Origin of the sequence: Streptomyces sp. NPDC004435 (assembly GCF_042873895.1) — a bacterium.
Lineage (GTDB): Bacteria > Actinomycetota > Actinomycetes > Streptomycetales > Streptomycetaceae > Streptomyces.
On the sequence record NZ_JBIAMB010000002.1, the window covers coordinates 1 to 55101 of the forward strand.

Genomic DNA, 55101 nt, shown 5'->3' on the forward strand with positions numbered 1-55101 from the left:
CGGGGGGGGGGGGGGGGGGGGGCCGCGGCGGGCGCCCCCCCCCCGGGGGGCGCCGGGGGGGGGCCCCCCCCCACCCCCCGCCCGCCCCCCCCCCCCGCCCCCGGGGGGGGGGGCCCCCCGGCTCTCGTGCGGACGGGTCCGGTCAGGCCTCGGTCAGCTCGACCTGGACCTCGACCTCGACGGGGGCGTCGAGCGGCAGGACGGTGACGCCGACGGCGCTGCGGGCGTGCACGCCCTTGTCGCCGAGGATCTCGCCGAGCAGCTCGCTGGCGCCGTTGATGACGCCGGGCTGGCCGGTGAAGTCGGCGGCGGAGGCGACGAAGCCGACGACCTTCACGACGCGCTTGATCCGGTCGAGGTCACCGGCGACCGACTTGACGGCCGCGAGCGCGTTCAGCGCGCAGGTGGCGGCGAGCGCCTTGGCCTCCTCGGCGGTCACCTCGGCGCCGACCTTGCCGGTCACCGGAAGCTTGCCCTCCACCATCGGGAGCTGGCCCGAGGTGTAGACGTACACGCCGGACTGGACGGCCGGCTGGTAGGCGGCGAGCGGCGGGACGACCTCGGGCAGCTTCAGGCCCAGCTCGGCGATCCGCGCCTCGACGGCCCCGCTCACGACTGCGGCCGCTTCATGTAGGCCACCAGCTGCTCCGGGTTGGGCCCGGGCACGACCTGGACGAGCTCCCAGCCGTCCTGGCCCCAGTTGTCGAGAATCTGCTTGGTCGCGTGCACCAGAAGCGGCACCGTGACGTACTCCCACTTGGTCATGGAGCCGACTGTAGCCGTTGTGGAGGAGTGCTCCTCCGAGGCTCTCCCCCTAGGGCCCGGCCTCGGGGACTTCTCCGGGGCGGTCCGCTGATTGCGCGGGCCCGCCAGTGGTTAGGCTCGACAGCGTGAGCAGGCTCCAGGTCGTCAGCGGCAAGGGCGGTACCGGTAAGACGACGGTCGCCGCCGCCCTCGCCCTCGCCCTCGCGACGGAGGGGAAGCGCACGCTCCTCGTCGAGGTCGAAGGCAGACAGGGCATCGCACAGCTCTTCGAGACGGAGGCGCTTCCCTACGAGGAGCGCAAGATCGCCGTGGCTCCGGGCGGCGGCGAGGTGTACGCGCTGGCGATCGACGCCGAGCGCGCGCTCCTCGACTACCTTCAGATGTTCTACAAACTGGGCGGCGCGGGCCGGGCGCTGAAGAAGCTCGGCGCGATCGACTTCGCGACGACGATAGCGCCGGGAGTGCGGGACGTCCTGCTCACCGGCAAGGCGTGCGAGGCGGTCCGCCGGCGGGAGAAGGACGGCCGTCCGGTCTACGACCACGTGGTGATGGACGCGCCGCCGACCGGCCGCATCACCCGCTTCCTGAACGTGAACGACGAGGTGGCCGGGCTGGCCAGGATCGGCCCGATACACAACCAGGCGCAGGCCGTGATGAAGGTCCTCAAGTCCTCCGAGACGGCCGTGCACCTGGTGACGCTCCTGGAGGAGATGCCGGTCCAGGAGACGGCGGACGGCGTCGCGGAGCTGCGCGCGGCGGGGCTGCCGGTGGGCCGGGTGGTGGTGAACATGGTCCGCCCGCACGTCCTGGACGAGGCGGCGGTACGGGCCGCCTCCGGCGACCACCGCGAGGCGATCGCGCGGACGCTGGCGGCCGCCGGGGTCACGGGCGGTGTCGGGCTCGTGGAGCCGCTGCTCGACCAGGCGGCCGAGCACGCCCGGCGGGTGGAGCTGGAGCGGACCCAGCGCGCCGTCCTGGAGGAGGTCGGCGTCCCGGCGTACGAGCTGCCGTACCTGGGGGACGGGGCGGACATCGCGGGCCTCTACCGCCTCGCGAAGGAACTGCGGAAGCAAGGGGTGGGTGCGGCGTGACGGAGAAGACCCCGGGCCCGGCGGACGGCGTGGCCGCCCCGGCCGAGGCCGGCGGGCCGGTTCCCCCCGCGGGCGGCGGCATGGACGCGGTGCCCTTCCTGAAGATCGACCCGATCCTCGACGACCGGGACACCCGGATCATCGTCTGCTGCGGCGCGGGCGGGGTCGGCAAGACGACCACGGCGGCGGCGCTGGGTGTGCGGGCGGCCGAGCGGGGCCGGCGGGTGGTGGTGCTCACCATCGACCCGGCGCGCCGGCTGGCCCAGTCGATGGGCATCGACGCGCTGGACAACACCCCGCGCAGAGTGGACGGCATCGGGGGCCCGGATCCGGTGGGGGCGTCGCGCGGCGATTCCGGCGAGGGCGAGGAGGGTGGCGGCGGCGAGGAGGGTGGCCGCGGCGAGGGCGGCGGCGAGCTGCACGCGATGATGCTGGACATGAAGCGGACCTTCGACGAGATCGTCGAGGCGCACGCCGAGCCGGCCCGGGCCCGGGCGATCCTGGAGAACCCCTTCTACCAGTCCCTGTCGGCCGGGTTCGCCGGTACGCAGGAGTACATGGCGATGGAGAAGCTGGGCCAGCTGCGGGCCCGGGACGAGTGGGACCTGATCGTCGTCGACACCCCGCCGTCACGCTCGGCGCTGGACTTCCTGGACGCGCCGAAACGGCTCGGTTCCTTCCTCGACGGGAAGTTCATCAAGCTGCTGATGGCGCCGGCGAAGGTGGGCGGCCGGGCCGGGATGAAGTTCCTCAACGTCGGCATGTCGATGATGACGGGGACGCTGGGGAAGCTGCTGGGGGGTCAGTTCCTGGGGGACGTGCAGACCTTCGTGGCCGCGATGGACACGATGTTCGGCGGCTTCCGGACGCGGGCGGACGCCACGTACCGGCTGCTCCAGGCTCCGGGCACGGCCTTCCTCGTCGTCGCGGCGCCCGAGCGGGACGCGCTGCGGGAGGCGGCGTACTTCGTGGAGCGGCTGGCCGCCGAGGGCATGCCGCTGGCCGGTCTCGTCCTCAACCGGGTGCACGGCAGCGGGGCGGAGCGGCTCTCGGCCGAGCGGGCGCGGGCCGCCGCGGAAAATCTTGACGAGGGCCGCATTGTGGATCAGGGGCCCGGGAAGGCTGGAGTGCGTGGCGTCCAGGCCACCTCGTCCGAGCCGTCGCACGCCACCGCCGCCGACTCCCCCGCACACCCCTCCGCCGCACCCGAGGCTGCCCCCACGGCCGAGGTGCCCGAAGAGCACCGCAGCACGGACACCGATCCCGGGTCCGATCCGGACATCGCGCGGCTCACCGCGGGTCTGCTCCGGCTTCATGCCGAGCGGATGCGGGTGATCGCGCGCGAGCAGCGCACGCGGGACCGCTTCACGGCCCTCCACCCCGAGGTGGCGGTGACCGAGGTGGCCGCCCTGCCCGGCGATGTGCACGACCTCGCCGGGCTGCGGGCCATCGGTGAGCGCCTCTCCTCCCCGCGCGAGCGGTCCTGACGGGACCTCAGGGAGCGAGCGGGACTATCCGACCGCGGCGTACTCCTCGTACGTCGCGTCGTCCTGCATGGCCACGGGCAGCAGGCCCGCGCCGCGCTCGTACTCGGTGCGCGCGGTCTCCAGGAGCCGCCGCCACGAGGTGACCGTGGGACGCCGGCGCAGCAGGGCACGGCGCTCGCGCTCCGTCATGCCGCCCCACACACCGAACTCCACACGGTTGTCCAGGGCGTCGGCGAGGCACTCGGTGCGCACCGGGCAGCCGGTGCACACCGCCTTTGCCCTGTTCTGTGCCGCTCCCTGCACGAAAAGTTCATCCGGATCGGTAGTGCGGCAGGCCGCCTGCGCACTCCAGTCAGCTACCCAGCCCATACCGGCGCCGTCCTCTCCCGAATCGAGGCTCCCCCACGGCGGCAGCGGCATATTCACCGCTGCCAGTTGGGACGTTACGGAAGGCGGGGACAGCGCAACACCCCCTTCGGGCCCAATCTTGAATGGTCCGAACGGACTATGCGTGCGCGTCAGATCACCCAGGGGAGTGATCGAAGGACATGCGTGTGTTATGGGGCACCCCGCGACACACACCCCGGAATCGGACACACTCTTCCCGCGGATTCGGGGACGCGGGAACGGGTGCCGGAAATCAGGCGATTGTCACGCACGGGGGTTGATACGGGACCGCACTCCTGTGACAGTTGGGAGCAGCTTAGGCCAAGGCATATACGCGTGTCCGGTGATTGAGAACGTAGGCTGCCCCCATGGCAAAGAAGCGCTCGGGCGGTGGTCTGACCGGGACCCAGCAGGCCGCCAAGTTCCTCGGTGTCAGTGTGCTCTCCGGAGCCGTGCTGGCGGGCATCGCCCTGCCCGCGGCCGGCGCACTGGGTCTGGCGGCGAAGGGCACGGTGGAGGGGTTCGACGAGATCCCCTCCAATCTGAAGACCCCGCCGCTCAGTCAGCGCACCACCATCCTGGACTCCAAGGGCGGGGTGATCGCCACGGTCTACTCGCGGGACCGCAAGGTGGTGCCGCTGGAGAAGATCTCCCCCTACATGCAGAAGGCGATCGTCGCGATCGAGGACTCGCGCTTCTACGAGCACGGGGCCATCGACCTCAAGGGCGTGCTGCGCGCCATCAACAAGAACGCGCAGTCGGGCGGGGTCTCCGAGGGCGCGTCCACCCTCACCCAGCAGTACGTGAAGAACGTCTTCGTCGAGGAGGCGGGTGACGACCCGGAGAAGGTCGCCCAGGCCACCCAGCAGACGATCGGCCGCAAGGTCCGCGAGCTGAAGTACGCGATCCAGGTCGAGGAGGAGCTGGGCAAGAAGAAGATCCTGGAGAACTACCTCAACATCACGTTCTTCGGGCAGCAGGCGTACGGCATCGAGGCCGCCTCGCAGCGCTACTTCTCCAAGCCCGCGGCCAAGCTGGAGCTTGGCGAGGCCGCGATGATGGCCGGCCTGGTCCAGTCGCCGAGCCGCTTCGACCCGATCAACGACCTCCAGGAAGCCACCAAGCGGCGGAACATCGTCCTCCAGCGGATGGCGGACGTCGGCGACATCAGCCAGGCCGAGTTCGACAAGGCCAAGGCCGCGCCGATCAAGCTGAAGGTGAAGACGCCGAGGAACGGCTGCATCACCGCCGTCGACGGCGCCGGCTTCTTCTGCGACTACGTCCGCAAGACGATCCTCAGCGACCCGGTCTTCGGCAAGACGGCCGAGGACCGGCAGAAGCTGTGGAACCTGGGCGGTCTGACCGTCCGGACCACGCTCGACCCGAAGGCGCAGGCGGCGGCGAACGAGGCGGCCGTGGCCAAGGTCAACAAGGACGACGGGGTCGCGACCGCCGTGGTCCAGGTGCAGCCCGGCACCGGCAAGGTCCTGTCGATGAGCCAGTCCCGCCCGTACGGCCTGGACCAGAAGCAGCACCAGACCACGCTCAACCTCGCCGTCGGCAGCAAGATGGGCGGCACCACGTACGGCTTCCCGGTCGGCTCGACCTTCAAGCCGATCACGGCCGCCGCCGCCCTGGAGAAGGGCCTCTCCCCGGCGACGAGCTACGACACGCCGTGGAAGATCTCCATGAAGGAGAGCGACTACACGCGCTGCGACGGCAAGCCGTCGGGCTACGCCGACTGGTCCGTCCAGAACGAGCTCAAGTCGGAGAAGGGGGCGTACGACATGACGAGCGCCCTCGGCAAGTCCATCAACACCTACTTCGCCAAGCTGGAGCAGGCCGCCGGCCTCTGCGAGACGCTGACCATGGCGAAGAAGGTCGGCTACGAGCGCGAGCTGGGCAAGCCGATCCGGCAGAGCCCGTCCGCGACCCTCGGCTCCCTGGAGAGCACCCCGCTCGACATGGCGAACGTCTACGCGACCTTCGCCAACCGCGGCATCTACTGCGCCCCGGTGGTCATCGACTCCATCAAGGCCGCCAACGGCGACAAGCTGAACGTGCCGCAGACCAAGTGCACGCGGGCCATGTCCGACCGCACCGCCGACATGGTCAACCAGATGCTGAAGGGCGTCGTCGAGGACGGCACCGGTACCCGGGCGGGCCTGAGCGACCGGGACAACGCGGGCAAGACCGGTACCACCGAGGGCCGCAAGGACGCCTGGTTCGTCGGCTACACCCCGAACCTGTCCACCGCGGTCTGGGTCGGCGACGACGTCGGCGAGCGCGACGAGATGTTCGACCTCACCATCGGCGGCGTCTACTACGAGAAGGTCTGCGGTGGCTGCCTGCCCGGACCGATCTGGCGGATCGCGATGACGGGCGCGCTCGACGACCAGAAGCCCTCCTTCGTCGGCATCAAGGTCCCCCGGGCCGAGAAGCCGAAGGACCCGAAGAAGGACAAGCCCGCCGACGACAAGCCGCGCGACCGGGACAAGAACAAGCCGGGCGACCGGCGGGACGACCCGCTCCCGGGCATCTCGCTCCCCGATCTGATCGGCGGCGACCGGGGCGGCAACGGACGGGACGACCGCTGACGCGCGGTACGCGTCGACGCACGACACGCCCCTCGGGCGCATGAGAAAGGGCGCCGCCCACCGGATCTCCGGCGGGCGGCGCCCTTCGCGCGTACGGGGGCGGTTCAGCCCGCGAGGAGCTTCTTCACCGCGGCGGCCACGCGACCGCCCTCGGCCTGGCCGGCGACCTTCGGGTTCACGATCTTCATGACGGCGCCCATGGCGCGGGGGCCCTCGGCGCCGGCGGCCTTCGCCTCCTCGACGGCGGCGGCGACGATCCCGTCCAGCTCGTCGTCGGAGAGCTGCTTGGGGAGGTAGGCGTCGAGGAGGACGCCCTCCGCCCGCTCGCGCTCGGCCGACTCGTGGCGACCGCCCTGCTCGAAGGCGTCGGCGGCCTCGCGCCGCTTCTTCGCCTCCTTGGCGATCACCTTCTGCACCTCGTCCTCGGAGAGCTCGCGCTTGGTCTTGCCCGCGACCTCCTCCTTGGTGATCGCGGTGATGGTGAGCCGCAGGGTCGAGGAGCGCAGTTCGTCGCGCTCCCTGATCGCGGCGTTGAGGTCGTCCTTCAGTCGTGCCTTGAGCGTGGTCATGGCATCAAGTGTGGCAGGTGCCCGCCGCCCGCCGCCCGTCCATTTCCACCCCGCGGGTCTGGAACGATGGGGGGATGCGCGCACGGTACGGGATCCCCCTGAAGATCACGGCAGGCGTCGCGGCGACGGCCGCGGCCGGACTCGTCTACGCGGCGGGCTTCGAGGCCCGCTCCTTCCGGCTCCGCCGGATCACCGTCCCCGTCCTGCCACCGGGCATGGACGACCTGCGGGTCCTCCAGGTCTCCGACGTGCACATGGTGTGCGGCCAGGACAAGAAGCGGGCCTGGCTCCAGAAGCTCGCCGGACTCCGCCCCGACTTCGTCGTGAACACCGGCGACAACCTCTCCGACACCGAGGCCGTGCCGGAGCTCCTCGACGCGCTGGGCCCGCTGATGGAGTTCCCCGGCGTGTACGTCTTCGGCTCCAACGACTACTACGGCCCCCGGCTGCGCAACCCCGCCCTCTACCTGGTGGAGAAGATGCAGGGCCGGCACGGGCTCAACGGCAACAAGCCGGTCGTCGGCGCCGTGCACAACCCCTGGGAGGGCATGAAGGAGGCCTTCGACGCGGCCGGCTGGGTGGACCTCACCAACACCCGCGGCCGGCTCAAGCTGCCCCAGGGCGACCTGGCCTTCACCGGCCTCGACGACCCGCACATCAAGCGGGACCGGTACGAGCGGGTGGCCGGCGGCCCCGAGGCGTCGGCGGACTTCTCGCTCGGCATCGTGCACGCCCCCTACCTGCGCGCCCTCGACGCCTTCACCGCCGACGGCTACGAGCTGCTGCTCGCCGGCCACACCCACGGCGGGCAGCTGTGCATCCCCTTCTACGGGGCCCTCGTCACCAACTGCGACCTCGACACCGGCCGGGTGAAGGGGCTCTCCACCCACACCGCCGGCGGCCACACCTCCTACCTGCACGTCTCCGCGGGCTGCGGCACCAACCGCTTCACCCCGGTCCGCTTCGCCTGCCCGCCCGAGGCGACGCTGCTCACCCTGACGGCACGCGCCTGAACTCCCTACGGGGGCGCGACGGCCCCCGTACGGTGAGGGCCATGCCGAACCGTTTCACCGCCGTCGTCCGCGGCCTGATCGCCCTGGCCGCGGCGACCGGCATCGTGATCGAGTGCGTCGAGGGGAACCCCCTCGTCGTCTTCAGCTTCTTCACGATCTGGTCGAACACCGCCGTCGCCGTCGTCCTCGGCCTGGGCGCCGCCCGCGCCTGGACCGGCCGGCCGCCGGTGCCCGCGGTGTGGACCGGCGGGGTGCTGCTCTGCATCGCGATCGTCGGGCTCGTCTTCCACCTGGTCCTCGACAACCCGGCGAGCCCCTTCAACCAGGCCGCCGACATCGCCCGGCTCACCGGGGCCCGCGCCGTCGCCAACCAGCTCCTGCACACCGTCACCCCGCTCGGCGTCGCCCTGGAGTGGCTGCTCCTCACCCCGCCGGGAGCGCTCCGCCCCCGGTACGCGGTGCTCTGGCTCGCCGCGCCCGGCACGTACCTGCTCTTCGCCCTCGTCCGCGGCGCCCTGCTGCCCGCCGGCACCCGGACCCGCTACACGTACCCCTTCCTCGACGTCGCCGTCCGCGGCTACGCCGGTGTCCTGGTCAACGCCCTCGTCCTCGGCCTCGCCTTCTGCGCCCTCGGCCTCCTCCTCGTCACGGCGGACCGCTTCCGACCTGCGGTGGCGGGGCGCCGAAACCGGATTTCGTCTCTGGGCGCGGGTGGGCTAAAGTAATCGATGTCGCCGCGACGTGAGGAACAGAGCAGCGACATCGGGGTGTAGCGCAGCTTGGCAGCGCGCTTCGTTCGGGACGAAGAGGTCGTGGGTTCAAATCCCGCCACCCCGACAGCCAGAGGTTCAGGGCCTGATCCGCGCAAGCGGGTCGGGCCCTGAGTCGTTTCCGGGGGAGAGACCTCGCGCGGGGAGGGTGTGCCGTGACGGAGCACAGGTCGCAGGAGTCGTACGAGGGGTACGGGGCGTACCTCGACGGGTACGACGGGATTCTGGCCGGGGTATGCGCGACCGGGCGACGGCTGAGGCGGGAGGAGCTGGAGGGGCTGCGGGAGCGCGGGGAGCGGGCCGCAGAGGCGGGGATCGGGCTCCGGGCGCTCGTACGGGCGCATCTGGCGGCCGCGCGGGAGGTACGGGGCGGGCTGCCCCGGGGGGTCGATCCGGACCTGCTCCTGGGCGCCGTCGAGCAGGCCGTCGACGCCTTCGCGGAGGGGCACGAGCGGGCCCAGAAGCTGGCGGTCCGCCAGGAGGAGGCGGCGCGGCGGGAGTTCGTCGACGACCTGCTCTACGGGCGGAGCGACCTGGGGCGGCTGGCCCAGCGGGCCGAGCGCTTCGGGCTGCTGCTCTCGCACGCGCACGCCGTGGCGGTGGCGCGGGCGCCGGAGCCGTTCGGGGACGGGTATCCCGTCTCGCGGAGCGTGGAGTCCTCGCTCCTCGCCCGCTTCCCCACCCGGCGGATCCTGCTGACCACCAAGGACGGGCGGCTGATCTGCGTCGCGCCGGCCGACGAGCCCGAGGTCCTCGCCCACTTCGCCAAGCAGACGTACGCCAGCGCCGAGGGCAGCCTGGTCGCGATCGGGCGCCCGCATCCGGGCGCCGGCGGGGTCGTCCACTCGTACGAGGAGGCGCTCGGCGCGCTCGACCTCGCCGACCGCCTCGGGCTCGACGGGCCGGTGCTGTACGCCGCCGACCTGCTGGTCTATCCGGTGCTCGGGCGCGACCGGCAGGCCATGGCCGATCTCGTCGGGACCGTGCTCGGGCCGCTCGCGACGGCCCGGGGCGGCGCGCGGCCGCTGCTCGACACCCTGCACGCCTACTTCGACGCGGGATGCGTCACCACGGAGGCGGCCCGGCGGCTGGCGCTGAGCGTGCGGGCCGTCACGTACCGGCTCGACCGGATCCACCGGCTCACCGGCGCCGACCCCGGCGACCCCACCCAGCGGTACACGCTCCAGACCGCCGCGATCGGGGCCCGACTGCTCGGCTGGCCCGAGGAGGCGCTGTGAGGGCGGCCGGGCCGAGGAGCGCTGTGAGGGCGGGGCGGCCCGAGGAGGCGCTGTGAGGGCGGGGCGGCCGCGGGCGGGGGCTGCGCGGCGTCCGTTTCCGGACGGCATTAAGAACGCGTAAAGATTGCCGGAGACCGGCAATGCGCGCGGTGGCTGTGCGATGAAACGATCCTTCTGACGGCGGGCAGGACACGGCGACCGGAGGAGCGGGGACATGGTCTGGTTTCTCGGTCTCGGCATCGGTGGTCTGCTGCTGCTCGTCCTGAGCCTGGTCTTCGACGGGGTCCTGGAAGGGCTCTTCGACGGCTTCGGGGGGCTGGACGGGCTGCTGTCGCTGCCGGTGGTCGCCGGATTCCTCTCGGCGCTCGGCCTCACGGGGGCGGTCGTGCTCGGCACGACCGGAACGGGGGCCGGGACCGCCGCCGGCGCGGGTGCGGTCGCGGGGGTGGGCGTGGGGTGGGTGACCTGGCGGTTCAGCCGGGCACTGCTGCGCGACACGACCGCCCCCGCGCCGCGCGGGGAGGACCTGACCGGCAGCTCCGGGTCGGTGGTCACCGCCGTCCCGGCGGACGGCTACGGCGAGGTGCTGCTGTATCTGGCCGGCCAGCCCGTGAAGTACGCGGCGAAGGCGTCCGAGCCGGTCCCGCGCGGCACCGAGGTGTGGGTCGAGTCGGTCCTCTCGGCCACCTCCGTCCACGTGCGCCCCGTCGAACGCTGACCTCCGCCGCCCCGCCCGCCCCGCCCGCCCCTCCCGCCGTCCTCTCCGCCGTACCCGATCGAAGGGGGTTTCGTCATGAGCCCTGTCCTCACCGCCGTGGTGGGCATCGTCGTCCTCGTCGTCCTGCTCGCCCTCGCCGTCGTCACCCGCTACAAGGTCGCGGGCCCGAGCGAGGCGTTCATCATCACCGGCCGGCGCGGCAAGCAGGCCACCGATCCCGCGACCGGCCGCGTCTACACGGACAACAGCGGCCAGAAGGTCGTCGTCGGCGGCGGGGTCTTCGTCGTGCCGTTCGTGCAGCAGAGGTTCACCCTCGACCTCTCCAGCCGGCACATCCCCATCGCCGTCCGCGGCGCCGTCACCCTGCGCGGCGTGAAGGCCAACCTGGAGGGCGTCGCCATCGTCAAGGTCGGCGGCACCGAGGACTCCATCCGCGCCGCCGCCCAGCGCTTCCTGATGCAGCAGGACGGCATCGTCGGCTTCACCCAGGAGGTGCTCTCCGGCGCGCTGCGGTCCATCGTCGGCCGGATGTCGGTCGAGGACATCATCCGCGACCGTGCCGCCTTCGCCGGACAGGTCGCCGAGGAGGCCGAGGCCAGCCTCTCCGGGCAGGGCCTCGTCCTGGACGCCTTCCAGATCCAGGACATCACCACCGAGGGCTCCTACCTGGAGGACCTCGGCCGGCCCGAGGCCGCCCGCGCCAAGCAGGAGGCCGACATCGCCGAGGCCGAGGCCCGGCGCGCCGCCGAACAGGCCCGGCTGAAGGCCGAGGAGGAGATCGCGGTCGCCCAGCGGACCCTGTACCTGAAGCAGGCCGAGATCAAGGCGCAGACGGACGAGGCCGCCGCCCAGGCCAACGCCGCCGGACCGCTCGCCGAGGCCGCCCGCCAGCAGGACATCCTCACCGAGCAGGAGAAGGTCGCCGCCCGGCAGGCCGCCCTGACCGACCGCCAGCTCGACACCCAGGTCCGCAAGCCCGCCGACGCCAAGCGGTACGAGGCCGAGCAGCAGGCCGAGGCGCAGCGCACCGCCCGTGTGAAGCAGGCCGAGGGCGAGCGGACGGCGTCCATCGCGGCGGCCGAGGCCGAGGCCGAGCGGGCCCGGCTCACCGGTGAGGGCGAGAAGCAGCGCCGCCAGGCCCTGGCGGAGGCCGAGGCCATCGAGGGCGCCAAGCGCGGTGAGGCCGAGCGGGCCCGGCGTGCCGCCATCGCGGAGGCCGTCCGGCTGGAGGGCGACGCGGAGGCCGGCGCCATCGCGGCGAAGGGCGCCGCCGAGGCCGAGGCCATGCACAAGCGGGCCGACGCGTTCGAGCGGTACGGCGACGCGGCCGTGCTCCAGATGCTGGTCGAGGTCCTGCCGCAGGTCGTCGCCAAGGCGGCGGAGCCGCTCGCCGCCGTCGACAAGATGACGGTCATCTCCACCGACGGCGCCGGCAAGCTGCCCCGCGCGGTCGCGGACAACGTCGCCCAGGGCATGGAACTCCTCAGCTCCACCACGGGAGTCGACCTCTCCTCCCTCCTCCAGGGCCTCACCGCCAAGGCGGTCCCGGCGGCGGCCCCCGTGCCCGCCGCGCCGGTCGACGGCGCGCACGGGAGGGTCGAGATCACCGACTAGCCGGACCCTGACCGGACCCGACCCCGCCCCGCCCCGTCCCGTCCCGTCCCCGCCCCGCTCCCGCCGTGATAGGCAGGGGCGGGGCAAGTCGTGTGAGGGAACGGGGGGTTCGGGGTGGCGGGGCTGCTGCTGATCCACGGGGCCGGGGGAAGCACCGAGACCCACTTCGGTTGGCTGACGCGCCGGATCGGCGACCGATTCCCCTTCGTACGAGGGGAGTTGCCGGAGCGCGAGGGGCTCGGGGTGGACGAGGTCGTCGACGGGTTCGTGGCCGCCGCGGACGCCGCCGGGGCCGGGACCTTCGCGGTCTGCGGGTACTCGGTGGGAGCCCCGCTGGCCGTACGGCTCGCGGTCCGGCATCCGGAGCGGGTCACCGGCCTGGTGCTGACCGCGCCGTTCGCCCGCCTCGACCACCGGATGCGGCTGGGCGTCTCGCTCTGGCGGGGGCTGTACGAGAGCGGGCGGCACCGGCTGCTCGCCGAGCACCTGGCGCTGACCGGGCTGGGCGAGACGTTCCTGGAACGGACCGACCCGGCGCGGCTGCGCGCCATGCTGATGCTCGCGCCCGCCCCGCCCGCCGGGACCCCGGCCCATCTGGAGCTCGCCGGACGGATCGACGTACGGAAGGACCTGGGGCGGCTCGCGGTGCCGGTGCTCGTCGTCGTCACCACCGAGGACCCGCTCGTCTCCCCCGCCCGGCAGCGCGCCCTCGCGGCCGCCGTCCCGGGCGCGCGGACGGCCGAACTCGCCACCGGTCACCTGCCGTTCTGGGAGGACCCGGAGGGCTGGGCGGACGCGGTCGAGGGGTTCTTGACGGCCGAGGGGTTCCTGACGGTAGGGGAGTTCCTGACCGTCGGGGAGTCACCGGCGGCGGGGGCACCGCCGTCCGGTGGCTTCGGATGACCAGGGTTCCGCTGGGCCGGTGGGCCGGTGGCGCCGGATGATCGGCGTGAACCCCCGCCCGGTGGCGCCGGATGATCGGCGTGAACCCCGGCCCGGTGGCGCCGGATGATCTGCGTGAACTCCCGGCCCGGTGGCGTCAGATGATCGGCGGGCGGCCCAGCTTCGTCATGCGCAGCACGGTCGACCAGCGCATCGGGCGGCGCTGCCCCGCGGGGGCCTTCAGGCCCTCCCCGAACCCGGCGAACCAGGAGCGCAGGCCGCGCACCGAGCGGGTGCGGGCGACGGTGAGCAGGACCCAGACCACCAGGTAGAGCGGGACGAGCGGGGCCGGCAGGTTCCGCTTCGCCAGCCACACGCGGTTGCGGGCGGTCATCCGGTAGTAGACGTCATGCCGGGCCGGGCTGGTCTTCGGGTGCTGGAGCAGCAGCTCGGGCTCGTACCGGATCCGCCAGCCGGCGTCGAGCGCCCGCCACGCCAGGTCGGTCTCCTCGTGCGCGAAGAAGAACTCCTCCGGCCAGCCGCCGATCCGGTCGAGCATCGGCATCGACAGGCCGTGGCCGCCGCCGAGGAAGGTGGTGACCTCGCCGCCGCGCATCGGGTCCTTCGCGCCGAGGCGGGGGATGTGCCGGCGCTGGGTCTCGCCCGTCTCGTCGGCGATCCGGAAGGAGACGACGCCGAGCTTCGGCTCGGTCTCGTACAGGTCCACCAGGCGGCGGAAGACGTCCGTGTCGACGAGCAGGCCGTCGTCGTCCAGGTCGACCAGGACGTCCACGTCCCCGAAGGAGCGGAGGGTGTCGATGGCCACGTTCCGGCCGCCGGTCACCCCGCGGTTCTCGGGCAGCTCCACACCGGTGACGCCCTCGGGGAGCGCGGGCAGCGAACCCGTGCCGTTGCCGACCACGACCACCCGGGCGGCGGGCTCGTCCTGCTTCGCCACCGAGTCGAGCAGCGCGCCCAGCTCCTCGGGGCGGGTGCCCATCGTCAGTACCGCCACGCCCACTCGCGGTCGCGCCACGGTCCACTCCGTTCCAGGTCGGGGTCGGGTCTCGCGTACGGGCCGGCTCCCGCCGACCCCACGGCACCCATTGTTCACCCTCCGGGAACCCGGACGGAACCCGGAAGGAACCCGACGAGAACCGGAACGGGAACCGGAGCGGGAACGCGGGGCGCGGCCGGGGTGGGTCGGGAGCGGATCGGGGGTTGACCGGGGGATGGGTCGGGGGTGGGACCCGGGAATGGGTCGGGGGGTGTGGCGAGGGGCCGGCGGGGGTGTGGCGAGGGGCCGGCGGGGGTGGAGCGGGGTGCGCCGGGCCGGGGGAGGATCCGGGCCGGACGAGACCGGACAGTCGGCGGCGGAACCCCCGGGGCCCTTCCGGACGTCCGTGCGTACGGCGGCGGTTCCGCCGTGGTTCCGCTTCGGGGGGAGCGCGGCGAGGACGCTCGGGTTGCGGCTCTACCCTGGTGCTCTGCCGTCAAGTGATCGATTGTCGAAAGGGCGTCTCCTGGTGCTGGTCGCGGACCGATATCGGCTACACGGGTGTATCGGCCGTGGCGGAATGGGCGAGGTGTGGCAGGCCACCGACGAGGTCCTGGGCCGGCCCGTCGCCGTCAAGCTGATGCTGGCGCAGTCCACCGACCCCTCGGGTGCCGACCGCTTCCGCCTGGAGGCGCAGACCGCCGCCCGGCTCAGCCACCCGCACGTCGTCGGCGTCTTCGACTTCGGCACCTGGGACGGCAAGCTCTTCCTGGTGATGGAGCTGGTCGAGGGCGACAGCCTCGCCTCCTCCCCCGCCCACCCCCTGGTCCTGCCCGCCGAGCGGGTCGCCGTGGTCGCCGCGCACGCCGCCGCCGGCCTTGCCGCCGCCCACCGGCAGGGCGTGGTCCACCGCGACATCAAGCCCGGCAATCTGCTCATGGACGCCGAGGGCACGGTCAAGCTGGCCGACTTCGGCATCGCCCGCTTCGTCGACGACCCCTCGGCCGGGCTCACCACGACCGGGCAGATCGTCGGCACCGGCCTCTACCTGGCTCCGGAGCGGGCGCTCGGCAAGCCCGCCTCGCCCGCCTCCGACGTGTACTCGCTGGGGTGCGTCCTCTACCAGCTGCTCACCGGCCACCCGCCCTTCCGCGCGGACACCGCGACCGCCCTGCTGTACCAGCACATCGACAGCGCGCCGACCCCGCCGAGCCGGCTCGGGGTCGTGCTCACGCCCGCTTTCGAGGCGTACCTGCTGAGCCTGCTGGCCAAGCAGCCCGAGCAGCGCCCGCCGGCGCAGGCGATCGCCGACTGGTTCGGCTCCGGGGCCTGGCGGGAGTACGCCCCCCGGCCCGCCGCCGCGGCCATGCCCGGGGCCGTCCACGCCCCGCCCGGCCAGGCCGCGCCGCACACGGCGCCCGTGGGCTCGCCGGCCGCCATGCCCGCCACCCGGGCCCCCGCCCCCTCCCCTCCCTCCCCTCCCTCCGCCTCGTCCTTCTCCGGCCGGCTGGCCGCTCCGACGTCCGCCACCGCGCCGGTGGGCGGGTCGCGGCGGCGGGCGCCCGAGCGGGGCGGGAGCGCCGGGTCGGCCGGGGGCGCGCTCGCCGAGCTGTCCCGCCGCAGGCCGCGCAAGACGGCCGCCGTCGCCGGGGTGCTCGCCTTCGTCGTCTTCCTCTTCATCGGCATGGCCTGGCTCTCCTGAGCCGGCCGTGCCGCCTCTCAGTACAGGCGGGGCGCCATCACGTGCGGGTCGGGGTCGCCCTCGGCGAGGAGGAGGCAGCGGGGCACGCCGGGGCCCAGGGTGGCACGGACGGTCGCCGGGGTCGGCGGGTCCGTCGGCAGCTCGATCGGCACGGCCACCGGGCGGTCCTCCTTGGCGGCCATGTGCCCGGTCTCCTTGCCGTCGACCAGGACCTCGACCACGGGCCGCAGGCCGGTCTCCACGGTCGCCGAGACCGAATGGCCCCGGTAGTCGATGTGGAAGTGGTGGCGTCGCCTCATCAGGTCACCTCCACGGCGGCTCCGGGCGCCGCCGCCGACGCCCTCGGACACCTCCGTCCCTCCAGCGTAGGGACGCCGGGCCCGGCCCGCCCTCCGGAGCCGGGCATCACCCCGCGACGGCGAGCCCCAGGCAGCCGATGCCGAGCAGCACGGCGCAGACCGTCAGGTTGACCACCCGGTACTCCAGGAAGACCGCCACGAACTCGCGGATGGTGGCGCTCGGCCAGAAGTACGCGGCGGTCGGCGATCCCACCACCTGGCCGTCCACCCCCGCCTTCCTCGCCATCAGCGCGGCCCGGAAGGCGTGGAAGTTGTTGGTGACGATCACGCAGCCGGCGCCCGGCCGCTCCGCCTCCATCAGCTCCTTGCTGAACAGCAGATTCTCCTCCGTGTTGCGGGAACGGTCCTCCCGGACGATCCGGTCCTCCGGGAAACCCCGCTCCACCAGGTACGCGGCCATGGCGTGGGACTCCGGCAGCTCCTCGTCCGGCCCCTGGCCGCCGGAGGCGACGAGCAGCGGCGGCACCGGCCCGCCGCGCTCGGCCAGCCGCTCGTACACCTCCCGCCCCCGGTCGAGCCGGCTCGCGAGCAGCGGCGGCACCCGCCGGCCGCCGATCAGCCCGGAGCCCAGCACCACCACGAAGCCCGCGTCGCGGCGCAGCCGCATCCGGCCGTACAGGAACGCGTACCCCACGAAGCAGAGGAAGAGGAAGGAGACGTATCCGAGGACGAGGAGCAGGGTGACGGCGATGACGCCGAGGACCCGGGAGCGGGCGAGGACCGCGACCGCCGTGAGTCCGAGCACGCCGAATATGCCGAGGCCGGCGAGGAGCGAGAGCAGGTTGGCCGGGCTTCTGCCCTCTCTGCGGACCATTTTGACGCCGTTGACGCAGAGCAGCCAGGCGAGGACCACCGGGCCCAGGCAGAGGACCAGCAGGAGAAGGACGAGGACCGTCTCGGTCAGGCCGTGCGGCAGGTCGTCGACGGCCGAGAGCAGGCCGAGGCCGAGGAAGGTGACGGCGAGACCGAGGTACACCGCGTTCCCGAAGCGGCGGCGGTCGCGCAGCAGACCGACCCCGAAGAGGAGGAGGAAAAGGGCGGACACCGCGAAAGCGATCATGGCTTCATCGTAGGCACCGCACAGCGCCCGGGCAGGGCCTCGGAGCGAAGCTGTGGACAACTCTCCGGAGGCCGGTCCGTCCCCACCCCGCGCGGGTGAGTCACCTCACCCCTCGGACGGGCACCCACGCCCCGGACGGGTCGCGAGTGGCCCCGAGGACGGGTCGCCCCGTGGCCCCGAAGCTGGGTCGCCCGCCAATCCCGAAGGTGGCCCGTGGCCCCGAAGGTGGGTCGCCCGTGGCCCCGAAGGTGGGTCACCGCTCCCGCGAGAGCGCGAACAGGCCCTTGCGGGCGCCCTCTTCGTACGCCTCGCGCAGTGCCGGGTCGCCGAGCAGCGCGTCCAGTGCCGCGTCGCTGCGGGCCCGTGCCACCGAGCAGTAACGGGCCGGCCGGTATGAGGTGTCGAAGACGGAGGTGCGCAACAGGTCGACAGCGCCGAGGAGATGGGCGGCCCGGTCCGGACGGCCGTCGAGCAGCCTGATCCGGGCGAGGAGTTCGGCCGCGCAGGCGGCGCCCGTCGCGGAGCCGAGCCGCAGGTGTTCGCACAGCGCCCGGCGGGCGTGCTCGGCGGCCCGGACCCGCTCCCCGTCCCAGGCGAGGAGTTCGGCACGGGCGTGGTCCCCCCAGGCGTCGGCGAAGAGGTCCCGGCCCGCCCAGGTCCGCCGCCCCACCCCGTCCAGCTCCAGCTGGTCCAGCGCCTCCTGTGCGGCCTCCGGGTCGGTACGGCTGAAACACAGCGCCAGCGCCGCCCAGCACGCCTCCCGGGTGGGGCCGAAGTCGGGCACGTCCCCGATCTGTTCCAGCGCCTCCCGGAACTCGCCCGCCGCCGCCCGGGGGCGGCCCTGGTAGAGGGCGATCGAGCCGCGCAGATGGGCCAGCAGCCCCAGGCACCGCTCGTCCCCGTCCCGTACCGCGCTCGCCCACGCCCTCACGAGCAGCGGGTCGGCTTCCTCCGGACGGCCCGACTCCAGCTCCAGGAAGGCGGCGAGCCACAGCGCCCGGGCGGGCGGCGGCGCCTGGTGCAGCGAGAGGACGTGCCGCAGCCGGGTCCGCCCCTCGGCCACCCGCCCGCAGGCCACCCACAGGAACCACAGCGAGACGGCGATCTCCAGGGCCGCGCCGGCCTCGTCGCCGGGGGCGAGCGGCGCCGTCGTCGGGTCCATCGCGGCGGCCAGGTCGGGGAGTTCGCGCAGCGCCAGGTCGCGGGCGTCCAGCTGCCGGCCCCGCTGCCACCACTCGGAGGCCCGCCGGGCGACCTTCACGCACCACCTCCGGTGGTGCAGGAGCGCGATCCAGCGGTCGCCGCGGGCGGTGAGCCTGCGGGCGCCGACCGCCCTCACCGGGTGCGGCATCCAGTGGCGCGGCCCGCCGTCCTCCCCGTCGAACAGGTCGTCCACCGGCAGCAGCGCCCGCGGCGCCAGCCGGTCCAGGACGGCGCCGACGTCGACGGCGGCCAGCGCCCCGTACCCGCAGACCTCCTCCACGGCCCGCCGGTCGAAGGCGCCCTCGAAGACCGACAGCCGCTCCCACAGCAGCCGTTCGGCGGGGCCGGCCGTCGCGTACCCCTCCTCCGCGACGGCGAGCTGGGCGGCGGCGACCGGCTCGCCCCACAACACCTCGTACTCCGGAGGTTCTTCCGCCGCTCGCCCCATGGTTCCCGTCCCCCGTGGCCCTGTTCCGCCGGATATGGTCCGCCGTCGGGTGTCGTCGCTGTGACTTCCGGCCGATGTCATGGCCATCGAGCGTCGAGGCGGCTTGAATGCATAGGCCCTGGTCCACATCCTGGGGTGCCCTCGGATCCACGACCAAGGTTTTCCGGGGATCGGCCAAGGAGGGAAATGCAGACCGGGGAATCCGTCCTGGGAGAGGCGGACATGTCGCTGATCCACGCGCTCCAGCTCCTCCCGCGGGCCAGCTGGACCCAGCTCTCCACCGTCCTCAGAACCGGGCCCGACACTCTCGCGCGCCGCTGGGAGCACCTCACCTCGGGCGGGTACGCCTGGACGTCGCTCCTCATAGGGCGGCGCGGCACCGAGTCCGCGCTCTACGCCTGGGTCGAGCTGGAGTGCACCGCCGACAGCGCGGAGTCGACGGCGATCGAGCTGTCCGGCGACCCGGGCACCCTCGGCGTGCACGCGGTGACCGGCGGCGCCGATCTGGTCCTGCTGCTGATCGCGCCGGACCTGCCCGCCCTCGACGCCTACGTCACCGGCCGGGTGCGCCGGCTGCCCGGCGTGCTCCGGGCCCGCACCCAGGTCGTCACCCGGATGCACAACCGCCCCTACCGCTCCCGGGTCGAGCACCTCACCCCCGCCCAGGCGCGGCTGCTCACCGAGGTGACGGCCCTGGAGCGGCGGGACCCCGCACGCGCGCGCGTGGCCCCCCATGTGACGGAGCTGGACGGGCGGCTGGTCGCGGAGCTGGCCGGGGACGCCCGCAGGACCGCCGCCGAGCTCGCCCGGCAGTGCGGCACCAGCGAGTCGACGGTACGGCGCAGGCTGGACCTCCTGTCTGCGGGCGGCGCGCTCCACCACCACTGCCAGCCGGCGCCCCGCTTCTCCGGGCGCCCGGTGTGGGCGATGGTGACGGCCCAGGTGGCGCCGCTGGACGAGCCGGCGACGGTGGCGGCGCTGACCCGGGTGCGCCGCACCCAGGTGATCACCTCGGTGACCGGTCCGCACAACCTGGCGGTGGCGATGTGGCTGGGCTCGGTCGACGAGCTGCACGAGATCACGGCGGGGCTGGTGCGGGCCGCCCCGGCACTGCGGATCACGGGGACGGCGGTCAGCATGCGCACGTACAAGATCGGGGCGCAGGTGCTCGGTGCGGACGGCCGCCGGACGCACCACGTCCGGCCCGATCCCTGACGGGGGCACGCACGGCCTCGCGCTCCCCCGGGGCCCCGGGGACAGGCCCTTCCGGCCGTCGGTGCGCCGTGGTCTCCTGGGGGCATGGAGTTCGCCGTGTTCGTGACGCTGCCCGGGCTGGTCATCCTGCTGACCGCGGTCGCCTTCGCCGACCAGTTCCTGCGTATGACCGGCCGCGGGAAGCGCCGGGGCACGGTCTCCTCGACCGGTTTCGAGCAGCTTCACGCCACCTTCTCGCCGGGCAAGCAGAGCGAGCTGAAGGAGCGGCAGAGCGCCCTGCTGCTCCGTGACGACGAGGAGGACGGGGCTCCGCCGCGCCGGACCACGGTGGACCTGGCGGGCGGGCGCGCGGTGATCCGGCTGGGGCGGCCGGACGCGGCGTCCTGAGGAGCGCGCGCCGGGATTCGGATGCCCTCCCGGCGGGGCGCCGGGACCGTCCCCGTACCGTGGGGGGCGTGTACCGGTTCCTGAGGACCCCCCGCTGGTGGGGGATCAATCTCTTCGTCCTGCTGGCCATCCCCTTCTGCGTGTTCATGGGGACCTGGCAGCTGGGCAAGTTCGAGGATCGCGTCGACTCCCACCAGGAGGCCGAGCGGAAGCCCGCCGCGAGCGCCCAGCGGGCCGCGCCGCTGGCGTCGCTGCTGCCGGTGGACAAGGAGACCTCCGGCCGTGTCGCCGAGGCCACCGGCCGGTACGGACAGCAGTTCCTGGTGCCGGAGCGCGAGCTGGACGGCAGGCGGGGCTCGTACGTGCTGACGCTCCTGACGACGGACGACGGGCGGTCGCTGCCCGTGGTCCGGGGCTGGCTCCCGGCGGGCGCGGAGGCCCCGGCGCCGCCGTCCGGGGAGGTCACGGCCGTGGGCGCGCTCCAGGCGTCGGAGAACCAGGGCACGAAGGGCGTGCGGACGGCCGGCGGGCTGCCCGAGGGGCAGCTGGGCATGATCAGCGCGGCGGCGCTGGTGAACGTGGTGACCGACGACGTGTACGACGCCTGGGTGACGCTCACCGACTCGCCCGCCGGTCTGACGCCGGTGCCGGCGGCCGCGGCGGCGGGCACCGGCCTGGACGCGAAGGCGTTCCAGAACCTCGGCTACACGGCGGAGTGGTTCGTCTTCGCCGGCTTCGTGGTCTTCATGTGGTTCCGGCTGATGCGCCGTGAGGCGGAGGCGGCGCGGGACGAGGAGCTGGGCCTGGCCGGTCCCTGACCGGCGTCACCGCCGGCCGGGCACGGGCACGGGCACGGGCACGGGCACGGGCACGGGCACGTTACGGCGTACGGCGAAGGGGCCGGGGAGACGCTCTCCCCGGCCCCTTCGCCGTACTTCGGTGAGGCTCGGCCCCGGGGCCGTACGCGGTCGGGGCCCAGCCGTACGCCGGCGGGGCCCGGCCCGGCAGGCCGTACGCAGGCGAGGCCCGGCAGGCCGTACGTCGGCGAGACCCGGCCTCGAAGGCCGTGGCTTCGTGAGGCTCAGCTCTTGAGCAGCCCCGTGCGGTAGACCGTGCCCGCGCAGGCGCCGGAGAGCACCGTGCTGACGGTGGGGTCGCCGGGCTCCGCGGTGTGGCTGACGACGACGCCGCCCTCCCCCGGTTCGGCGCGCATGAGCTGGGTGGTGACGCCTGAGTCGATGCCGGAGTCGGTTCCCGAGCCGGAGCCGGAGCCGGACCCGCCACCGGTGCCGCCGGTGCCGCCGCCGGCGTCGGCGCCGCCCGGGGTGGTGCCCTCGCCGCCCTCGGTGGGTGTGGGCGAGGGCTCCGTCGGGGTCGGCGTCGGCTCGGTGGGCGGAGGCGGCGAGGGCTCCGTCGGGGTCGGCGTCGGCTCGGTGGGCGTGGGCGAGGTCGGGGGGTCGACCGGGCCGAGGGTCGGGCAGCCCTCGCTCGGCACCCAGGCGAACTTCACCTGGTACGAGTCGCCGGGCTGGAGCAGCACCGACGCGGCCTCCGCGGAGGGCGCGGGCAGGCCGGTGGCCGGGTCGCCGTCGCTGTGCCGGACGACGCCGATCCGGCTCGGGTCGGCGGAGCCGGTGGTCGAGACGCCGACCAGGCCGTCGCCGTCGACGACACAGGGCTTGCCGGAGGCGTTGACGATGGTGAAGCCGCCGTAGACGACGCCGGTGGCGTCGGCTCCGCTGTTGTACGCGCCGGCCGACTGGAGGGTGCCGCGGCCGCAGCTCAGGGCGGCTCCGGGGCCGGCGGCGGTGCCGGCCGCGGTCGGGCTGCCCTTGGGGTCGGGACGGCCGGTGCCCTGGGTGGCGCCCGTGGTGGGGCCGGTGGTGGGCGAGACCTCGACGGACGGCCCCTTGGTCGTGGCCGGGCTCTCGGCCTCCTCGCCGGTGCCGCCCTGCGCCTGCTCGCCGTGGCCGGCGAGGGCCGGGTTGGCGGTGGTGACGCCCGGGGAGCCGGCGACGTGGACGACGGCCGGGACGGCGGTGCCGATGAGGACCGCCGCGGCGGCGGCGCCGACGAGGGCCTGCCGCTTGCGGGCGCGGCGGGCGGGGACGGCGCGGCGGAGGTGGTCGAGGGAGTCGGTGGACGGTTCCAGTCCCGAGACGGCGCCGTGGAGCAGTCGCCGCAGCGCGAGCTCGTCCGCCTCCTCGTCCTCGCCGGGTGCGGGCTCGAAGTCCATCATCAGTCGTCCACTCAGATCGTCACGGGCGACGCGGCCCTGTTCGGGGGCGCGTCCGCCGCGTTCGTCGGGGTCGTGGCGCTCCTCGCCCTCGCCGCGCACGTCGCGCCCGGCCCGGTCCTCCCGGTCGCCGCGCACGTCCCGCTCGTGTCGTTCGTCCTGCGCCGGCTGCTCGGCCTGATCGACCTGCGCCGGCTGCTCGGCCTGATCGACCTGCTCGGCCTGCTCGTCACGCCCGGTCCGCTCGTCGTGCTCGGTCCGCCCGGCCTGCTCGTCACGCTCGGCCTGCTCGGCCTGTTCGTCGTGCTCGGTCCGCTCGTCGCGGTGCTCGCCCTGGTCCCGCTCCGCGCTCATGCCTTCGCCTCCATGACGACGCGCAGGGCGGCGATGCCCCGGGAGCCGTACGCCTTCACCGAGCCGAGCGAGATGCCGAGGGTCTCGGCGACCTGAGCCTCCGTCATGTCGGCGAAGTAGCGCAGGACGAGGACCTCGCGCTGGCGGCGCTGGAGGCCCTTCATCGCCTTGATGAGGGCGTCGCGCTCCAGCTGGTCGTACGCCCCCTCCTCGGCGCTGGCCATGTCGGGCATCGGCTTCGAGAGCAGCTTGAGGCCGAGGATGCGGCGGCGCAGCGCGGACCGGGAGAGGTTGACCACGGTCTGGCGGAGGTAGGCGAGGGTCTTCTCGGGTTCGCGGACGCGCCGGCGGGCCGAGTGGACGCGGATGAACGCCTCCTGGACGACGTCCTCGCAGGAGGCGGTGTCGTCGAGGAGGAGGGCGGCGAGACCGAGCAGCGAGCGGTAGTGGGCGCGGTAGGTCTCGGTGAGGTGGTCGACGGTGGTGCCGGCGCCGGTGACGGCGGAATCGGCGGCCTTGCGCGGCGCGGGGATGCCGCCGGCTCCGCTCGCGCGGGATTCGGTGGGCACGACAGTGGTCACCGGAGGCCCGTCGAGAGGGCGCGGACGTCCGAGCGGGCGGGCCGCGACGGCGCGTCCGGGCACGGGGACGCCGCCGGGCGCCCGGAGGGGGAGCACGGCCGCGCGTACCCCCCGGAGCGGGGAGATCGCAGGGATGTCGAGTACGTCTGCCACGCCTGTTGGACTCGTGTTCCCCCGGGATGGTTGTACGCGTACACCGCCGTTCTCTGCGGCGAGCAGATCATCCTCATGCGTAACCGTTCTCCCCCTTTTTCCCCGTTTCCGCGCATGCTCCGCGCCACGTTCGTGGGTGAACGCGGAGACGCGCCCCGCCCAACTACGAGTTGCAGCAAGGGGGAAGAGCATCGTCCGACACCACATCACCGCAGTTCAAGGGGGTTCCGTGGCCGAATTGCTCACAGGATTTTCACAGATCCCACGAAGTCACCGCAATCGGATGCGACGACCGCGCCCGGCCGCTGGGGAGCGGCCGGGCGCGGTCGGTGGGACGCGTGGGCGGGGTCAGCGCCCGGTTCCGCCGTAGACGACGGCCTCGTCCGAGTCGCTGTCCAGACCGAAGGCGGTGTGGACGGCGGTCACGGCCTCGTTGACGTCGTCGGCGCGGGTGACGACCGAGATGCGGATCTCGGAGGTCGAGATGAGCTCGATGTTCACGCCCGCGTCGGACAGGGCGCGGAAGAAGTCCGCGGTGACGCCCGGGTTGGTCTTCATGCCGGCGCCGACGAGGGAGATCTTGCCGATCTGGTCGTCGTAGCGGAGCGAGTCGAAGCCGATCGCGGCCTTCGCCTTCTCCAGGGCGTCGATGGCCTTGCGGCCCTCGGCCTTGGGGAGGGTGAAGGAGATGTCGGTGAGGCCGGTGGAGGCCGCCGACACGTTCTGCACGATCATGTCGATGTTGATCTCGGCGTCCGCGACGGCCCGGAAGATGGCCGCGGCCTCGCCCGGCTTGTCCGGCACGCCGACGACGGTGATCTTCGCCTCGGAGGTGTCGTGGGCGACACCGGAGATGATGGCCTGCTCCACCTTGTCCCCTGTCGGTTCGTTGCTGACCCACGTGCCCTGGAGTCCGGAGAAGGACGAGCGGACGTGGATCGGGATGTTGTAGCGGCGTGCGTACTCGACGCAGCGGTGCAGCAGCACCTTGGAGCCGGAGGCGGCGAGCTCCAGCATGTCCTCGAAGGAGATCCAGTCGATCTTCTTCGCCTTCTTCACCACGCGCGGGTCGGCGGTGAAGACGCCGTCGACGTCGGTGTAGATCTCGCAGACCTCGGCGTCGAGCGCGGCGGCGAGCGCCACGGCCGTGGTGTCCGAGCCGCCGCGGCCCAGCGTGGTGATGTCCTTCTTGTCCTGGGACACACCCTGGAAGCCGGCGACGATGGCGATGTTGCCCTCGTCGAGGGCGGTACGGATCCGGCCCGGCGTGACATCGATGATGCGCGCCTTGTTGTGGACCGAGTCGGTGATGACACCCGCCTGGCTGCCGGTGAACGACTGGGCCTCGTGGCCCAGGTTTTTGATCGCCATCGCCAGCAGGGCCATGGAGATCCGCTCTCCGGCGGTCAGCAGCATGTCGAACTCACGTCCGGCAGGCATCGGAGACACCTGCTCGGCGAGATCGATCAGCTCGTCCGTCGTGTCGCCCATCGCGGAGACCACGACGACCACCTGGTGGCCGTTCTTCTTGGCTTCCACGATCCGCTTGGCGACGCGCTTGATGCCCTCGGCATCGGCAACGGAGGAGCCTCCGTACTTCTGCACGACAAGGCCCACGTGCGCTCCTCGCTCGGTCGGTGCCGCAGCCTCTCGCTGCGGTCGGCTCAGTCTAACGAGCGACCGAAAAACGCCTGCCCGCTATCACATCCTGAGACGCGGTGCCCAGAGAGTGATCACATCGGGACGGGCGCGGTCCGTCCGCGCCGCCCCTCGGCCCCTACAGGCCCTTCATCCCCAGCGGCCCGGCGATCTCCTGGACCATCACGCGGCCCGCCTCCTCGGCGAGGTCGTCCTCGGCCAGGTCCTCGTCGGTGTCGAGGCCGTCCAGGGCCGCCAGCGGCTGGTCCAGGCGGACGTGCGCGACCAGGGACTGGAGGGCGCGGAGGGTGGCCGAGGCGGTGGGGCCCCAGTTGGAGAAGTACGAGAACTGCCACCACCACAGGGCCTCGGAGGTGCGGCCCGCCCGGTAGTGGGCGAGACCGTGCCGCAGGTCCGTGACGATGTCGGCGAGGTTGTCCGAGATCCGGGCCGGTACCGGCGCCTTGCGGGGCTCGTACGGGTCGAAGACCTCGGAGAAGACGTCCACCGGGTCCAGCATCACCGCGAACCGCTCCCGCAGCTCGTCCACGTCCGGCTCCGGACCCGTGTCGGGCTCGTACCGCTCGTCCGGGAGGATGTCCTCGTGCGCGCCCAGCCGGCCTCCGGCGAGCAGCAGCTGGGAGATCTCCAGGAGCAGGAACGGCACCGCGCTGTCCGGCTCGTCGCCCTTGGCGACCTCGGTCGTGGCGACGATGAAGCTCTCGACGGAGTCCGCGATCTGCACCGCGAAGTCGTCGGGGCTCTGCGTGATGGAGTGGAGCGTGGGGTCAGACATCGAGGAGCCTCCCTGAGAGCTCACCGGCACCGGCCCGGTCCTCCCGCGCCCGGTCGTCATACATCTAGCAGCCTCCGCCCCTCGAAGGCACGGCCGAGCGTCACCTCGTCGGCGTACTCCAGGTCGCCGCCGACCGGGAGCCCGCTGGCGAGCCGGGTGACCTTCAGCCCCATGGGCTTGATCATCCGCGCCAGGTACGTGGCCGTGGCCTCGCCCTCCAGGTTCGGGTCGGTCGCCAGGATCAGCTCGGTGACCGTGCCGTCCGCGAGGCGGCCGAGCAGCTCCCGGATCCGCAGGTCGTCCGGCCCGACGCCCTCGATCGGGCTGATCGCGCCGCCGAGGACGTGGTACCGCCCCCGGAACTCGCGGGTCCGCTCGATCGCGACGACGTCCTTCGGCTCCTCGACCACACAGATGACGGTCAGGTCCCGGCGCTGGTCGCGGCAGATGTTGCACCGCTCCTGCTGCGCCACGTTCCCGCAGACCTCGCAGAACCGGACCTTCTCCTTGACCTCCAGGAGCGCGTGGGCGAGCCTGCGCACGTCCGTCGGCTCGGCCTGGAGGATGTGGAAGGCGATCCGCTGCGCGCTCTTGGGACCGACGCCGGGCAGCCTGCCCAGCTCGTCGATCAGGTCCTGGACCACGCCTTCGTACAACGGAACGCCCTTTCCGGGGGGTGCTGCCTTGCTTCTTACGGTAGTGGCTGGAAGTGCCCGCTAGAAGCCCAGGCCCGGCATCCCGCCCAGACCCTGCGCCAGCGGGCCCAGCTTGGTCTGCTGGAGCTGCTGCGCGTTGTCGTTCGCGGCCTGCACGGCGGCGATCACCAGGTCCGCCAGGGTCTCGGTGTCCTCCGGGTCGACCGCCTTCGGGTCGATGACCAGGCCGCGCAGCTCTCCGGAGCCGGTCACGGTGGCCTTGACGAGGCCGCCGCCCGCCTGGCCCTCGACCTCGGTCGCGGCGAGCTCCTGCTGGGCGCGGGCGAGGTCCTGCTGCATCTTCTGCGCCTGCTGGAGGATCTGCTGCATGTTGGGCTGGCCGCCACCGGGGATCACGGTCACTCCTCGTGGTTGATGGTTCGGTCCGTCACGTCTGGTGCCGGTGGAACGAGCCTACGTGGTCGGGGAGCGCCCTGCCGTGACAACTCTTTCGAGTGAGAAACTGCGGGCTCCTCTACCTGATCAACACCCTCTTGCGGGCGGAAATCCCGGGATTCCGGGCCCATCGCCCACCATTCGGCGGTAGGAAGGGCAGGCACCACGTGCACCGCACGTCACAGAAGGACACGAGCGCCACGAACGCTGGGCTGAGCAGAGGAGTCCCCCGGTGAGCCACCAGCCGGAGATGCAGCCGCCGGGGCAGCCCGGGGGAGACGTCCACAGAGATCTGACGGGGAAGCCCTTCCCCCTGGGCGACTGGGGCGAGCCCGCGGAACGCCTCGACGAGCTCTACCGGTGGGTGGAGACGGGCGCCCTGGCCACCGCCGAGTGGTATCTCTCCGACCGGGTCCGGAAGCGCCGCTGCGCCCGGATACTGCGGATCGGCACCGCGCTCGGCGTGATCGCCGGGGCCGCGCTGCCGCTGCTCGACCTGACCGGGGTCGCCGAGGGCGCGGCCGGCTGGGGCTATCTCTCGCTGCTGCTCGGCGCCGCCTGCCTGGCCTGCGACCGGTACTTCGGGCTGACGTCCGGGTGGATGAGGGACGTGGCGACCGCCCAGGCCGTGCAGCGGCGACTCCAGGCGCTCCAGTTCGACTGGGCCTCGGAGAGCGTGCGGGAGGTCCTCGGGCCGACGGAGGGGACCGCCAGCGAGGCCGCCGACCGGTGTCTGGGGGTGCTGCGGCGCTTCTCGGAGGACGTGACGGAGCTGGTGCGGGCGGAGACCGCGGACTGGATGGTCGAGTTCCGCTCGGGCCCGGCGCCGCTGGCGCTCCAGTCGGTCGGGGTCATGCCGGCGCGGCCGGAGGCGGCGCACCCGTCGGGCCGCTTTCCGCTGCCGCCGGGCACCCGGCCCAACATGCCGCGCCAGCGGCCCCCGGAGACCCGCTGAGGGCCTCCGGGGACCAGCTGAGGGCCTCCGGGGCCGGGGCGGCCGAAGCCCCCGCCGCCCGGGCTCGGCCGGAGTCCCGGGGTCCGGGGCGGCCGGGGTCCCGGGTCAGCTGAGCATGATCATCGAGCCCTGGGCGAGGCTGCGGGTGGCCGCCGCGTGCAGCCCCAGCCAGACGTGCCGCTCCCGGGCGAAGGGGCCGTCGTCGTACGGGAGCGGGGCGGCGGGCTCCTCCAGCTCGGTGGGCCGGGCGGGCGGGGCGGGGGCGGCCGGCGGGTTCGCCGGGTCGATGCCGAGGGCCGGGGCGACGAACTCCAGCTCCCGCAGCAGCCCGTAGGAGGAGCCGAGCGGGCCGCCGCCCGCGAGCAGCTCGTCATTGGAGAGCGGGACGGGGAAGTCGACCGGCACGTACGCGCCCGCGTGGTCGTAGTGCCAGACGAGGTGGGACTGCTGGGCGGTGGCCTCGAACATCTCCAGGAGCTGCTCGTAGTCCCCGCCGAGCTCGCCGACGGGCTCGACCGGCAGCCCGCAGATCGCCAGCAGGTAGGCGCGGCGCAGGAAGTGCAGGGCCTCGTAGTCGAAGCCGGCGACCGGGGCGACGTCGCCGGAGAGGCCGGGCATGTACGCGTACACGGGCACGGTCGGCAGGCCGGAGGCGCTCAGCACGGCGTCGTAGGCGGCGAGGTCTTCGGCGAAGGGGTTGTCGGGGCTGTGGCACAGCACGTCGACGAGGGGGACCAGCCACAGGTCACAGGCCAAGGGAGGCTCGCTCTCCGTCAGTTCCGGGGAGGGCCAGGGTAGTCGGCGGGGCCGACGACGCCCACCCGTGGGAGGCCTGCCCCGGGAAGCGGGGCCTCAACCGGACCGGTGCAGACGGGTCTCCAGGCGGTCGGCCCATTCCAGCGCGTGCGCGTTGTAGGCGCGGACGACTCCGACGGCGGCCTCGGCGTCGCCGCGGGTGACGGCGTCGATCAGGTCCACGTGGCCCGACCACAGCCAGCCGTGGAGTTCGCGCTCGGCCCGCAGGTAGGGGACGGAGAAGGCCCACGCCTGGACGCGCAGGCGGTGCAGGAAGCCGGCGATGTGCTCGTTGCGGGCGACGAGCCGGCCCAGCTCGTGCCAGTAGCGGATGTCGTAGCCGATGAGGACGTCCAGGTCGCCGGCGCGGGCGGCGCGGACGGCGGCCTCGCCCCGGCGGCGGATCGACACCAGGACGACCCCGAGGTCGGGGTCCGGCGCGGGGAGCGGCACGCGCGCGTGCGGGGTGTGGCGGCGGAAGATGCCGTCGGCGACGAGCATGCGGGCCTCGACCATCTCCCGGTAGTCGTCCACGGAGAAGCGGTGGACGCGGAAGCCGCGGTGCTGGTCGGAGTCGAGCAGGCCCTGGGCGCAGAGTTCGACGAGGGCCTCGCGGACCGGGGTGGCGGAGACGCCGTACTGCTCGGCGATCTGCTTGACGGTGAACTCCTGGCCCGGCTGGAGACGCCCCGCGAGGACCTCGTCACGGAGAGCGTCCGCGATCTGCCGGCTGAGGGTGCTGCGGGTGACGGCGCTGTTCGCGGACGTGCCGGGCATGCGGGCGGGGCCCCCTCCGTGAGGTTCCGGAAGACTCTAGTCCAGACCGGCTCCCGGGGAGGAGGCGCCCGTCACACGGGGTGACGCCGGCCGTGCCGTCGGCGGCGGCGTCACCCCGTGCGCGGGTCCGCGGTGTCAGACGGTGTGCTCGTCGGCGACGGTGAGCGCCGCGTCCAGGGCGGCCAGGCCCTCCTTGACCTCGTCCTCGGAGACGTTGCAGGCCGGGACGGCGTGGGTGCGGTTCATGTTGACGAAGGGCCACAGGCCGTTCTTCTTCGCCGCGGCGCCGAAGGCGGCCATCGGGGCGTTGGCCTCGCCGGCCGCGTTGTACGGGACGAGCGGCTCGCGCGTCTCCTTGTTCTTGACCAGGTCGAGCGCCCAGAAGACGCCCATGCCGCGGACCTCGCCGACGGAGGGGTGGCGCTCGGCGAGCTCGCGCAGGCCGGGGCCGAGGACGGTCTCGCCGATGCGGGCGGCGTGCTCGACGACCTTCTCGTCCTCCATCACCTCGATGGTGGCGACGGCGGCGGCGCAGGCCAGCGGGTGGCCGGAGTAGGTGAGGCCGCCCGGGTAGGGGCGGGTCTCGAAGGTGGCGGCGATCCGCTCGCTGATCGCGACGCCGCCGAGGGGCACGTAGCCGGAGTTGACGCCCTTGGCGAAGGTCATCAGGTCGGGCACGACGTCGAAGTGCTCGGCGGCGAACCACTTGCCGGTGCGGCCGAATCCGGCCATGACCTCGTCGAGGACGAAGACGATGCCGTACTTGTCGCAGATCTCGCGGACGCCGGTGAGGTAGCCGGGCGGCGGGGTCATGATGCCGGCGGTGCCGGGGACGGTCTCCAGGATGATCGCGGCGATGGTCGCCGGACCCTCGAAGGCGATGGTGTCCTCCAGGTGCGCGAGGGCGCGCTCGCACTCCTGCTGCTCGGTCTCGGCGTAGAACGGCGAGCGGTAGAGGAAGGGCGCCCAGAAGCGCACCACGCCGGCGGAGCCGGTGTCGGAGGCCCAGCGGCGGGGGTCGCCGGTGAGGTTGATCGCGGTGGAGGTGGCGCCGTGGTACGAGCGGAAGGCGGAGAGCACCTTGTGGCGGCCGGTGTGCAGCCGGGCCATCCGGACGGCGTTCTCGACCGCCTCGGCGCCGCCGTTGGTGAAGAAGATCTTGTCCAGGTCGCCGGGGGTGCGCTCGGCGATGAGGCGCGCGGCCTCGGAACGGACGTCGACGGCGAAGGCGGGCGCGAAGGTGGTGAGCTTCGCGGCCTGCTCCTGGATGGCGGCGACCACCCTGGGGTGCTGGTAGCCGATGTTCGTGTAGACGAGACCGCTGGTGAAGTCGAGGTAGCGGTTGCCGTCGTAGTCCCAGAAGTACGAACCCTCCGCGCCGGCCACGGCGAGCGGGTCGATCAGGCCCTGCGCGGACCAGGAGTGGAAGACGTGCGCGCGGTCCGCTGCCTTGACGGCGGCGCCGGCCTGGGGGTCGGGTTCGATGACATGAGGGGTCATGCACCGAAGCGTAAGGAACCGCAGGTGGGACGGCCATCACCATCTTGTCCACCGAGAACGCGCCGGACACGACATTGTGCTCTGCATGGCGGCCGGCTGCGGATTTCGTCGTCGGTGACCCTCGACCCCTATTGACAGCATCCTGTCGTCATGACAGTCTCTTGTCATGACCTCCAGGACCGTTCACCTCGCCGTGTACGACACCCTCGCCGACTGGGAGACGGGGCACGCCACCGCGTGGCTCGCCCGGGCCGGCTTCACCGTGCGGACCGTCGGCATCGACGCCGGGAAGCCCGTCACCACGATCGCCGGGATCCGGATCGTGCCCGATCTCGCACTGGACGAACTGCGCCCCGAGGACAGCGCGCTGCTGATCCTCCCCGGGGCCGAGAAGTACGACGAGGGCGACGAGCTCGCCCCCTTCACCGCCGCCGCCCGCGCCTTCCTGGACGCCGGGGTGCCGGTCGCCGCCATCTGCGGCGCGACCGCCGGACTGGCCCGCGAGGGCCTGCTCGACGACCGGGCACACACCGGCGCGGCCTCCTTCTACCTCGCCGCGACCGGATACGCGGGCGGCGAGCGGTACGTCGAGGCCGACGCGGTCACCGACGGGGACCTGGTCACCGCCGGACCGACCGAGCCCGTCGCCTTCGCCCGCGAGATCTTCGCCCTGCTCGGCGCCTACGAGGGCAAGCGGGACGCCTGGTACCGGCTCTTCCACGACTCCGACCCGGCCGCCTTCGCCGAGCTGAACGAGTGAGCCGCGCCCAGCAGGACGCCCTGAGCCGGACCGCCCTCGGCGTCTTCCGGCTCAACGGCCAGTTCCTCGCCGTCTCGGAGAAGCTGGCCGAGCCCGCCGGGCTGACCGCCGCCTGGTGGCAGGTGCTCGGCGCGGTGCTCCCGGAGCCGCTGCCGGTGGCCGGGATCGCCCGGGTCATGGGCATCACCCGGCAGAGCGTCCAGCGCGTCGCCGACCTCCTGGTCCGCGAGGGCCTGGCCGCCTACGCCCCCAACCCGGCGCACCGGCGCGCCAAACTGCTCGCCCCCACGGAGGCGGGCCGCGCGGCGATCACCCGCATCGACCCGGGCCACGCCGAGCTGGCCGCCCGGCTGACCGCCGCCCTGGGCGGCCAGGACGCCTTCGACGAGACGGTCCGGGTGCTCGACCGGCTGTCGGCGGCCCTCGACGTGGTCGTGGCGGAGGCGGAGCGGGCGGGCTGACGGAAGACGCGCACACGCCCCGGCCGTCAGGCCGGGGCGTGCGGAGGAGGGTGGTGCGGGGTCGTACGGGCGAGCGGCTAGCAGGACAGGTTCGCGCCCGCGGGGACGCCGAGGATCTGGGTGAACTGCTGGTACTTGGTGACGCGGCTCTGGACCTGGGCCGGGTTGCGGCCGTTGCACTCCAGGGAGCCGTTGATGGCCCAGATGGTCTGCCCGAAGCCGGCGCCGTTGACCATGGCGTTGTGGGCGGTCATCGTGCCGGGGCCGTTCTGGGTGTTCCAGTACCAGAGGCCGGTCATCATGGCGATGTCCGGCTCGCGCTCGACCCGCCAGGGGTTGTTCAGGAGGTCGATGCCGAGGGCGTCACCGGCGGCCTTGTAGTTGAAGTTCCAGGAGAGCTGGATGGGGCCGCGGCCGTAGTAGGCGGCCTGGCCGGCCGGGCAGCCGTAGGACTGGCTCCGGTCGCAGTAGTGGGGGTAGTTGGCGGTGTTCTGCTCGACGATGTGGACGAGGCCGCCGGTCTCGTGGGCCACGTTGGCGAGGAAGGCCGCGGCCTCCTGCTTCTTCACGGTGTCGCTGCCGGTGCCCGCGAAGGCCGGGTACTTCTTGGTGGCGGTGACCAGGCCCGCGTACGTGTAGAAGGGGTTCCGGTTCGGGAACATCTGGTTGAACTGGGCCTCGGTGACGACGAATCCGGACGGGTCCGGGTTGCCGCCCCCGCCGCCGCAGGCGCCCTCGTCGCGCCAGACGTCGCTGGAGCCGGGACGCTCGTTCTGCGTCCACCACTTCGCGTACCAGTTGCGGCCGTTGTACGAGGCGGTCATGCCGCCCGTGTAGACCTGGCCCGAGTTCCAGGCGGTGACACAGGCGGGCGCCGCGCCCGCCGTGGCGGGGAGCAGGACCGCGAGTCCGAGTGCCGTACAGAGAGCGGCGATCAGTGCGAGAAGTCGTCGCATGCGCTGTCGTCCTTCCGGTGGGGGGAAGGCCAGCGAACCGGCACTGGTCTGTACCTGTCAAGGTCTAGACCAAGACTCGGGACGAACGGCCGACGACAAGGGGCTGCCCCGTGCCCGCATCGACGGGAACGGGGCAGCCGCACGCCTGACGCCTAGACGAGGCGGTAGTCCTTCATGTTGGAACTCATCACCTGCACCGGCGCCTTGAACGGCCGCGCCGCGTCACCCGTACCCGGGTACCGGAGCATCTCACCCGTCGTCTTCCGGGCCAGCAGGTCCACCTTGCCGTCCTCGTCCATGTCGCCGATCGACAGCAGGCGGTCGTAGACGTTCCACCCGTGGCCGATCTTCGTACGGCCCGTGAAAGGCACCTTGTAGTCGCCCGTCCCCTTGTAGAGCCAGAGGACACCGGCCTTGTCGCGGGCGGTGAGGTCGGCCTTGCCGTCACCGGTCAGATCCCCCTGGCCGGCCAGCTCGGTGTACTGTCCCCAGCCGCCGCCGACCCGCGCCCGTGTGGTGAGGCGACCGTCCGGGTAGGACAGGTGGCTCCACAGCACACCGGCCTTGTCGAGAGCGATCAGGTCGGCCTCCTTGGCCCCGCCGAGGTTGCCGGGAGACAGGACATGGGTGTAGATGTTCCAGCCCTTGCCGATGGGCCTGTCCGACTGCCACCGGCCGTTGACGGAGCCGGTGAACTCCAGTCGGCCGTCCTTGTAGCGGCTCCAACTGGCCTCGCCGTACCCGTTGTTGTTGTTGTCGACGACGATGCGGTCGACGAGGTCGGGGTAGGCCTCCGGACCCGGCATCTCGGCGTAGAGCTCGCCCCCCGCCGACCGCCACTCCACCAGCTGGTGGGTCTGCTTGTGGACGCTGTACAGCTCGAAGACGGGCGCCACCACGGGGTCGGCGGCCGGCGCGGCGACGGCGGAGGCCGCGCCGGTGGCCGTCGCGGCCGCGACGGCGGTGGCGACGAGCGCCGTCCTCAGCCCGGGCCTGCGTCGTGCGAACATGATCGGGTTCCCCCCTGCGTTGTTTCGCTGTCACCCTTCCGACCGGCGAAGGCCCCCCAGGGTTGTACGAAACCGCGCGCTTTCTCGATCTCTTCCCGGTCGTCAGATCATCAGCACGATCCGGCCGGGCCGGTGGCCCGCCTCCGCGCGCCGGTGCGCCTCGGCGGCCTGCTCCAGCGGGATCACGTCGGCCACCCGGGTCGCGAGGGCGCCCGCGCCCAGCAGTTCCAGGAGCTCCTTCAGCCGCGCCGCGTCCGGGCGGCCCTCCACCACCTCGACCCGGACGTCCCGCTCGGCCACCGGCACCCGTTCGGGGGAGGCGGAGACGAAGACCCCGCCGTCCTTGACCGCGGGCAGCAGCGGTTCGGCGATCAGGGCCGCGTCGAAGACGCCGTCCACCCGCTCCGGCGCGAAGCCGAGCACTCCGGTGATCACCTCTTCGGGCGAGCCGCGGCCCACCACCCCGTGGGCCCCGAGGAGCCGCAGCTCGTGCATGTCGTCGGCGTCGCCGAGGGCGATCACCCGGTGGCCCGCCCGCGCCGCCAGCTGCACCGCGAACCGGCCCACCACCCCGCTCGCCCCGGTGACCAGCAGCGTCGAGCCCTCGGGCAGTTCCAGGAGGTCGAGCGCCTGCGCCGCGGTCACCGCGGAGAGCGGCAGCGAGGCCGCCGCCGTGAAGTCCACCTCGTCCGGGACCGGCGCCAGCCAGGCCGGGTCCGCCAGGATCGTCTCCGCGTACGTCCCCACGCCGCTGCCCTCCGCCACCCAGGGCACGAAACCGGCCACCCGGCTGCCCGCGTCCAGGCCCGGAGCCGGGTCCACCAGGGTCCCGGCGAAGTCGTAGCCGAGCACGAATGGCGGGGCCAGCGCGCCCAGCGCGGCGGCGAAACGGCCGGAACGGATCTTGAGGTCGGCCTGGTTCACCGCCGCCGCCTTCAGCCGCACCCGGACCCGCCCGGGGGCGTCCGCGGGGTCCGGCTCGGGACGACGGGCCGATCTGAGGACCTCGGGTCCGCCGTAGGCGGTCACTTCGACGACACGCATGGGGTTCCTCCTCCGGAAGGGCCCCCTCACGGCCATTACATCCACGCTCCTCCGGCCCGGGCAACCTCTGCCGGGCCACCCGGACGACCCCCGCCCCGGCCCGGACCCGCCCCTGACACCGGACGCGGTACCGACCCGGCACGGACCCGGTACCGGCCCGGCACGGACCCGGATCCGGACCCCGCCCCCGCCCGGACACCGGACCTGAGGCCCGCCCCGACACCGGACCGTGACCCGGACCGCGCCCCGGCCCCTCCGCGCGGTCTGGCATCCTCTTGCCACGTGGAGCCATTGAACGCGGAAGACCCGGTCGCCATCGGCCCGTTCCGACTCGTCGGACGGCTCGGTGTCGGCGGCATGGGCCGGGTGTTCCTCGCGCGTTCGGCCGGCGGACGGACCGTCGCGGTGAAGGTGGTGCACGCCGAACTGGCCGCCCAGGACGAGTTCCGGCGCCGCTTCGCCCGCGAGGTCGAGGCGCTGGAACGGGTCGGCGGCTCCGGCACCGCGCCCGTCCTCGGCTCCGACACCACCGCGGCCGCCCCGTGGGTGGCGATCGGCTACGTGCCGGGCCCCTCGCTGCGGACCGTCGTCGGCGACGAGTACGGGCCGCTGCCGCCCGCCACCGTCCGCGCCCTCGGCGCCGGGCTCGGCGAGGCCCTCGGCCACATCCACCGGGCCGGGCTCGTCCACCGCGACCTCAAGCCCTCCAACGTGCTGCTCACCGTCGACGGCCCCCGGATCATCGACTTCGGCATCGCCCGGGCCGTCGACACCGTCACCGACGGCGGCCTCACCAGCACCGGCGCCGTCGTCGGCTCCCCCGGCTTCATGTCGCCCGAGCAGGTGCGCGGCGAGAAGCTCGGCCCGGCCTCCGACGTCTTCTGCCTGGGCTCGGTGCTCGCCTACGCGGCGACCGGCCGCTCCCCCTTCGGCACCTCCGACAGCGGGGTGCACGCGCTGATGTTCCGGATCGCCCACGACGAGCCGGACCTGACGGACGTGGCGCCCGCGCTGACCGGGCTGATCCGCGCCTGCCTCGCCAAGGACCCGGCGGCCCGCCCGACGGCGGCCGAGCTCGCCGAGACGCTGCCGGTCACCGACCCGTGGCTGCCCGCCGACGTCCTGGTCCGCCTCGGCCGGCACGCGGCGCGCCTGCTGGAGGCGGAGAGCACCGACGAGCGCCCGGCGGAGCCCGCCCCCGAACGCACGGCGGGCGGTGCGGCGCCCGGCGACCCGACGCCCGCACCGGAGCCGGAGCCGGAGCGGCCCCCCGCCCGCTCCCGGCGGCGGGTGCTGACGGCGGCGCTCACGACCGTCGCCGTGGCGGCCGCGGCGGGCGTCGGCTACGCCCTCTGGCCGCTCGGCGGCGGGACCGGCGCCCCCGGCGGCGACGGCAAGGGCACCGGGTCCGGCTCGTCCTCCGTCTCCTCCCCGCCCGCCGGGGCCGTGCCCGCCGCCTTCCTCGGCGCCTGGGAGGGCGTCCTCCGGGGCACCCCGGAGCACCCCCGGGAGACCGTCCGCATCGAACTGGTCCAGGGCGCGACCGGCACCAAGACCGCCGTCTACACGCACGTCGGCGACAACCGGCTGTGCATGGGCCGCTCGCGGCTCGTCTCCGCCGACGAGGACAAGGTCGTCCTCGGCGAGTCCGACGTCACCACCAGCGTGCCCGCCCGGCGGTGCATGGCCGCCGCCCACCAGACGCTCACCCTGCGCTCCCCCGAGGTCCTCGAATGGACCTCGGGCACCGCGAAGGCCACCTTCCGCAAGGCCCGCACCGGCCAGGAGATCCTGCCCGCCGAGTACCTGGGCCGCTGGAAGATGAAGCCGCTGGTCGAGGGCCCGGAGGCGGACCGCTACACCGACGAGGTGACGGTCACCCAGGGCGCGGTGGGCTCGGCCGTCCTCCGCGTGCTGAGCGTCTATCCGCGCACGGACGCGGAGGGCAACCAGCTCGCCGACGCGGTCAACTGCACCTGGACGGCGATCCTCGCGAGCACCACGCCCCCGTACGTCCTCGGTCCCATGGACCTGGAACCCGGCGCGGACCGGGAGTGCGTCCGCGACGACCCCGGCGGCTACCTGACGCTGACGACGTACAAGGGCAAGGAGATCCTCCAGGTCTACCCGATGTACGACACGGAGCCGGGCGAGTACCACCGCGAGGAGTGAGCGCCTAGGTCAGGCGGCCAGGAGCTCCAGCGCGGCCCGCACCGCGTCGAGCAGCGGCTGCCCGACGGCGCCGACGGTCGCGGCGATCCCGGCGATCGCGATCAGCGTCCGGCGCCGGGAGGGGCCGTCCGCCGGGGCGTCGAGCTCGGCGAGTCCCGTTTCCAGCGTCTCCCGGTCCGCTTCCGGCACCGCTTCCCGCAGCACCCCGGCCTGCTGTCGCACCGTGGCGAGCGCCTGCTCCAGGGTGGGTGGGGCGGCGGGGGCGTGGTGGTGCACGATGCCGGTGTTGCTCTCCCCGCCGTACATGTTCACGGTGTCGCCGCTCATCGCTGTATCCCCCTGTTGCCGGTGCCGCCGTACATGTTCACGACATCGCCGAAGTAGTAGTTGCCCGGGTTGCCGATCGGGAGCGATCCGACGCGCTCCAGGAGTTCGCTGTCGGGGTGCTCCACCGCGTGGGCGAGCTGGTGGACGAGCCGGTGGAGCTGCTCCGGGGTGCCGGCGACGAGCGCGGTGGACGCCCCGTTGGTCTCGATGGCCAGGGTGAGGTGGGAGGCCGCCCCGACGACGGTCATCATCTCGACGAAGGCGTAGATCAGGATGCCCACGATCACCAGCCAGACGAAGCTCTGGAGCCCGCTCGGGCCCGACTCGTTTCCGTAGTCGTCGTACGTGGGACGGCCGAACGCCCCCAGTTCGCCGAGCAGGAGGACGAGGAGGGAGGCCAGCATCAGCCAGCCGAGGCGTCGGGCGAAGCGCCTCACGGCCTCCGCGCGCCGGGGCCGGAGGACGAAGGTGTAGACGCGGACGACGTTCTCCAGCGGGTAGAAGGCTCCGCCGATCCAGAGCAGTCTCCGCTCCACCCGCAGTTCGAGCGGGCCGTTGCCGGGCGGCGGGGCCGCCGGAGGAGTGGACGGCGCCGGTGGCACGGGCGGTCTGGGCGGTCCGTTCTCTGTCATGGATCCCCCTGTGACGGATGGGCACGCACGCGTGCAGGGAGACTCATTAGCGGCCCAACTCACCTTGCGGGCAAGGGAAGTTCCAGCCTTCTCCGCTCGCGCGGACACGCGAAGGGCCCGCGCCCCTCCCCGGGGTGCGGGCCCTTGCGCCGTCCTGATCTACAGGAAGGAGTTGATCTCGATGGTCTCGGTGCGGCCGGGGCCGACGCCGATGGCGGAGATCGGGGCGCCGGACATCTCCTCCAGCGCCTTCACGTAGTTCTGCGCGTTCTTCGGGAGGTCCGCGAAGGTCTTGGCCTTCGTGATGTCCTCCGACCAGCCGGGCAGGGTCTCGTAGATCGGCTTCGCGTGGTGGAAGTCGCTCTGGGAGTACGGGAGCTCCTCGACGCGCTTGCCGTCGATCTCGTACGCGACGCAGACCGGGATCTCCTCCCAGCCGGTGAGCACGTCCAGCTTGGTGAGGAAGAAGTCCGTCAGGCCGTTGACGCGGGTGGCGTAGCGGGCGATGACCGCGTCGAACCAGCCGCAGCGGCGGTCACGGCCGGTGGTGACACCGCGCTCGCCGCCGATGCGGCGCAGCGCCTCGCCGTCCTCGTCGAAGAGCTCGGTCGGGAACGGGCCGGCGCCGACGCGGGTGGTGTACGCCTTGAGGATGCCGATGACCCGGCTGATCTTCGTCGGGCCGACGCCCGCGCCGGTGCAGGCACCGCCGGCGGTCGGGTTCGAGGAGGTGACGAAGGGGTACGTGCCGTGGTCCACGTCCAGGAGGGTGCCCTGGCCGCCCTCGAAGAGGACGACCTTGCCCTCGTCGATGGCGTTGTTGAGGATCAGGGTGGTGTCGGCGACGTACGGCTTGATCTGGTCGGCGTACTGGAGCATCTCCTCGACGATCCGGCCGGACTCGATCGCGCGGCGGTTGAAGACCTTGGCGAGGAGCTGGTTCTTCTGCTCCAGGGCCGCCTCGACCTTCTGCTCCAGGATCGACTCGTCGTAGAGGTCCTGGACCCGGATGCCGACGCGGTTGATCTTGTCGGCGTAGGTGGGGCCGATGCCGCGCCCGGTGGTGCCGATCTTGCGCTTGCCGAGGAACCGTTCCGTCACCTTGTCGAGGGTGACGTTGTACGGGGTGATCAGATGCGCGTTTCCGCTGATCAGCAGCTTCGACGTGTCGACACCGCGGTCGTTCAGCCCGCTCAGCTCGGAGAGCAGGACCGCCGGATCGACGACGACGCCGTTGCCGATGACCGGGGTGCACCCCGGCGAGAGGATTCCGGAGGGGAGGAGGTGGAGCGCATACTTCTGGTCGCCGACGACGACCGTGTGGCCGGCGTTGTTGCCGCCCTGGTAACGCACCACATAGTCAACGGAGCCACCGAGGAGGTCGGTGGCCTTTCCCTTGCCCTCGTCACCCCACTGAGCACCGAGCAGCACAAGTGCGGGCACAGGCGTACACCCCTTCCGGAGGGGGCATTCCAAGGTCAGGGGGCCTACGCCGCCTCACCGGTGTGCCCCGGAATAGACGAAGCCCCTGGCGCAATAGCGCAAGGGGCTCTTGCACAAAGAGACTACCCGAGGAAGGACCGAGGTGTCGGATCACGACCAGCTGCTGGTCATCGTCGACCCGGTCGCCCGCCGAAGTGACGGCGAGTCCGTACGGATCGCGAAGGATGTCCTGTCCGCGGGCGCGGAGGCGAAGATCTGCCTGCCGGACTCCCCCGAGGAATTCTCCCGGGCCCTGTCCCGGCGCGGCTCCCGCCGCCCCGTCGTCCTCGGCGACGACCGGGCGCTGCTGCGCGCGGTGACCCTGCTGCACCGGGACCGGGCTTCGCTCGCCCTGGTCCCGATCGGTCCGCCGGACGCCCTGGAGGTCGCGTACGGCTTCGGCGTGCCGCGCTCGGCGGTGACGGCGGCCCGGACGGTGCTGGACGGCACGGTGCGGAGCCTGGACCTGCTGGTGGACGACAGCGACGGGGTGGTCCTCGGCGACCTGCGGGTGCCCGCCGTGCCCGTGCCCGCCGCCGGCACGGCCCCCTCCGTCTGGGGCACCTGCCGCTCGCTGGTCCGCACCCTGGTGCGGCCCGCGCCGCCGGTCCCCTCGGTGCTCGTGCACCGGCTGCGGGTGGAGGCGGACGGGGTGCTGCTGGCCGACGTGGACGCGCCGGTCTCGGCGGTGACGGCCCGCCCGGCGGGCGGTGGCGGTACGGCGGAGGTCACCGTCCACCCGGCCGCGACGTCCGGTCCGCCGCGCCGCGCGGCCGCCGGCGTCCTGACCGTCTCGGGCCCCGACTTCCGCTACCGCGCCGACGGCCGCGTGGCGGGCCCGGTCCGGCGCCGCACCTGGACGGTCCACGCCGACGGCTGGGGCCTCACCCTGCCCCGCGAACCGTCCCTCGTTCCACCGCTCTGACCTGCCCCGACACGGCTCCGACCCCTGTCCGGACCGGTACGCCGCGGCTACTGTCGTCCACGGGGACGGGACGGGCCGCGGGGGTCCGGTGGGGAGGGGCGGGAATGACGCGTGCGCGCGAGCTGCGCGGGACGGCCGAGGCGCTGGAGGCGTACCGGCGCGGAAGCGGCCGGGTCCTGGCCGGCGGGGACGTCCTGATCGCCCTCGGGATCGGGCTCGGCGCGTTCTGGCCGGGTTCGGAGTGGCGGGGCCAGCTGGCCGCCTGGCTGGTGGGCACCGGCGTGGTGGCCATCGGCACCGGCATCGGGGCGCGGGCCCACACGCGCCGCTTCCGGCGGGTGCTCGGCTCGGGGGTGTGGACGGCGCACAGGGCGGTGGCGGTGCCTCCGGGTGTCTGGAGCGCGGAGGCCGTGGTGCTGGCCGGCGGGCCGGACGGCGAGGAGCTGTGGCCGCTGCGGGTGGTCGCGCTGCGGCACCGCTGGGCGCCGTACCGGCCGGGCCGGGGCGCGGTGATGTGGTGGTGCGGCGATCCGGGCAGGGGCGGTGTGCTCGCGCCGCCCGGCGGCGGGGCGCTGTTCTGGACGAAGCCGGTACGGGGGGCGGCCGCGCGCCGGCGGATCGTGGCCCGGGCGTCGGCGGAGGGCCTGGCCGGACCGCCGGTCCCTCCGCCGATGCCGCCGCTCCCCGCGGGCGCGCTGCCCCCGGGGCCGGAACCGGATGCCGCCGAGCGGCGGAAGGAGCGGCGCCGGCTGCTGACGGGGCGGTGGCGGTGGCTGGTCGTGGTGGCCGCGGCCGTTTTCGCGGTCAACTGGAACTGGGTCGGTGCCCAGGACGCCGACCCGCAGATCGATCTGACCGTGGTGAGCGAGGAGCCGGACGGCAGCTGCGTGGTGCGGTGGAAGGACCCGTGGAGCGGTACGGACCGCTCCGGTCCGTACCGGTGCGATCCGGGCCGCGGGGAGGGGCTCGTGGGCGTCTGGGAGACCGGCTTCGTCGTCTCGTACGGTCCCTGGAAGGGTGAGCTGTACGGCTACGACGCCGCCGGCGAGCTCCACGGCTCCCAGGCGCTGGACACGGTCGACTCCATCGCCCTGGCCGCCTCCGGCGGATTCCTCGTCGGGCTCGTGGGCGGCTGGGCGACCTTCTGGACCCGGTGGCACCGCCGCCGCCGCGCGGCCCGGGAGGCCCGGGAGGCCTGGGAGGCCCGGGAGGCACAAGAAGCCGCTCTCCGCGCGCCGGCCTCCGCGCCCGCGTCCCCGCCCGTCAGCCTCGTCAAGGCCCCGGCGGCGGAACCGGCGGACTACGCCCGGTTCGCCGCGTACGCCGAGCGGCAGGCCGTCCCGCGGAACGGGTCACCGCGCCCGGAGGCGGACGTCCGGGAAGTGCCCTGGTGGCGGGTGCGGAGCCTGCGGCGGTGGTCCGGGGTGCACGAGGCGCTGGTCATGGGCGGGGGCGTCCTCGGGCTGGCCCTGGCGGCGGTCTTCGCTCCGGCCGACGTCTCCCGTGGCCAGATGTTCGTGTTCCTCGTGATCGGCGGGGCGGTGCTCGTCCGGAGCGTCTTCCGGCTGCTGACCGCGGGCCTGCCGTCCGTGCGCCTGCTCGTGCGGGCCGCCACCGCGCCCGTGCCGGTGGTCCGGCGGTACGCGCTGCTGCACGATCCGTACGGCGGGCACCCGATCCTGGTGCTCTTCCCCGACCACGGCGGGGCCGACGACCGGCCCGAGGGCGTGCTGCCGCTGATGTCGCCGAGGTCCGCGAAGCGGCCCTGGGAGGGGTTGCCGGAGAATCCCGTCGGCGTGGTGGAACTGCGCGGATGGCTGGACCGGGCGGACAGCGGGGAGCCGATCGTGGTCGCGTGGCACGGGGGTCGGGCGCTGTGGCCGACGGAGCCGTACCGGGAGGCCGGGTCGGCAGGGTTCGCGGAACTGATCGGCCGGCTCGCACCTCCGGCGGAGCTCCAGGAGGCGGACGGTTCCTGAGCCTCGCGTGCGCGCCCCGCACGGCGGGCGACTCCGAGGCGCCTCAGACCTCCACGAGGAGGGCGTCGAAGCCCCGGATGACGTAGCCGGGGGTGCGGACGGGGTCGGCGGCGAGGCGGAGGGCGGGGGCCCGGTGGAGCAGCTCGCCGAACACCGCGGCGAGTTCCAGGCGGGCCAGGGGGGCGCCCAGGCAGTAGTGGATGCCGGCGCCGAAGGTGACGTGGGGGTTGTCCGCGCGGGTGAGGTCGAGGGTGTCGGCGGTGGGGCCGAAGCGGGCCGGGTCGCGGTTGGCGGAGCCGAAGAGGAGCGCGACCTCCGAGCCGCGGGGGATCACCGTCCCGCCGACCTCGATGTCGTCGAGGACCCACCGCTCGAACATCTGGAGCGGTGTGTCGTAGCGGAGGAGTTCGTCCACAGCTGTGGACAACTTCTCCGGAGCGAGGGCGAGGGCCGGCCACTCCCCGTGCGCCAGCAGCGTCCGCACCCCGCCCACCGTGGTGTTCACGGTCGCCTCGTGCCCCGCGTTCAGGAGCAGCACGCAGGTGGAGATCATCTCCTGCTCGGTCAGCTCCTCGACCCCGATGAGCGCCGAGATCAGGTCGTCTCCCGGGTCGGCCCGCCGGCGCGCGATCAGCTCCCGCAGATAGCCGGAGAACTCGATCGAGGCGGCGACCGCCCGCCGGGCCGTCTCCTCCGACGGGTTCAGCTCGAACATCCCGCAGATCGCCGCCGACCAGGGCCGCAGCATCGCCCGCTCCTCGTCCTCCTCCGGGACGCCCAGCATCGCGGCGATCACCGCGACCGGCAGGGGTTCGGCGACCGCCGCCTGGAGGTCGCCGCCGCCCGCCGCGACCAGCTCGCCGACCAGTCCCGCCGCCAGCTCCCGTACCGTCGGCGCCAGCCGCTCCACCGTCCTCGGGGTGAACGCCTTCGACACCAGCCGCCGGATCCGGGTGTGGTCGGCGCCCTCCAGGTCGAGCAGCCCGTGGTCGTTGAGGGTGTGGAAGGGCTCGTGCAGCGGGTCGGGGGCCGGCCGGCCGAATTCCTCGTGGGTGAAGCGATGGGTGTACGTGCGCCCCAGGCGCCGGTCCCGCAGCAGCGCCGACACGTCCTCGTGGTGCGGGACCAGCCACTGCCGGGTGGGGCCGTACCAGTGGGCGCGGCCGGCCTCCCGCAGCTCCGCGTACGCCGGGTACGGGTCGGCGACGAACTCCGGGGACCAGGGGTCGAACACTGCGGCGGCGTCCATGCCGGGGACGCTACCGCCCGACCTGCACCAGGCGCGCCTCGTACGCGAAGACCGCCGCCTGCGTCCGGTCGCGCAGGCCCAGCTTCACCAGGATCCGGCTGACGTGGGTCTTGATCGTCGACTCGGCGACGACGAGGTGGCCGGCGATCTCCTGGTTGGAGAGGCCCTGGGCGATCAGCACCAGCACCTCCGTCTCGCGCTCGGTCAGTTCGCCGATCTGGGCGACGGCGGGCGCCTTCGGCGCGGTGTCGGCGGACCGGGCGAACTCGGTGATCAGCCGCTTCGTCACGGTCGGCGCGAGCAGCGCCTCTCCCGCCGCGACGACCCGGACGCCCTCCGCGAGCTGCCGGGCCGAGGCGTCCTTGAGGAGGAAGCCGGAGGCGCCGGCGCGCAGCGCCTGGTACACGTACTCGTCGAGGTCGAAGGTGGTCAGGACGAGCACCTTGGCGTCCGCGTCGGCGGCGACGATCTCCCGGGTGGCGTCGATGCCGTTGAGCTCGGGCATCCGGATGTCCATGAGGACGACGTCCGGGCGGAGCGCGGCGACCTGGGCGATCGCCTCCCGCCCGTTGACGGCCTCGCCGACGACCTCGATGTCCGGCATCGCGCCGAGCAGCACGGAGAAGCCCTCGCGGACCATGATCTGGTCGTCGACGATCAGCACCTTGATCACTGGTCGGTCCCTTCGCGCTGGACGGGGACGAACACGGCGACCTCGTAGCCGCCGTCGTCGGTCGGCCCGTCGGTCATCTCCCCGCCGAGCATCGTGACACGTTCCCGCATGCCGGTGATGCCGTGGCCGGCGCCGGGGGAGGGCTTCACGAGGCCGCGCGCGGGCCCGTTGGCGATCCGCAGCCCGAGGCCGCCGAGCACATGGCTGACCTCGACCTTCGCGTCGGCGCCCGGCGCGTGCCGCAGCACGTTGGACAGGGCCTCCTGGACGATCCGGTACGCGGAGAGCTCCACGCCCTGCGGCAGCTCGCGCACCGCGCCGGTCACGGCCATGGAGACGTCGAGCCCGGCCTCCCGGACGTTGTCGACCAGACCGTGCAGGTCGGCGAGGGTCGGCTGCGGGGCGTCGGGGGCCTCGTAGTCCTCGGCGCGGACGACACCGAGGATGCGGCGCAGCTCGGTGAGGGCGGCGACGGCGTTCTCCCGGATGGTGCGGAACGCCTGCTCCAGCTCCGGCGGCGGGTTCTCCACCCGGTAGGGCGCGGCCTCGGCCTGGATGGCGACCACGGACATGTGGTGCGCGACGACGTCGTGCAGCTCCCGCGCGATGGTGGTGCGCTCTTCGAGGAGGGTCCGCTTGGACCGCTCGACGGCGGTGACGGTCTGCTGGGCGGTGACCTCGCGGGCCGCCTGGCGGCGGATCTGGACCATCGCGATGACCAGCAGGAAGAACGCCGACCAGAACACCATCTCGACGCCGTTGAAGCCGTACCACGAGCCCATGCTCAGGAAGAAGGAGGTGAAGGTGGCGTACGCGGCGGTGATCACCCATATCCACGCGGCGGTCCTGGGACCGGTCCGCAGGGCGACGATCACCATGATCGAGAGGTGGGCGGCGAAGCCGTTCGGCGTCCAGGGCCAGCCGTCGTACCCGCTCAGGTAGGCGACGAAGGGCGTGGAGCCCAGCGAGAGCCAGAAGGCCGTCACCGGACGGCTCAGGGTGAGGAGCACCGCGGCCGTCGGCACCAGGCAGGTGACGAGGGCGACCGGGCCGACGGAGTCGGTGACGCGGTCGAAGCCGAGGACGAGGGTCACCAGGGCGAGGAAGCAGATCGCCGCGTGCGGCAGCAGCCCGGCGTGCGGGCGCAGGCGCCGGGGCAGGAAGCGCAGGACGGGGCTGTCCGGCGCGAGCCGGGGCAGCGGACGGTAGGAGAGGGCGTCGCCGCTGAGGTCCGCGCGCAGTCCTCCGAGCGCGTCCAGCGTCATGCGGAGCTCGGGGCTGCGGCTGCCCGTGTCGGGGGTCTGTGTCGGATTCACGCCGACCACGGTACGGAAGCCCGGGGCCGGCCCGCGTCCGGCTGGATACGGATCCCGGGCCGTCCCCCTTGAGTACTACCTTCCGGCGCCCGCCTAGTACGCGAGCTGGGCGATCTCCTCCGCGACGACCGCGCACGCGTCGGCCGCCGGGTCGATCAGGGGGAAGTGGCCGACGTCCTCCAGGAGCGTCAGGCCGACCGTCTCGCCCGCCTTCGCCGCCGCCTCGACGAACGCGTCGGCGACCTCGGCGGGGACGGTGAGGTCCGCGCGGCCCTGGACGACGGCGGTGGCGATGCCGGTGGGCAGCAGCAGGGCCGGGTCGGTGGCGGCGGCCCGTTCGCCGTACGCCTCCTCGCCGCCGAGCAGCTGGGTGACGGCGCCGCCGCACACGTCGAGCTCGCGGGCCCGCTCGAAGTGCCCGATCGGGGCGAGGGCGACGACCCCGCGCAGGGCGGGCGGGGCGGGCAGCCGCCAGGGGGAGCCGGCGGGCAGGACGTGCCGGGCGGCGGCCCACAGGGCGAGCTGTCCGCCGGCCGAGTGGCCGGTGAGGACCGTGCGGTGCGGGTCGGCGCGCGGCAGGTGGGCGGCGGCGAGCTCCGGCAGCGCGTCGAGGGCGGCGGCCACGTCGTCGAAGGTCTCCGGCCAGCGGCCGGCGACCGGGGCCGTACCGCCCTGGTGGGGCAGGCCGGGGCCGCGCCGGTACTCGACGCTGGCGACGGCGAAGCCGCGGCGGGCGAGGAAGTCGGCGAAGGGGCTGATGTGGAGCCGGTCGTAGGGGGCCCGCCAGGCGCCGCCGTGCAGGACGACGACGAGCGGGACGCGCCCGTCGCCGTCGTCCCGGGGGGCGTGGAAGTCGACGATCTGGTCGGGGTGTTCGCCGTACGCGGCGGTGGCGTCGGGAGGGACGGCCGGGTGCGAGAAGGCCGATGCCTCTTCGGCGGCGTCGCGCGCGGCGGGGTCCGGCATGGGGGGTTCCAACCTCTCGGTGACGGGGCCGAATCGGCCTGACCTGCGGGGACCGTATCAGGGTCCGGGGCCCCGCAGATCAGGTGAAGATCAGACCTGACGACCGGTCACCGACCGTCCACCGTAGGTGAGTCGGCTCTGCCGTTTTCTTCCGGATCGGGCCGGGAGGGGCACGATCCGGAAGGGACGGCCTAGGCCGGGGCGGGCGCCTCGGCGAGGACGTCGGCGAGGATGCGGGCCGCGCGCTCGGCGTCCGCGAAGCCGACGTAGAGCGGGGTGAAGCCGAACCGCAGGACGTCCGGGCGGCGCAGGTCGCCGACGACTCCGCGCTTGATCAGCTCGGGCATGACGGCGGCGGCGTCCGCGCAGCGCAGCGCGACCTGGCTGCCGCGTTCGCCGTGCGCCTCCGGGGTGACCGGGGTGACGCGGCCCTCGGGGACGTACGCCCGCACGCACTCCAGGAAGAAGTCCGTGAGGGCGAGGGACTTGGCGCGGACGGTGTCGATCGCGACCCCGTCCCACACGTCGAGCGCCGCCTCCAGGGCCAGCATGGAGAGGATGTCCGGGGTGCCGACGCGGCCCCGGACGGCGCCTTCGGCGGCCCGGTAGCCGGGCGTCATGGCGAAGGGGTCGGCGTGCGAGGTCCACCCCGGCAGGGGCGAGTCGAAGCGGTCCTGGTGGCGGTCGGCGACGTACAGGTACGCGGGCGAACCGGGTCCGCCGTTGAGGTACTTGTAGGTGCAGCCGACGGCCAGGTCCACGCCGTGCGCGTCGAGGCCGACGGGCAGGGCGCCGGCGCTGTGGCAGAGGTCCCAGACGGCGAGCGCGCCCGCCGCGTGGAGGGCGGCGGTGGTGCCGGGCAGGTCGTGGAGCCGCCCGGTCCGGTAGTCGACGTGGTTGACGAGCGCGAGCGCGGTCCGCTCGCCGGCCGCGGCGGGGATGTCGGCCGGGTCGAGGGGCACGATCCGGTGACCGGTCATCCGCGCGGCGGACTCGGCGATGTACCCGTCCGTGGGAAAGGTCGAACCGTCCACCAGGATCTCGTCGCGTCCCTCCCCCGCGAGGCGGGCCGCCGCGACGACGGCCTTGAAGACGTTCACGCTGGTCGAGTCGCCGACGACGATCTGCCCGGGGGCGGCGCCGACGAGCGGGGCGATCCGGTCGCCGATCCGCTCCGGAGCGGTCCACCAGCCCGACTCGTCCCAGGACCGGATCCGCAGCTCGCCCCACTCGCGGCCGATGACGTCGGCCATCCGGGCGGGGACGTGGGCGGGGAGGGCGCCGAGCGAGTTGCCGTCGAGGTAGACGGTGGCCTCGTCGAGGGCGAACTTCGCGCGGTGGCCGGCGAGCGGGTCGGCGGCGTCGAGCTCCAGGGCTCGCGGGTTCAGGTCAGACATGGCTGCGGGCCGTCCAGAGCTCGGGGAACACGTTCTTCTGGGCGCGCTTCTCCAGCCAGGCCACGCCCGCGGAGCCGCCGGTGCCGGTCTTGGAGCCCATCGCGCGGCGGGTCGCCACCAGGTGGTCGTTGCGCCATCGCCACACCAGTTCGGCGACGTCGCTGAGTGCCTCGCCGAGCCGGACCAGCTCGGCGTTCGCCTCGGCCTCGGGCTCCGCGTAGAGCGCCGCCCACACGGCCTCGACCTCCGCCGAGGGCTCGTACCGCCGGGTGAGGTCGCGGGCGAGGACGGAGGCCGGGACGGGCAGGCCGCGCCGGGCGAGGAGCGCGAGCACCTCGTCGTACAGGCTCGGCTCGTGCAGCGCCTTCTCCAGCTCGGCGTGGACGCGGGGCGCGCCCCGGTGCGGGACGAGCATGGACGCCGACTTCTCGCCGAGCAGGAACTCCATGCGGCGGTACATCGCCGACTGGAAGCCGGAGCCCTCGCCGAGCGCGCCCCGGTAGGAGTTGAACTGGGCGGGGGTGAGCTGGGAGAGCGGCCGCCAGGAGTGGTTGAGCGCCTCCAGCTCGCGCACCGAGCGCTTCAGCGCGTCGACGGCGACGGGCATCCGGTCCTCGCGCAGGGCGCGGCTCGCGGTCTCCCACTCGTGGACGATGACGGTGAACCACAGCTCCATGACCTGGGTGGTGACCAGGAAGACCATCTCGCCGGGGTCGTCCGAGCGGAGGTGCTGGAGGTGGGTGAGGACGTCCGCCTGGACGTAGTCCTCGTACGGCGTGGTGCCCGCGAAGTCGAGGTTCGGCGCGTCGGTGACCGCGTCGGCTCCGGAGGCATCGGGAGAACCCTGGTAGGTCGACATTTCTGTCTCCTCGATACGAACTACCGGGTAGCGGTCCGCTCCACCGCGTGCGCCCCTCCGCTGCGGAAGGCGGGCGCCACGGGAGCCCCGGTCCCCTCAGGAGGCGTGCGTCGTCGCGCGCCGTCCCAGACGCATCATGACACGATCGGACCGGTGATGTAGACCCCGTCTTCGTCATACGGAAAAGCGTTCGAACGGCAGCCGTTCAGGCCCTTGATCTGCTGCATCATCGCGGGCGCGAGCTTGCCGGGGCCGCCGCAGTCCATGTGCTCCCGGATGCCGATCTCGTGCCCGACCTCGTGGTTGATGATCAGATGGCGGTACTCCTCCGGCGGCCCCGCGAAGGTCGGCGAGCCCAGCATCCACCGCTTGAGGTTCACCACGACGCCGTCGGTGGTCTCGCAGTTCAGCTCGCCGTGGGTGTCGAGGCCCTGACGGGCGCAGAGCGCGTCCGCGGTGTCGGGGGTGGCTATCCGGATCACGAAGTCGGCGTCCGACCTGACCAGCTGGAAGCGGCCCCGGCCGTGCGCGGCCCAGCCGCGCGGATGGGCGAGTATCGCCTCGATCTCCTCGGCCGTGCCCCGGGCCGACAGGTCGACGCCCTCCTCGATCTGCACCCGGTAGCGGCGCAGCACTCCACTCGTGCCGGTGATCCGTCCGGAGGCGGAGGCGGTGGTGAAGGTACCCGGGCCGGACTGCGGCACGGTCACGGGCTTCTTCTTCGTGGCGGTCGGCTTCGGCTTCGGCTCCGGCTTCGGCTTGGGCGTGGGCTTCGGCTCGGGCTTGGGCTTCGGCTTGGGCTTGGGCTTGGGCTTGACGGTGGGCTTCGGCGTGGCCTTGCGGGTCGGTTCCTTCGACGGGGCCGCCGTCGGCTCGGGTGCCGACGGCGCCTCGGAGACCGGTGCGGGGGCGGCGGTGGCCGGGCCACCGTCGTCGCCCCGGAAGTGCGCGAGCGCCACGCCCGCGCCGAGCGAGACACCCATCAGGACCAGGGTCGAGAGGACGAGCCGGCCGCGGCGCGTGACACGCGTCCTCGCGCGGCGGCGGCTCGTCCCGCTATGTCGGTTCTGCCGGCGCTGAGTCGACGCCCCCCGCTTGCCCATGACAGTTCCCCCCTGTTCAGGCCGCTCCGCGGATCGTACCGGCCGGGGGGAACGGCACTCAGCCGAGCGTCTCGGCGGCGGTCTCCGAGGAGTCGCGCAGGAAGGCCGTGCAGCGCTCGTACTCGGCCTGCTCGCCGATCTCCCCCGCGGCGCGCGCCAGCGCGTGCAGGGCGCGCAGGAAGCCGCGGTTCGGCTCGTGCTCCCACGGCACCGGGCCGTGGCCCTTCCATCCGTTGCGGCGCAGCGCGTCGAGCGCGCGGTGGTAGCCGGTGCGGGCGTAGGCGTACGACTCCACCACGCGGCCCGCCTCGAACGCGTCGTCCGCGAGCTGCGCCCACGCGAGCGAGGAGGTCGGGTACTTCGCGGCGACGTCCGCGGGGGCGGTGCCCTGCGCGAGGAGCTCGCGCGGCTCGGGCTCGTCGGGCAGCAGCGTCGGCGCGGGACCGCCCAGCAAGTTCTCATGCGTAACCATCCCCCCAGTCTGCCCCACCCGTCCGCCCGCCCGCCGTCCCCTCCTGGGTGCACGCGGGGGTCAGGGGGTGCCCGGATCCAGGGGCGGGGAGGTCACGCCGCAGTGGTGGCGGCAGCCGGGATGGCAGGAGGGCGCCTCGGGGGTCCGCATCGTGAACCAGGCGAGCGCCGCGCCGAGCAGCAGCACGCCCGCGCAGATCGGCATCGCCTTGCCGAACGTCTCGTCGAACTCCGCCGCCGACCGGTACGCCTCCGGGCCCATCCCCGTCAGCAGCGGCAGCGCCGCGACCGCGATGAGCCCGGCCGCCCGCGCCGCCGCGTTGTTGATGCCGCTGGCGAGGCCGGCGCGGGAGACGTCGACGGAGGCGAGGACGGTCGCGGTCAGCGGCGCGACCAGCGCGGTCATGCCGAGGCCCAGCACCAGGAGGGCGGGCAGGACGTCGCGGACGTACGAGGCGTCCTCCCCGACCCGCAGCATCAGCAGCATCCCGGCGGCGCACAGCAGCGGCCCGACGGTCAGCGGGATGCGGGGCCCGATCCGCTCCCCCAGCTCGCCGGACCTCGCGGAGAGCAGCAGCATCAGGACGGTGGTGGGCAGCAGGGCGGTGCCGGCGGCGAGGGCGGAGTAGCCGGAGACGACCTGGAGCTGGAGCGCGGCGAGGAAGAAGAAGCCGCCGAAGGCCGCGTACACACAGAGCGTCACCAGATTGACGGCGGTGAAGAGCCGGGACCGGAAGATCGACGGCGGCACCATCGCCCGCTCGGCCCGCCGCCGCTCCACCACCACGAACCCGGCCCCGGCCAGCACGCCCGCCGCTCCGGCCCACCACACCGCGCCGATCAGCGCGTAGGTGACGAGGCCGAGTGCCGCCGCGCCGAGCACCGCCCCGAGCACGTCGAACCGTCCGTGCGCGGCCTCGTCGCGGGATTCGGGCACGTGCCGCAGCGCGACCGGCACGCAGAGCACGGCGAGCGGCACGTTGAGCAGGAAGACCCACCGCCAGCCGGGTCCGTCGACGAGCCAGCCGCCGACGAACGGCCCGATCGCGGCCCCGACGCCGCCGAAGCCGGACCACAGGCCGACGGCCCGGGCCCGGTCGTCCGGGTGGAAGCTCGCCTGGATCAGGGCGAGCGATCCGGGGGTGAGCAGCGCCCCGCCGACGCCCTGGAGGGCGCGGGCGGCGATGAGCACCCCGGCGTTCGGGGCGAGTCCGCAGAGCAGTGAGGCGAGGGCGAACCAGACCACGCCGACGACGAAGACCCGCCGCCGCCCGTACCGGTCGCCGAGCGAGCCGCCGAGGAGGATCAGCCCGGCGAGCGTCAGCATGTAGGCGTTGACGGTCCACTGGAGCACGGCGAGGTCGGCGCCGAGGTCCTCGCCGATGTGCGGCAGCGCGACGTTGACGACGGTGGAGTCGAGCAGTGCCATCCCGGAGCCGAGCACGGTCGTGAAGACGATCCACCGCCCGGTCCCGGAGGCCATCCGCACCTCGGGCCCAGCCACACTCATGCCTGCATGGTCCCCCGGACCCGGGCCCGCCGCCTCCCCGTCTCCCCCGCGGTCAGCGGGTGCGGAGCCGGGTCGCCGCCCTGACCAGGGCGTCCACGCCCCGTTCGGCCTTGGCGCGGGGGCAGCCGACGTTGAGCCGGACGAAGCCGGGGGTGCCGTACGTGGAGCCGGGCATGATCGCGACCTTCTCGGTGCCGACCAGTTCCTCCTGGAGCCGGGCGTCGTCGATGCCGAGCGGCCGGAGGTCGATCCAGGCGAGGTAGCCGGCCTGCGGCGGCTGCCAGACGACGTCGGGCAGCCCGTCGGCGAGCCGCTCCTCGATCATCGCCATCGTGCCGGCGACGTAGCCGCGCAGGGCGTCGAGCCACGGGGCCCCGTGCCGGTAGGCGGCGATGTGGGCGGTGAGCGAGAGGACGGCCGGGGAGGCGAGGCCCTCGCCGGTCTCCATCCGCCGGACGAAGGCCGCCCGCTCCTCCGGGTCGCCGAGGAAGCCGTACGAACCGGAGAGCGCCGGGAAGTTGAACGCCTTGGTGCCGGAGGTGACGAGCGCCCAGCGCCGGTCGCCGCCGGCCTCGGCGATCCGGGACCAGGGGATGTGCCGGTGGCCCTCGGTGGTGAGGTCGGCGTGGATCTCGTCGCTGACGACGGCCACCCCGTGGCGGCGGGCGAGCCGGGCGAAGTCGGTCAGCTCGGCCTCCGTCCACACCCGCCCGGTGGGGTTGTGCGGGGAGCAGAGCAGCAGCATCGTGCTGTCCGGACGGGCCAGCTCCCGCTCCAGGGCGCCGAGGTCGCCGACCGGCACCCCGCGCAGCTCGCGCCCGAGGCCGGTGACGGCCTTGCGGAAGCCGTCGTAGGTGGGGGTGTGGGTGACGATCCCGTCGCCGGGCCGGGTCCACATCCGCAGCAGCTGGGAGAGCTGGCTGAGCACGGAGGGCGCGTAGACCAGCGCCTCGGTGTCGACGGCGGTGCCGTACCGGGTCGCGTACCAGTGGCGTATCGCCTCGCGGAAGCCGTCGGGGCCGCCGAGCCGCCAGTCCGTGTAGCCGAAGACGCCGTGGGCGACGCGGGCGTGGAGGGCTTCCAGGACCTCCGGCGGGGAGGCGAAGTCCATGTCGGAGATGGTGAAGGGGAGGAGCTCGGAGACACCGAAGCGGTCCGCGATCCCGTCCCACTGGACCGACCAGGTGCCCGCCCGGTCCCTCACCTCGTCGAAGTCGTACATCGGTCCCTCCTCCAGGTACGCGAAGGGCCCGGCACCGCGGGGGTGCCGGGCCCTTCGGTCACGGCTGTTACTTCAGCTTCTTGCCGGCCGAGCGCAGCGCCTCGGACGCCTCGGTGACGCGCTTGGCCATGCCCGCCTCGGCGAGCTTGCCCCAGGTGCGCGGGTCGTACGTCGACTTGGTGCCGACCTCGCCGTCGACCTTCAGGACACCGTCGTAGTTGCGGAACACGTGGTCCACGACCGGACGGGTGAAGGCGTACTGGGTGTCGGTGTCGAGGTTCATCTTCACCACGCCGTTCTCGATGGCGGTGGCGATCTCCTCGGCGGTCGAGCCGGAGCCGCCGTGGAAGACGAAGTCGAACGGGGACGCCTGGCCGAACTTCTCGGCGACACCGGCCTGGAGGTCCTTGAGGAGCTCCGGGCGCAGGACGACGTTGCCCGGCTTGTAGACGCCGTGCACGTTGCCGAAGGAGGCGGCGAGCAGGTAGCGGCCCTTCTCGCCCAGGCCCAGGGCCTCGGCGGTGCGGATCGCGTCGTCGACGGTGGTGTAGAGCTCGTCGTTGATCTCGTGGGTGACACCGTCCTCCTCGCCGCCGGTCGGGGTGATCTCGACCTCAAGGATGATCTTGGCGGCGTGGGCCTTCGCGAGCAGCTCCTGCGCGATGGACAGGTTGTCGGCGAGGGTCTCGGCGGAGCCGTCCCACATGTGCGACTGGAAGAGCGGGTTCTCACCGCGGGCGACGCGCTCGGCGGAGACGTCGAGCAGCGGGCGGACGTAGCCGTCCAGCTTGTCCTTCGGGCAGTGGTCCGTGTGCAGCGCGACGGTGATGTCGTACTTCGCGGCGACGATGTGCGCGAACTCGGCCAGGGCGACGGCGCCCGTGACCATGTCCTTGCTGTACTGGCCGCCCAGGAACTCGGCGCCACCGGTCGAGATCTGGATGATGCCGTCGCTCTGGGCCTCGGCGAACCCGCGCAGCGCCGCGTGGAGGGTCTGGGACGAGGTCACGTTGATGGCCGGGTAGGCGAACTTGCCAGCCTTCGCCCGGTCGAGCATCTCGGCGTAGACCTCGGGGGTTGCGATGGGCATTCGTCCGCTCCTTGTGATGTGCGGGTGTGGGCGTTGCTATGTCCCTGACCTAGGGGCGACGTCATCGTCGGTGCCATCTTTCCAGACTCTTGTGCGGCCTCCCACGGGCGGCGCATGCC

Annotated in this window: 53 protein-coding genes and 1 tRNA gene; 20 read left to right on the forward strand and 34 right to left on the reverse strand. The window is 73.4% G+C overall.

Annotation, left to right across the window (positions count from 1 at the left end; genetic code table 11):
* Positions 1-142: 142 nt before the first annotated feature.
* Both ACFYT9_RS03150 and ACFYT9_RS03155 read right to left on the reverse strand, forming a co-directional pair.
* Positions 143-613, reverse strand: coding sequence for a RidA family protein (locus tag ACFYT9_RS03150; protein ID WP_346170327.1), 471 nt, complete (start codon positions 611-613; stop codon positions 143-145).
* Complete coding sequence (locus tag ACFYT9_RS03155) at positions 610-765, reverse strand: DUF4177 domain-containing protein (RefSeq protein ID WP_158821993.1); 156 nt, start codon at positions 763-765, stop codon at positions 610-612. The genes ACFYT9_RS03150 and ACFYT9_RS03155 overlap by 4 nt, the downstream gene beginning before the upstream one ends.
* A 125-nt stretch (positions 766-890) precedes the next feature.
* On the opposite strand from ACFYT9_RS03155, the gene ACFYT9_RS03160 reads away from it, so the two are divergent.
* Positions 891-1856 (forward strand): ArsA family ATPase, encoded by a 966-nt coding sequence (locus tag ACFYT9_RS03160; protein WP_376603620.1) that lies wholly within the window; start codon positions 891-893, stop codon positions 1854-1856.
* An 80-nt stretch (positions 1857-1936) separates the two neighbouring features.
* Positions 1937-3343, forward strand: coding sequence for an ArsA family ATPase (locus ACFYT9_RS03165; RefSeq protein WP_389161080.1), 1407 nt, complete (start codon positions 1937-1939; stop codon positions 3341-3343).
* A gap of 24 nt (positions 3344-3367) precedes the next feature.
* On the opposite strand, the gene ACFYT9_RS03170 is transcribed toward ACFYT9_RS03165, so the two are convergent.
* Entirely contained in the window at positions 3368-3712 is a 345-nt protein-coding gene (locus ACFYT9_RS03170; RefSeq protein WP_030749207.1) for a WhiB family transcriptional regulator, read from the reverse strand.
* Between the two features lie 386 nt (positions 3713-4098).
* Between ACFYT9_RS03170 and ACFYT9_RS03175 the strand changes: the two genes are divergently transcribed.
* Entirely contained in the window at positions 4099-6327 is a 2229-nt protein-coding gene (locus ACFYT9_RS03175; RefSeq protein WP_387280494.1) for a transglycosylase domain-containing protein, read from the forward strand.
* 104 nt (positions 6328-6431) lie between these two features.
* On the opposite strand, the gene ACFYT9_RS03180 is transcribed toward ACFYT9_RS03175, so the two are convergent.
* On the reverse strand, positions 6432-6896 hold the full coding sequence (locus ACFYT9_RS03180) for a GatB/YqeY domain-containing protein (protein WP_376605031.1): 465 nt from the start codon (positions 6894-6896) through the stop codon (positions 6432-6434).
* 74 nt (positions 6897-6970) lie between these two features.
* Here ACFYT9_RS03180 and ACFYT9_RS03185 point away from each other — a divergent pair, with 74 nt between their 5' ends.
* From ACFYT9_RS03185 to ACFYT9_RS03215, 7 genes are all read left to right on the forward strand, one after another.
* A complete protein-coding gene (locus ACFYT9_RS03185; protein WP_376605033.1) occupies positions 6971-7909 on the forward strand; it encodes a metallophosphoesterase in 939 nt (312 codons plus the stop codon).
* Between the two features lie 41 nt (positions 7910-7950).
* A complete protein-coding gene (locus tag ACFYT9_RS03190) occupies positions 7951-8634 on the forward strand; it encodes a Pr6Pr family membrane protein (RefSeq protein WP_389160632.1) in 684 nt (227 codons plus the stop codon).
* Between the two features lie 38 nt (positions 8635-8672).
* Positions 8673-8746 (forward strand) — tRNA-Pro (locus tag ACFYT9_RS03195).
* Between the two features lie 88 nt (positions 8747-8834).
* Positions 8835-9917: a PucR family transcriptional regulator gene (locus tag ACFYT9_RS03200; RefSeq protein WP_389160633.1), complete on the forward strand. Its 1083-nt coding sequence runs from the start codon at positions 8835-8837 to the stop codon at positions 9915-9917.
* A gap of 214 nt (positions 9918-10131) precedes the next feature.
* Positions 10132-10635, forward strand: a complete 504-nt coding sequence (locus ACFYT9_RS03205; RefSeq protein WP_389160635.1) for a hypothetical protein — start codon at positions 10132-10134, stop codon at positions 10633-10635.
* A 75-nt stretch (positions 10636-10710) separates the two neighbouring features.
* Positions 10711-12249 (forward strand): SPFH domain-containing protein, encoded by a 1539-nt coding sequence (locus ACFYT9_RS03210; RefSeq protein ID WP_387275145.1) that lies wholly within the window; start codon positions 10711-10713, stop codon positions 12247-12249.
* 114 nt (positions 12250-12363) lie between these two features.
* The gene (locus ACFYT9_RS03215; RefSeq protein ID WP_389160636.1) at positions 12364-13152 is read left to right on the forward strand and encodes an alpha/beta fold hydrolase; all 789 of its coding nucleotides are present in this window, start codon (positions 12364-12366) and stop codon (positions 13150-13152) included.
* A gap of 136 nt (positions 13153-13288) precedes the next feature.
* Here the strand turns inward: ACFYT9_RS03215 and ACFYT9_RS03220 are convergent, their stop codons facing one another.
* Positions 13289-14167 carry a glycosyltransferase family 2 protein gene (locus ACFYT9_RS03220; RefSeq protein ID WP_389160638.1) on the reverse strand — a complete coding sequence of 293 codons (879 nt, stop codon included), beginning with the start codon at positions 14165-14167 and terminating at the stop codon, positions 13289-13291.
* Between the two features lie 490 nt (positions 14168-14657).
* On the opposite strand from ACFYT9_RS03220, the gene ACFYT9_RS03225 reads away from it, so the two are divergent.
* The gene (locus ACFYT9_RS03225; protein WP_389161082.1) at positions 14658-15830 is read left to right on the forward strand and encodes a serine/threonine-protein kinase; all 1173 of its coding nucleotides are present in this window, start codon (positions 14658-14660) and stop codon (positions 15828-15830) included.
* Between the two features lie 17 nt (positions 15831-15847).
* Here ACFYT9_RS03225 and ACFYT9_RS03230 read toward each other — a convergent pair whose 3' ends face one another.
* The 3 genes from ACFYT9_RS03230 to ACFYT9_RS03240 form a co-directional block, all read right to left on the reverse strand.
* Positions 15848-16129 (reverse strand): hypothetical protein, encoded by a 282-nt coding sequence (locus ACFYT9_RS03230; RefSeq protein ID WP_387275141.1) that lies wholly within the window; start codon positions 16127-16129, stop codon positions 15848-15850.
* A 106-nt stretch (positions 16130-16235) separates the two neighbouring features.
* On the reverse strand, positions 16236-17249 hold the full coding sequence (locus ACFYT9_RS03235; RefSeq protein WP_376601979.1) for a YdcF family protein: 1014 nt from the start codon (positions 17247-17249) through the stop codon (positions 16236-16238).
* Between the two features lie 253 nt (positions 17250-17502).
* Entirely contained in the window at positions 17503-18900 is a 1398-nt protein-coding gene (locus ACFYT9_RS03240; protein WP_389160639.1) for a tetratricopeptide repeat protein, read from the reverse strand.
* A gap of 186 nt (positions 18901-19086) precedes the next feature.
* Between ACFYT9_RS03240 and ACFYT9_RS03245 the strand changes: the two genes are divergently transcribed.
* From ACFYT9_RS03245 to ACFYT9_RS03255, 3 genes are all read left to right on the forward strand, one after another.
* Positions 19087-20115: an Lrp/AsnC family transcriptional regulator gene (locus ACFYT9_RS03245; RefSeq protein ID WP_387275135.1), complete on the forward strand. Its 1029-nt coding sequence runs from the start codon at positions 19087-19089 to the stop codon at positions 20113-20115.
* A gap of 84 nt (positions 20116-20199) precedes the next feature.
* A complete protein-coding gene (locus tag ACFYT9_RS03250; protein ID WP_389160641.1) occupies positions 20200-20502 on the forward strand; it encodes a DUF6191 domain-containing protein in 303 nt (100 codons plus the stop codon).
* Between the two features lie 68 nt (positions 20503-20570).
* A complete protein-coding gene (locus tag ACFYT9_RS03255) occupies positions 20571-21320 on the forward strand; it encodes an SURF1 family protein (protein ID WP_387275133.1) in 750 nt (249 codons plus the stop codon).
* Positions 21321-21583: 263 nt separating this feature from the next.
* Here the strand turns inward: ACFYT9_RS03255 and ACFYT9_RS03260 are convergent, their stop codons facing one another.
* From ACFYT9_RS03260 to ACFYT9_RS03285, 6 genes are all read right to left on the reverse strand, one after another.
* Positions 21584-23092 carry a hypothetical protein gene (locus tag ACFYT9_RS03260; RefSeq protein ID WP_389160642.1) on the reverse strand — a complete coding sequence of 503 codons (1509 nt, stop codon included), beginning with the start codon at positions 23090-23092 and terminating at the stop codon, positions 21584-21586.
* Positions 23089-23826, reverse strand: a complete 738-nt coding sequence (locus tag ACFYT9_RS03265) for a SigE family RNA polymerase sigma factor (RefSeq protein WP_389160643.1) — start codon at positions 23824-23826, stop codon at positions 23089-23091. Before ACFYT9_RS03265 ends, ACFYT9_RS03260 begins: the two co-directional genes overlap by 4 nt.
* 348 nt (positions 23827-24174) lie before the next feature.
* Complete coding sequence (locus tag ACFYT9_RS03270) at positions 24175-25443, reverse strand: aspartate kinase (protein WP_376603926.1); 1269 nt, start codon at positions 25441-25443, stop codon at positions 24175-24177.
* Positions 25444-25603: 160 nt separating this feature from the next.
* On the reverse strand, positions 25604-26260 hold the full coding sequence (locus tag ACFYT9_RS03275) for a DUF5063 domain-containing protein (RefSeq protein WP_389160645.1): 657 nt from the start codon (positions 26258-26260) through the stop codon (positions 25604-25606).
* A gap of 56 nt (positions 26261-26316) precedes the next feature.
* Complete coding sequence (gene recR / locus ACFYT9_RS03280; RefSeq protein ID WP_376603922.1) at positions 26317-26916, reverse strand: recombination mediator RecR; 600 nt, start codon at positions 26914-26916, stop codon at positions 26317-26319.
* A gap of 60 nt (positions 26917-26976) precedes the next feature.
* The gene (locus ACFYT9_RS03285; RefSeq protein WP_376603920.1) at positions 26977-27312 is read right to left on the reverse strand and encodes a YbaB/EbfC family nucleoid-associated protein; all 336 of its coding nucleotides are present in this window, start codon (positions 27310-27312) and stop codon (positions 26977-26979) included.
* A 289-nt stretch (positions 27313-27601) separates the two neighbouring features.
* Between ACFYT9_RS03285 and ACFYT9_RS03290 the strand changes: the two genes are divergently transcribed.
* Positions 27602-28306, forward strand: coding sequence for an SLATT domain-containing protein (locus ACFYT9_RS03290; RefSeq protein ID WP_389161084.1), 705 nt, complete (start codon positions 27602-27604; stop codon positions 28304-28306).
* Positions 28307-28411: 105 nt separating this feature from the next.
* On the opposite strand, the gene ACFYT9_RS03295 is transcribed toward ACFYT9_RS03290, so the two are convergent.
* From ACFYT9_RS03295 to ACFYT9_RS03305, 3 genes are all read right to left on the reverse strand, one after another.
* Positions 28412-29062 (reverse strand): hypothetical protein, encoded by a 651-nt coding sequence (locus ACFYT9_RS03295; RefSeq protein ID WP_376603918.1) that lies wholly within the window; start codon positions 29060-29062, stop codon positions 28412-28414.
* A gap of 96 nt (positions 29063-29158) precedes the next feature.
* Complete coding sequence (locus ACFYT9_RS03300; protein ID WP_376603916.1) at positions 29159-29878, reverse strand: GntR family transcriptional regulator; 720 nt, start codon at positions 29876-29878, stop codon at positions 29159-29161.
* A 135-nt stretch (positions 29879-30013) separates the two neighbouring features.
* On the reverse strand, positions 30014-31378 hold the full coding sequence (locus ACFYT9_RS03305; RefSeq protein WP_376604725.1) for an aspartate aminotransferase family protein: 1365 nt from the start codon (positions 31376-31378) through the stop codon (positions 30014-30016).
* 166 nt (positions 31379-31544) lie between these two features.
* Between ACFYT9_RS03305 and ACFYT9_RS03310 the strand changes: the two genes are divergently transcribed.
* Positions 31545-32138, forward strand: a complete 594-nt coding sequence (locus ACFYT9_RS03310; protein ID WP_389160649.1) for a DJ-1/PfpI family protein — start codon at positions 31545-31547, stop codon at positions 32136-32138.
* Complete coding sequence (locus tag ACFYT9_RS03315) at positions 32135-32599, forward strand: MarR family winged helix-turn-helix transcriptional regulator (protein ID WP_389160651.1); 465 nt, start codon at positions 32135-32137, stop codon at positions 32597-32599. Before ACFYT9_RS03310 ends, ACFYT9_RS03315 begins: the two co-directional genes overlap by 4 nt.
* A gap of 77 nt (positions 32600-32676) precedes the next feature.
* On the opposite strand, the gene ACFYT9_RS03320 is transcribed toward ACFYT9_RS03315, so the two are convergent.
* From ACFYT9_RS03320 to ACFYT9_RS03330, 3 genes are all read right to left on the reverse strand, one after another.
* Positions 32677-33555: a glycoside hydrolase family 19 protein gene (locus ACFYT9_RS03320; RefSeq protein ID WP_389160653.1), complete on the reverse strand. Its 879-nt coding sequence runs from the start codon at positions 33553-33555 to the stop codon at positions 32677-32679.
* A 152-nt stretch (positions 33556-33707) separates the two neighbouring features.
* Positions 33708-34565: an FG-GAP repeat domain-containing protein gene (locus tag ACFYT9_RS03325; protein WP_389160654.1), complete on the reverse strand. Its 858-nt coding sequence runs from the start codon at positions 34563-34565 to the stop codon at positions 33708-33710.
* A gap of 102 nt (positions 34566-34667) precedes the next feature.
* Complete coding sequence (locus ACFYT9_RS03330) at positions 34668-35609, reverse strand: NADP-dependent oxidoreductase (RefSeq protein ID WP_389160656.1); 942 nt, start codon at positions 35607-35609, stop codon at positions 34668-34670.
* A 282-nt stretch (positions 35610-35891) separates the two neighbouring features.
* Between ACFYT9_RS03330 and ACFYT9_RS03335 the strand changes: the two genes are divergently transcribed.
* Positions 35892-37781, forward strand: a complete 1890-nt coding sequence (locus tag ACFYT9_RS03335) for a serine/threonine-protein kinase (RefSeq protein ID WP_389160657.1) — start codon at positions 35892-35894, stop codon at positions 37779-37781.
* A 9-nt stretch (positions 37782-37790) separates the two neighbouring features.
* Here the strand turns inward: ACFYT9_RS03335 and ACFYT9_RS03340 are convergent, their stop codons facing one another.
* The 3 genes from ACFYT9_RS03340 to ACFYT9_RS03350 all read right to left on the reverse strand — a co-directional run bounded on the left by ACFYT9_RS03340 (position 37791) and on the right by ACFYT9_RS03350 (position 40183).
* On the reverse strand, positions 37791-38108 hold the full coding sequence (locus ACFYT9_RS03340) for a hypothetical protein (RefSeq protein ID WP_376602155.1): 318 nt from the start codon (positions 38106-38108) through the stop codon (positions 37791-37793).
* Positions 38105-38740: a DUF6232 family protein gene (locus ACFYT9_RS03345; protein ID WP_387275111.1), complete on the reverse strand. Its 636-nt coding sequence runs from the start codon at positions 38738-38740 to the stop codon at positions 38105-38107. Before ACFYT9_RS03345 ends, ACFYT9_RS03340 begins: the two co-directional genes overlap by 4 nt.
* Before the next feature lie 159 nt (positions 38741-38899).
* Positions 38900-40183: an adenylosuccinate synthase gene (locus ACFYT9_RS03350; protein WP_376602157.1), complete on the reverse strand. Its 1284-nt coding sequence runs from the start codon at positions 40181-40183 to the stop codon at positions 38900-38902.
* Between the two features lie 142 nt (positions 40184-40325).
* On the opposite strand from ACFYT9_RS03350, the gene ACFYT9_RS03355 reads away from it, so the two are divergent.
* Positions 40326-41147: a diacylglycerol kinase gene (locus tag ACFYT9_RS03355; RefSeq protein WP_376602158.1), complete on the forward strand. Its 822-nt coding sequence runs from the start codon at positions 40326-40328 to the stop codon at positions 41145-41147.
* A gap of 104 nt (positions 41148-41251) precedes the next feature.
* Entirely contained in the window at positions 41252-43126 is a 1875-nt protein-coding gene (locus tag ACFYT9_RS03360) for a hypothetical protein (RefSeq protein WP_389160659.1), read from the forward strand.
* Positions 43127-43169: 43 nt separating this feature from the next.
* Here ACFYT9_RS03360 and ACFYT9_RS03365 read toward each other — a convergent pair whose 3' ends face one another.
* The 11 genes from ACFYT9_RS03365 to fbaA all read right to left on the reverse strand — a co-directional run bounded on the left by ACFYT9_RS03365 (position 43170) and on the right by fbaA (position 54982).
* Positions 43170-44375 carry a cytochrome P450 gene (locus tag ACFYT9_RS03365; protein WP_389160660.1) on the reverse strand — a complete coding sequence of 402 codons (1206 nt, stop codon included), beginning with the start codon at positions 44373-44375 and terminating at the stop codon, positions 43170-43172.
* Between the two features lie 10 nt (positions 44376-44385).
* The gene (locus tag ACFYT9_RS03370) at positions 44386-45048 is read right to left on the reverse strand and encodes a response regulator transcription factor (RefSeq protein ID WP_360307021.1); all 663 of its coding nucleotides are present in this window, start codon (positions 45046-45048) and stop codon (positions 44386-44388) included.
* The gene (locus ACFYT9_RS03375) at positions 45045-46313 is read right to left on the reverse strand and encodes a sensor histidine kinase (protein ID WP_389161086.1); all 1269 of its coding nucleotides are present in this window, start codon (positions 46311-46313) and stop codon (positions 45045-45047) included. The genes ACFYT9_RS03370 and ACFYT9_RS03375 overlap by 4 nt, the downstream gene beginning before the upstream one ends.
* 144 nt (positions 46314-46457) lie before the next feature.
* Positions 46458-47330 (reverse strand): alpha/beta hydrolase family protein, encoded by an 873-nt coding sequence (locus ACFYT9_RS03380; RefSeq protein WP_387275104.1) that lies wholly within the window; start codon positions 47328-47330, stop codon positions 46458-46460.
* Positions 47331-47521: 191 nt separating this feature from the next.
* Positions 47522-48727, reverse strand: a complete 1206-nt coding sequence (kynU, locus tag ACFYT9_RS03385; protein ID WP_389160661.1) for a kynureninase — start codon at positions 48725-48727, stop codon at positions 47522-47524.
* Complete coding sequence (locus ACFYT9_RS03390; protein WP_376602082.1) at positions 48720-49586, reverse strand: tryptophan 2,3-dioxygenase family protein; 867 nt, start codon at positions 49584-49586, stop codon at positions 48720-48722. Before ACFYT9_RS03390 ends, kynU begins: the two co-directional genes overlap by 8 nt.
* 134 nt (positions 49587-49720) lie before the next feature.
* A complete protein-coding gene (locus ACFYT9_RS03395) occupies positions 49721-50569 on the reverse strand; it encodes a DUF3152 domain-containing protein (protein WP_389160663.1) in 849 nt (282 codons plus the stop codon).
* Positions 50570-50747: 178 nt separating this feature from the next.
* Positions 50748-51161 carry a DUF3151 domain-containing protein gene (locus ACFYT9_RS03400; protein ID WP_376602080.1) on the reverse strand — a complete coding sequence of 138 codons (414 nt, stop codon included), beginning with the start codon at positions 51159-51161 and terminating at the stop codon, positions 50748-50750.
* Between the two features lie 60 nt (positions 51162-51221).
* Positions 51222-52670: an MFS transporter gene (locus ACFYT9_RS03405; protein WP_389160664.1), complete on the reverse strand. Its 1449-nt coding sequence runs from the start codon at positions 52668-52670 to the stop codon at positions 51222-51224.
* A 52-nt stretch (positions 52671-52722) separates the two neighbouring features.
* Positions 52723-53892, reverse strand: coding sequence for a MalY/PatB family protein (locus ACFYT9_RS03410; protein WP_389160665.1), 1170 nt, complete (start codon positions 53890-53892; stop codon positions 52723-52725).
* 67 nt (positions 53893-53959) lie between these two features.
* Complete coding sequence (gene fbaA / locus ACFYT9_RS03415) at positions 53960-54982, reverse strand: class II fructose-bisphosphate aldolase (RefSeq protein WP_376602077.1); 1023 nt, start codon at positions 54980-54982, stop codon at positions 53960-53962.
* Between the last annotated feature and the right edge of the window lie 119 nt (positions 54983-55101).

Coding starts and splice junctions, on each gene's coding strand:
- ACFYT9_RS03235 (WP_376601979.1), bottom strand. CDS start 17,249: ATGATCGCTTTCGCGGTGTCCGCCCTTTTCCTCCTCCTCTTCGGGGTC.
- ACFYT9_RS03300 (WP_376603916.1), bottom strand. CDS start 29,878: ATGCCCGGCACGTCCGCGAACAGCGCCGTCACCCGCAGCACCCTCAGC.
- ACFYT9_RS03155 (WP_158821993.1), bottom strand. CDS start 765: ATGACCAAGTGGGAGTACGTCACGGTGCCGCTTCTGGTGCACGCGACC.
- fbaA (WP_376602077.1), bottom strand. CDS start 54,982: ATGCCCATCGCAACCCCCGAGGTCTACGCCGAGATGCTCGACCGGGCG.
- ACFYT9_RS03205 (WP_389160635.1), top strand. CDS start 10,132: ATGGTCTGGTTTCTCGGTCTCGGCATCGGTGGTCTGCTGCTGCTCGTC.
- ACFYT9_RS03405 (WP_389160664.1), bottom strand. CDS start 52,670: ATGAGTGTGGCTGGGCCCGAGGTGCGGATGGCCTCCGGGACCGGGCGG.
- ACFYT9_RS03275 (WP_389160645.1), bottom strand. CDS start 26,260: ATGTCTGACCCCACGCTCCACTCCATCACGCAGAGCCCCGACGACTTC.
- ACFYT9_RS03260 (WP_389160642.1), bottom strand. CDS start 23,092: ATGAGCGCGGAGCGGGACCAGGGCGAGCACCGCGACGAGCGGACCGAG.
- ACFYT9_RS03245 (WP_387275135.1), top strand. CDS start 19,087: ATGCAGACCGGGGAATCCGTCCTGGGAGAGGCGGACATGTCGCTGATC.
- ACFYT9_RS03290 (WP_389161084.1), top strand. CDS start 27,602: ATGCAGCCGCCGGGGCAGCCCGGGGGAGACGTCCACAGAGATCTGACG.
- ACFYT9_RS03190 (WP_389160632.1), top strand. CDS start 7,951: ATGCCGAACCGTTTCACCGCCGTCGTCCGCGGCCTGATCGCCCTGGCC.
- ACFYT9_RS03360 (WP_389160659.1), top strand. CDS start 41,252: ATGACGCGTGCGCGCGAGCTGCGCGGGACGGCCGAGGCGCTGGAGGCG.
- ACFYT9_RS03170 (WP_030749207.1), bottom strand. CDS start 3,712: ATGGGCTGGGTAGCTGACTGGAGTGCGCAGGCGGCCTGCCGCACTACC.
- ACFYT9_RS03240 (WP_389160639.1), bottom strand. CDS start 18,900: ATGGGGCGAGCGGCGGAAGAACCTCCGGAGTACGAGGTGTTGTGGGGC.
- ACFYT9_RS03165 (WP_389161080.1), top strand. CDS start 1,937: ATGGACGCGGTGCCCTTCCTGAAGATCGACCCGATCCTCGACGACCGG.
- ACFYT9_RS03210 (WP_387275145.1), top strand. CDS start 10,711: ATGAGCCCTGTCCTCACCGCCGTGGTGGGCATCGTCGTCCTCGTCGTC.
- ACFYT9_RS03325 (WP_389160654.1), bottom strand. CDS start 34,565: ATGTTCGCACGACGCAGGCCCGGGCTGAGGACGGCGCTCGTCGCCACC.
- ACFYT9_RS03180 (WP_376605031.1), bottom strand. CDS start 6,896: ATGACCACGCTCAAGGCACGACTGAAGGACGACCTCAACGCCGCGATC.
- ACFYT9_RS03230 (WP_387275141.1), bottom strand. CDS start 16,129: ATGAGGCGACGCCACCACTTCCACATCGACTACCGGGGCCATTCGGTC.
- ACFYT9_RS03410 (WP_389160665.1), bottom strand. CDS start 53,892: ATGTACGACTTCGACGAGGTGAGGGACCGGGCGGGCACCTGGTCGGTC.
- ACFYT9_RS03380 (WP_387275104.1), bottom strand. CDS start 47,330: ATGCCGGACCCCGCCGCGCGCGACGCCGCCGAAGAGGCATCGGCCTTC.
- ACFYT9_RS03400 (WP_376602080.1), bottom strand. CDS start 51,161: ATGGTTACGCATGAGAACTTGCTGGGCGGTCCCGCGCCGACGCTGCTG.
- ACFYT9_RS03345 (WP_387275111.1), bottom strand. CDS start 38,740: ATGACAGAGAACGGACCGCCCAGACCGCCCGTGCCACCGGCGCCGTCC.
- ACFYT9_RS03340 (WP_376602155.1), bottom strand. CDS start 38,108: ATGAGCGGCGACACCGTGAACATGTACGGCGGGGAGAGCAACACCGGC.
- ACFYT9_RS03365 (WP_389160660.1), bottom strand. CDS start 44,375: ATGGACGCCGCCGCAGTGTTCGACCCCTGGTCCCCGGAGTTCGTCGCC.
- ACFYT9_RS03330 (WP_389160656.1), bottom strand. CDS start 35,609: ATGCGTGTCGTCGAAGTGACCGCCTACGGCGGACCCGAGGTCCTCAGA.
- ACFYT9_RS03375 (WP_389161086.1), bottom strand. CDS start 46,313: ATGACGCTGGACGCGCTCGGAGGACTGCGCGCGGACCTCAGCGGCGAC.
- ACFYT9_RS03320 (WP_389160653.1), bottom strand. CDS start 33,555: ATGCGACGACTTCTCGCACTGATCGCCGCTCTCTGTACGGCACTCGGA.
- ACFYT9_RS03395 (WP_389160663.1), bottom strand. CDS start 50,569: ATGGGTGTCTCGCTCGGCGCGGGCGTGGCGCTCGCGCACTTCCGGGGC.
- ACFYT9_RS03310 (WP_389160649.1), top strand. CDS start 31,545: ATGACCTCCAGGACCGTTCACCTCGCCGTGTACGACACCCTCGCCGAC.
- ACFYT9_RS03250 (WP_389160641.1), top strand. CDS start 20,200: ATGGAGTTCGCCGTGTTCGTGACGCTGCCCGGGCTGGTCATCCTGCTG.
- ACFYT9_RS03305 (WP_376604725.1), bottom strand. CDS start 31,378: ATGACCCCTCATGTCATCGAACCCGACCCCCAGGCCGGCGCCGCCGTC.
- ACFYT9_RS03185 (WP_376605033.1), top strand. CDS start 6,971: ATGCGCGCACGGTACGGGATCCCCCTGAAGATCACGGCAGGCGTCGCG.
- ACFYT9_RS03175 (WP_387280494.1), top strand. CDS start 4,099: ATGGCAAAGAAGCGCTCGGGCGGTGGTCTGACCGGGACCCAGCAGGCC.
- ACFYT9_RS03390 (WP_376602082.1), bottom strand. CDS start 49,586: ATGTCGACCTACCAGGGTTCTCCCGATGCCTCCGGAGCCGACGCGGTC.
- kynU (WP_389160661.1), bottom strand. CDS start 48,727: ATGTCTGACCTGAACCCGCGAGCCCTGGAGCTCGACGCCGCCGACCCG.